Annotated in this window: 41 protein-coding genes; 11 read left to right on the top strand and 30 right to left on the bottom strand. The window is 38.3% G+C overall.

Going from position 1 to position 45,326, the window contains the following annotated elements; translation table 11 throughout:
• Nucleotides 1–178: 178 nt before the first annotated feature.
• On the bottom strand, nt 179–769 hold the full coding sequence (locus tag K1X82_04855) for a sugar transferase (protein MBX7181421.1): 591 nt from the start codon (nt 767–769) through the stop codon (nt 179–181).
• A 70-nt stretch (nt 770–839) separates the two neighbouring features.
• Between K1X82_04855 and K1X82_04850 the strand changes: the two genes are divergently transcribed.
• Entirely contained in the window at nt 840–1,175 is a 336-nt protein-coding gene (locus tag K1X82_04850) for a YbjQ family protein (protein MBX7181420.1), read from the top strand.
• Between the two features lie 1,090 nt (nt 1,176–2,265).
• Here K1X82_04850 and K1X82_04845 read toward each other — a convergent pair.
• Nucleotides 2,266–3,654, bottom strand: a complete 1,389-nt coding sequence (locus tag K1X82_04845) for a sigma-54 dependent transcriptional regulator (protein ID MBX7181419.1) — start codon at nt 3,652–3,654, stop codon at nt 2,266–2,268.
• Nucleotides 3,655–3,853: 199 nt separating this feature from the next.
• Between K1X82_04845 and K1X82_04840 the strand changes: the two genes are divergently transcribed.
• From K1X82_04840 to K1X82_04830, 3 genes are all read left to right on the top strand, one after another.
• Nucleotides 3,854–5,425: an FGGY-family carbohydrate kinase gene (locus K1X82_04840; GenBank protein MBX7181418.1), complete on the top strand. Its 1,572-nt coding sequence runs from the start codon at nt 3,854–3,856 to the stop codon at nt 5,423–5,425.
• A 304-nt stretch (nt 5,426–5,729) separates the two neighbouring features.
• On the top strand, nt 5,730–6,182 hold the full coding sequence (locus K1X82_04835) for a RecX family transcriptional regulator (protein MBX7181417.1): 453 nt from the start codon (nt 5,730–5,732) through the stop codon (nt 6,180–6,182).
• Nucleotides 6,183–6,186: 4 nt separating this feature from the next.
• Entirely contained in the window at nt 6,187–7,176 is a 990-nt protein-coding gene (locus tag K1X82_04830) for a proline iminopeptidase-family hydrolase (GenBank protein ID MBX7181416.1), read from the top strand.
• Nucleotides 7,177–7,267: 91 nt separating this feature from the next.
• Here the strand turns inward: K1X82_04830 and K1X82_04825 are convergent, their stop codons facing one another.
• From K1X82_04825 to K1X82_04815, 3 genes are all read right to left on the bottom strand, one after another.
• The gene (locus K1X82_04825; protein MBX7181415.1) at nt 7,268–7,615 is read right to left on the bottom strand and encodes a DMT family protein; all 348 of its coding nucleotides are present in this window, start codon (nt 7,613–7,615) and stop codon (nt 7,268–7,270) included.
• A 61-nt stretch (nt 7,616–7,676) separates the two neighbouring features.
• Nucleotides 7,677–9,191: a T9SS type A sorting domain-containing protein gene (locus tag K1X82_04820; protein ID MBX7181414.1), complete on the bottom strand. Its 1,515-nt coding sequence runs from the start codon at nt 9,189–9,191 to the stop codon at nt 7,677–7,679.
• An 84-nt stretch (nt 9,192–9,275) separates the two neighbouring features.
• Nucleotides 9,276–9,641 (bottom strand): LytTR family transcriptional regulator, encoded by a 366-nt coding sequence (locus K1X82_04815; protein ID MBX7181413.1) that lies wholly within the window; start codon nt 9,639–9,641, stop codon nt 9,276–9,278.
• 294 nt (nt 9,642–9,935) lie between these two features.
• Between K1X82_04815 and K1X82_04810 the strand changes: the two genes are divergently transcribed.
• Both K1X82_04810 and K1X82_04805 read left to right on the top strand, forming a co-directional pair.
• Nucleotides 9,936–11,072: a DNA polymerase III subunit delta gene (locus tag K1X82_04810; GenBank protein ID MBX7181412.1), complete on the top strand. Its 1,137-nt coding sequence runs from the start codon at nt 9,936–9,938 to the stop codon at nt 11,070–11,072.
• Nucleotides 11,073–11,575: 503 nt separating this feature from the next.
• Nucleotides 11,576–11,791, top strand: a complete 216-nt coding sequence (locus K1X82_04805) for a kazal domain protein (GenBank protein ID MBX7181411.1) — start codon at nt 11,576–11,578, stop codon at nt 11,789–11,791.
• Here the strand turns inward: K1X82_04805 and K1X82_04800 are convergent, their stop codons facing one another.
• The 4 genes from K1X82_04800 to K1X82_04785 are packed head-to-tail and all read right to left on the bottom strand — an operon-like array spanning nt 11,792 to nt 14,951.
• Entirely contained in the window at nt 11,792–12,727 is a 936-nt protein-coding gene (locus K1X82_04800; GenBank protein MBX7181410.1) for a glycosyltransferase family 2 protein, read from the bottom strand. It abuts the gene before it with no gap.
• 46 nt (nt 12,728–12,773) lie between these two features.
• Nucleotides 12,774–13,307 (bottom strand): DUF4199 domain-containing protein, encoded by a 534-nt coding sequence (locus tag K1X82_04795; GenBank protein MBX7181409.1) that lies wholly within the window; start codon nt 13,305–13,307, stop codon nt 12,774–12,776.
• 57 nt (nt 13,308–13,364) lie between these two features.
• Nucleotides 13,365–13,808 (bottom strand): hypothetical protein, encoded by a 444-nt coding sequence (locus K1X82_04790; GenBank protein MBX7181408.1) that lies wholly within the window; start codon nt 13,806–13,808, stop codon nt 13,365–13,367.
• Nucleotides 13,809–14,951: a beta-ketoacyl-ACP synthase III gene (locus K1X82_04785; GenBank protein ID MBX7181407.1), complete on the bottom strand. Its 1,143-nt coding sequence runs from the start codon at nt 14,949–14,951 to the stop codon at nt 13,809–13,811. It lies immediately after the preceding gene.
• Between the two features lie 889 nt (nt 14,952–15,840).
• Here K1X82_04785 and K1X82_04780 point away from each other — a divergent pair.
• From K1X82_04780 to K1X82_04765, 4 genes are all read left to right on the top strand, one after another.
• A complete protein-coding gene (locus tag K1X82_04780) occupies nt 15,841–16,320 on the top strand; it encodes a hypothetical protein (GenBank protein MBX7181406.1) in 480 nt (159 codons plus the stop codon).
• A 54-nt stretch (nt 16,321–16,374) separates the two neighbouring features.
• A complete protein-coding gene (locus K1X82_04775; protein MBX7181405.1) occupies nt 16,375–17,025 on the top strand; it encodes a hypothetical protein in 651 nt (216 codons plus the stop codon).
• Nucleotides 17,026–17,043: 18 nt separating this feature from the next.
• A complete protein-coding gene (locus K1X82_04770; protein MBX7181404.1) occupies nt 17,044–17,928 on the top strand; it encodes a hypothetical protein in 885 nt (294 codons plus the stop codon).
• 72 nt (nt 17,929–18,000) lie between these two features.
• Nucleotides 18,001–19,218 (top strand): MFS transporter, encoded by a 1,218-nt coding sequence (locus K1X82_04765; GenBank protein ID MBX7181403.1) that lies wholly within the window; start codon nt 18,001–18,003, stop codon nt 19,216–19,218.
• A gap of 7 nt (nt 19,219–19,225) precedes the next feature.
• Here the strand turns inward: K1X82_04765 and K1X82_04760 are convergent, their stop codons facing one another.
• The 21 genes from K1X82_04760 to K1X82_04660 all read right to left on the bottom strand — a co-directional run bounded on the left by K1X82_04760 (nt 19,226) and on the right by K1X82_04660 (nt 44,062).
• Entirely contained in the window at nt 19,226–20,893 is a 1,668-nt protein-coding gene (locus K1X82_04760; protein ID MBX7181402.1) for a hypothetical protein, read from the bottom strand.
• Nucleotides 20,890–21,987, bottom strand: a complete 1,098-nt coding sequence (wecB, locus tag K1X82_04755; GenBank protein MBX7181401.1) for a UDP-N-acetylglucosamine 2-epimerase (non-hydrolyzing) — start codon at nt 21,985–21,987, stop codon at nt 20,890–20,892. The genes K1X82_04760 and wecB overlap by 4 nt, the downstream gene beginning before the upstream one ends.
• 6 nt (nt 21,988–21,993) lie before the next feature.
• On the bottom strand, nt 21,994–23,040 hold the full coding sequence (locus K1X82_04750) for a DUF354 domain-containing protein (protein ID MBX7181400.1): 1,047 nt from the start codon (nt 23,038–23,040) through the stop codon (nt 21,994–21,996).
• An 89-nt stretch (nt 23,041–23,129) separates the two neighbouring features.
• Nucleotides 23,130–24,278, bottom strand: coding sequence for a delta-aminolevulinic acid dehydratase (locus tag K1X82_04745; GenBank protein ID MBX7181399.1), 1,149 nt, complete (start codon nt 24,276–24,278; stop codon nt 23,130–23,132).
• The gene (locus tag K1X82_04740; protein ID MBX7181398.1) at nt 24,272–25,345 is read right to left on the bottom strand and encodes a glycosyltransferase; all 1,074 of its coding nucleotides are present in this window, start codon (nt 25,343–25,345) and stop codon (nt 24,272–24,274) included. Before K1X82_04740 ends, K1X82_04745 begins: the two co-directional genes overlap by 7 nt.
• Nucleotides 25,342–26,565, bottom strand: coding sequence for a hypothetical protein (locus tag K1X82_04735; protein MBX7181397.1), 1,224 nt, complete (start codon nt 26,563–26,565; stop codon nt 25,342–25,344). Before K1X82_04735 ends, K1X82_04740 begins: the two co-directional genes overlap by 4 nt.
• Entirely contained in the window at nt 26,562–27,905 is a 1,344-nt protein-coding gene (locus tag K1X82_04730; GenBank protein MBX7181396.1) for a flippase, read from the bottom strand. The genes K1X82_04735 and K1X82_04730 overlap by 4 nt, the downstream gene beginning before the upstream one ends.
• 60 nt (nt 27,906–27,965) lie before the next feature.
• Nucleotides 27,966–30,368: a polysaccharide biosynthesis tyrosine autokinase gene (locus K1X82_04725; protein ID MBX7181395.1), complete on the bottom strand. Its 2,403-nt coding sequence runs from the start codon at nt 30,366–30,368 to the stop codon at nt 27,966–27,968.
• 54 nt (nt 30,369–30,422) lie between these two features.
• Nucleotides 30,423–31,250 (bottom strand): polysaccharide export protein, encoded by an 828-nt coding sequence (locus K1X82_04720; protein ID MBX7181394.1) that lies wholly within the window; start codon nt 31,248–31,250, stop codon nt 30,423–30,425.
• A 982-nt stretch (nt 31,251–32,232) separates the two neighbouring features.
• Nucleotides 32,233–33,495, bottom strand: coding sequence for a hypothetical protein (locus K1X82_04715; protein MBX7181393.1), 1,263 nt, complete (start codon nt 33,493–33,495; stop codon nt 32,233–32,235).
• 3 nt (nt 33,496–33,498) lie between these two features.
• Entirely contained in the window at nt 33,499–34,929 is a 1,431-nt protein-coding gene (locus tag K1X82_04710) for an oligosaccharide flippase family protein (protein MBX7181392.1), read from the bottom strand.
• 21 nt (nt 34,930–34,950) lie between these two features.
• Nucleotides 34,951–35,979, bottom strand: coding sequence for a DUF354 domain-containing protein (locus tag K1X82_04705; protein ID MBX7181391.1), 1,029 nt, complete (start codon nt 35,977–35,979; stop codon nt 34,951–34,953).
• Nucleotides 35,976–36,797 (bottom strand): glycosyltransferase family 2 protein, encoded by an 822-nt coding sequence (locus K1X82_04700; GenBank protein ID MBX7181390.1) that lies wholly within the window; start codon nt 36,795–36,797, stop codon nt 35,976–35,978. The genes K1X82_04705 and K1X82_04700 overlap by 4 nt, the downstream gene beginning before the upstream one ends.
• A gap of 96 nt (nt 36,798–36,893) precedes the next feature.
• Nucleotides 36,894–37,964, bottom strand: coding sequence for a GDP-mannose 4,6-dehydratase (gene gmd / locus K1X82_04695; GenBank protein ID MBX7181389.1), 1,071 nt, complete (start codon nt 37,962–37,964; stop codon nt 36,894–36,896).
• A gap of 5 nt (nt 37,965–37,969) precedes the next feature.
• Nucleotides 37,970–38,917, bottom strand: coding sequence for a GDP-L-fucose synthase (locus K1X82_04690; protein ID MBX7181388.1), 948 nt, complete (start codon nt 38,915–38,917; stop codon nt 37,970–37,972).
• Between the two features lie 115 nt (nt 38,918–39,032).
• Nucleotides 39,033–40,109 (bottom strand): DNA polymerase III subunit delta, encoded by a 1,077-nt coding sequence (gene holA, locus K1X82_04685; GenBank protein ID MBX7181387.1) that lies wholly within the window; start codon nt 40,107–40,109, stop codon nt 39,033–39,035.
• 4 nt (nt 40,110–40,113) lie between these two features.
• Complete coding sequence (locus tag K1X82_04680) at nt 40,114–40,884, bottom strand: AMP nucleosidase (protein ID MBX7181386.1); 771 nt, start codon at nt 40,882–40,884, stop codon at nt 40,114–40,116.
• Nucleotides 40,885–40,952: 68 nt separating this feature from the next.
• Entirely contained in the window at nt 40,953–41,987 is a 1,035-nt protein-coding gene (gene ruvB, locus K1X82_04675; protein MBX7181385.1) for a Holliday junction branch migration DNA helicase RuvB, read from the bottom strand.
• A 45-nt stretch (nt 41,988–42,032) separates the two neighbouring features.
• Nucleotides 42,033–42,419: a YciI family protein gene (locus tag K1X82_04670; protein ID MBX7181384.1), complete on the bottom strand. Its 387-nt coding sequence runs from the start codon at nt 42,417–42,419 to the stop codon at nt 42,033–42,035.
• Nucleotides 42,400–43,176, bottom strand: coding sequence for a hypothetical protein (locus tag K1X82_04665; protein ID MBX7181383.1), 777 nt, complete (start codon nt 43,174–43,176; stop codon nt 42,400–42,402). Before K1X82_04665 ends, K1X82_04670 begins: the two co-directional genes overlap by 20 nt.
• A gap of 13 nt (nt 43,177–43,189) precedes the next feature.
• On the bottom strand, nt 43,190–44,062 hold the full coding sequence (locus tag K1X82_04660) for a procyclic acidic repetitive family protein (protein MBX7181382.1): 873 nt from the start codon (nt 44,060–44,062) through the stop codon (nt 43,190–43,192).
• Nucleotides 44,063–44,161: 99 nt separating this feature from the next.
• Between K1X82_04660 and K1X82_04655 the strand changes: the two genes are divergently transcribed.
• Nucleotides 44,162–44,734, top strand: coding sequence for a thymidine kinase (locus tag K1X82_04655; protein ID MBX7181381.1), 573 nt, complete (start codon nt 44,162–44,164; stop codon nt 44,732–44,734).
• Nucleotides 44,735–45,326 lie beyond the last annotated feature (592 nt).

The raw sequence follows: 45,326 nt of genomic DNA, 5'->3' as shown, positions 1-45,326 counted from the left end.
GAATCAGAAGCAAGGCAATTAATCCTGATTTTACTCGAAACGATTCGTGACTAGGAACATGGAAATTAAAGCGTAATTGGTAAGCCAGCAGGAAAGCCAACAGCACAATGGTTACATCGGTTAGGAATATAACCCATCTAGGTAAGAAGGAACGGCTTCGATAAATCACGGTTCAAAGTTAGGAAATTACACCCTTTGCAGTAAGTACAATGATTTTTAAGTCCATCCAAAAGCTTCGATTATTAATGTATTCCAGGTTTATTTTCAATTTATGGGGCATTACGATATCAATGTATGCTTGTTCCGGGTCGGGGTACTTCGCTAAAACATCGTTTTCATCCTTATAAAGCAAGGAGGCATAATCGGTTATTCCGGGCCTAACTTCTAAGACTCTTTTTTGTTCGGTTGAATATAAATCAACGTATTTTTTTACCTCGGGGCGAGGACCTACAATGCTCATTTCGCCAGCCAAAACATTCAAAAATTGTGGAAGTTCATCAAGTTTATACTTGCGCAAATAATAGCCGATAGCGGTTATCCTTGGATCTCGACCACCCACTGTAAGTAGACCCAATTTATCGGAATCGGGACGCATGGTTCGGAATTTGAAAATTTGAAAGGGTTTGCCGTCTTTGCCAATTCTTACTTGCCTATAAAAAACCGGACCTTTTGAACCCCATTTTATAGCCATGGCAATGAATACCAGGATGGGAGTAATTGCAAGTAAAATCGCCAAAGAGAGGAAAATGTCAAGAAAACGTTTCAGCATGAGATGCAAAGTAAATGCAAAGGACTCAATAGTGTTTGAATTTAGCTATTTTTACCCTAAAATTTAGGAAATGAATACCAGTTTATTAATCACAACCAGTACCGGATTGGAAGGGTATAAAGTTACACGCCAATTAGGTTTAGTACGTGGCATTACGGTTCGTTCACGCAGTGTGATTGGGAATTTCGCCGGAGGGATATTGGCCATTTTCGGAGGTAAAAATTCAATTTATACGGAATTGTGTGAAAAGGCCAGGGAAGAAGCTTACCAGTTGATGATCTTTCACGCCCATCAGGCTGGGGCAAATGCTATCATAAATATGAGGTATGATGCCAATGAAGTAATGGCCGGAATGACCGAGGTACTTGCCTATGGCACCGCTGTAGTAGTAGAAAAAGTCGATTAGGTCAATTGCCTAGGTTGGTAGGTTGGATATTTGAAATAAACTCTACCTGTTTTTATTTCATAGTTTTTCTCCAAATGGATTAAATCTACCTGCAAGGGATTTACATAAAGAGCTATAAATTTCTTGCATCTGCTCATTTCTATCTTTTTTGCAGCCCATTATGACCGACTAGTTTACAATTCCAAAATAAGTACATGGATGGTTTAAAATGCTCCCATCTTGCAGTAGCCTGATAGTTATAAACCCAAAATTGTCATTTGTAACGAAGTGAACAAATGACAAGCGCGATGGGATGTGGGATGATTTGGGTTAATCCCGAGCTAGTGTTATACCAATTTTAATTTATAAATAGTCCGAAGGCTTTTATAAATTTAGATTGGTAAATACCGAGTATACAGTATGTTAGGCCTATTTTTCAATAGGAATTAATACCTAAAATTGGCCTAAACATAATGTACATTCGGTATTAGTTAGTGCCGAGGAAACAAAATGTTAGTCCTATTTTACAAGAAATATTAACACTTAATAGGACTTTCATTTTGTACTCTCGGTATTCTTTCAAACTTAGGAATATGCCGAGGATACATTATGTTATAACAATTTTACATAAGAAAACTAATATATAAATTGATATTACATAATGTTCTCTCGGTAAAAATTACTTGAAAGCCTTACTAACACTTGTCTCGAAACGTAGTTTAAAATTTCTATTGACAATTTTGGGTTTATTGCGGAATTGATTATTGGAATAGATCCAAATCCTGCATTAGAAATCCTTGAATTTGGTGTAGTTGGAAGCCCTAGTAGAATTCTATGGCAGTTTTTGGGTTGAATTTGGACCGTAAGTTCGTTGAAAAACATTCACCTGTTTTTTTTGAGCCTTTTCTTGTACCACAACTGATTGGAAAGGAAAGGTAGATTGGGCTTGCATCCTCGGGCAACGATAGAGGCAAGTAGCCCACAGGACACCTACGGCGCTAGCCTAGGGGGACGAGGACTACAGCCGAAAGCGTGACCCGAACGCCACTTGCAAAATCTTCAATTCCGGCAAACAACTGGTAGGCGGAAGGGGGCCCGCATACTTAAAAAACTATAAACCGAATTTTTCCATTCGACGATACAAGGCCGCACGGGTCAAACCTAGTTCTCCGGCCGCACGACTGATATTTCCATGATGTTTGTCGATAGCTTGCTTGATAAGTCTCCTTTCAGTATCCTCCAAATTTAGGGTCATGGGCATCATTTCCAAGGCTTTTTTGGATTGAGTAGCCAACATAAAATCTTCATCCCGAAGTACTTGGCCCTCGGCTAGAATAACAGCCCTTTCCATACTATGCTGCAACTCGCGTACATTACCCGGCCAGGAATAAAATTTGAGCTTCTGAATAGCTTCTTTGCTTAGCTGCATCTCCGTTTTTAAGTATTTGCGCGTATATAAACCAAAGTAATGCCTGGCCAATGGTTCAATGTCTTCGGGTCGCTCGCGCAAAGGGGGAATGGTAATTTCAACGGTATTGATTCGGTACAATAAATCTTGGCGAAACTGGCTGTCGTCCACCATGTCGTATAATTTCATGTTGGTAGCACATATCAGGCGAATATCTATCCCTGCACTTTTGTTGGAGCCGATTCGGGTTACCTGCCTGGTTTGAAGAGCCGTTAGAAGTTTGGCTTGCATGGGAAGGCTTAAATTCCCAATTTCATCCAAAAATAAGCTGCCTTTGTTGGCAACTTCAAACCGACCTGCCCTATCTTCTCTGGCATCGGTGAACGAGCCTTTTACGTGACCAAACAGTTCGCTTTCGAACAGGGTTTCACTCAAAGAGCCTAAATCAACCGAAACAAAGGCCTCTTTCCCTCGCTTGCTTTGTCTGTGTAATGCTTTGGCAACAAGCTCTTTACCGGTTCCATTTTCGCCCAAAATTAATACGTTGGCATCGGTAGGGGCTACTTTTTCTATGGTGGCAAAGATTTTTTTCATTGCCGGTGAAACACCAATGAATTCCGGAATATTTCCGCTTAGCTCAGCCAAATTTTGGTTCTTTTTCTTTAAATCAATGACTTCCTTTCGGCTTTTACTAAGTTCCATTGCCGAATGAATAGTTGCAACCAGTTTTTCATTGTGCCAAGGCTTAAGCACAAAATCGGTAGCACCATCTTTAATTGCCCGAACTGCCAATTCAATGTCGCCAAAGGCTGTTATTAATATCACAATGGCATCTTTGTCTTTTTCCAAAATGCTTCTTAACCAATACAATCCTTCGTTGCCTGAATTAATCCGGCTTCGGTAATTCATGTCGAGCAAAATCACATCAAACTTGTCCTGACTCAATAAATTCATCAGTTTCTCCGGATTCTTCTCGGTAACTACATTGGTAAAATAGTTTTTTAACAAGATACGGGCTGCCAATAACACATCCTCGTCATCGTCGATCATTAAAATTTTTGCCACTTGAATGGAATTCTTTGGTTCGTTCATGTTATTGGTTTCAATGATTTTGCCAAATTCTAAAAGCCTTGTTCTGCCTCACTTGGCAAAGATAGGGGTTTTGTTGCTTGTGTCCGATATCGAACACTCTTGTCGGATTTTGGTTGGATTTTCGGTTCTGATTTCCTGCTAAATTATTGAGGGTTTGTTTGGCAATTTTTCCCAAATTCGAGCCGATTTTATTTCAACCATGTCATCACTTCATATCCTTACCATCGACCTAGGTACTTCCGGACCCAAAGTGGCCCTTTTCGACGAGAAAGCCAACTGCATCGACCATGTTTTTCAGGAGGTTCCTTTGCTGTTGAGCGATGGGGGAGGAGCGGAACAACGTCCGTCGGACTGGACCGAAGCCATCGAGAAGTGCTATTTTGCACTGATTCAAAAAACCGGAATTTCTCCTGCTTCCATTCAGGCCATCAACTGCACCAGTCAGTGGAGCGGTACCGTAGCTGTGGGGAAAGATGGCAAACCGCTTATGAATAGCATAATCTGGATGGATAGCCGGGGCGCTGATGATGTGATGAAAAGGGTGAGCGGTCCCATCAATATTGAAGGTTACGGTGCCGATAAGATTCTGAAATTAGTAAACCTGACCGGAGGTGCACCGGCCAAAAGCGGTAAGGATCCGGTTGGTCACATTTTGTATATGAAACGGGTTTTTCCTGAACTATATGCCAAAACCTATAAATTTCTTGAACCTAAAGATTATCTAAACCTCTGGCTTTCAGGCATTTATGCTTCTTCTTTCGATTGTATAACCTTGCATTGGTGCACCGATAACCGAAACATCAACCAGGTTAGTTATCACAAAGGTTTGCTTAAAATGCTGGACCTCGACCGCGAAAAGTTGCCCGATTTGGTGCCGGCAAATAGTATTTTGGGAACAATTTCTGTTGAATTGGCTTCAAAATGGGGCTTATCTCCCGAAACCAAAATTATTAGCGGTACACCCGATGTGCACTCGGCAGCAGTTGGTTCCGGTGCCGTAAAAGATTATGAACCACATATTTACATTGGAACTTCCAGTTGGTTGGTTTGTCACCTACCTCACAAGAAAACCGATATCTTTCACAACATGACTACCATTCCTTCGGCTATTCCAGGCCGTTATATGGTGGCCAATGAACAAGAAACCAGCGGTGCCTGCCTGAATTTTTTGAAAAATAACCTGTTTTATAACCAGGACGAATTAAGCCAAGAACCGGCTCCTGCCGATTTTTACAAGCGCCTCGACGAAATGGTTGCAAGTACGGCACCGGGAAGCGACCAACTTCTCTTTTTACCCTGGATGTACGGCGAACGATCTCCTGTGGAGGATCACCACGTGAGGGGTGGATTTTACAATTTAGGTCTGAATCACCGCCGTCCGCAAATGGTTCGTGCGGTGTATGAAGGCATTGCGCTTAATACTCGCTGGTTGCTGATGTACGTTGAAAAAATGGTGGGTAAGCAGTTCGATGCCATAAATTTTATCGGAGGTGGAGCCAGAAGCGATGTTTGGAGTCAAATTTTGGCCGATGTGTATAACCGCCCCATCCGTCAAATGGATGATCCCATTATGAGCAACAGCCGTGGAGCCGCTTTGTTGGCATTACAAGCGATTGGAAAGATGAAATTCGACGAGTTTGGCAACAACGTGAAGGTGAAAAACACCTACCATCCACGCAAGGAATTTACCAGAATGTATGATGAACGGTTTAAGATTTTCCTCAAAATTTACGATAAAAACAAAGGGATTTTTAAGCTTTTGAATCATTGATTTAGGACTTGTTTTTTGATTTGGCGGGCCCCTTCCGCCCATAAAATCTAGTGCAAATTTATCCTTTTTTCAAGGGCGTTCAGGTCACGCTATCGGCTGTAGTCCTCGTCCACCTAGGCTAACGCCTTCGGTGTCCTGTGGGCTACTTGCCTCTATCGTTGCCCGAGGTGCAACCCCACACATGCGCACTTCGAAAATGGTTTTGCTAACCATCTGCCAAATGGGCTATAGTGAAATTTCATGAAGGATTCCCGGGTATGAATTTTGGTTTGCAAGTTCGTAAACCTTTCTCATCTTTGCTTTTATGGAATCTTACCAAACCTTGCTGGCAAAAGCGGCTAAATACTGTGCCGAACAAGAACGCTGTAAGTCGGAAGTACAAAAGAAACTGGCTTTTTGGAAAGCTACCAAAGAAGAAAGCATTCAGGTAATTGCCGAATTGGAAAAGCAAAAGTTCATCGACGAAAAACGCTTTGTTTCTGCCTATTGTATTGGAAAGTTCAGACAATTGGGCTGGGGGAAAATAAAAATCAGAGCAGCACTCAAACAATTGGGTATTCCTTCAACCCTAATTGGTGCCGGCCTGCAGGAAATCCCCGATAAAGAATACAGGGCCATGTTGCAAAAAGCGGCAGAGAAGAAAAACCTGGCTTCCCTGGACTCCGACGATTTTAATGCGCGTGTTAAGCTTTTTCGCCACCTGCTTTCCAAAGGTTTTGAACCCGAATTAATAAAAAATATCCTAAACCTCGACTAATCCTATGAGCAATCGACGCCAATTTCTTCAACAAGCAGCCTTGGGTACAGCTGCATTTTCCACTTTGCCTTATTTGTCTGGCTTTGCAAAGCCTTCTTCATCACCTTCTGCCGATATTAAAACCGGTGGAGTCCGCATGATTACCCTCGACAACGGATACCGTGTCTGGACCAAGAAGATAGGAAAAGGAAAGTTGAAAATGCTTACCCTGCACGGAGGACCCGGTTGTACACACGAATATTTTGAATGTTTTGAAGACTTTCTGCCTCAGCAAGGAATTGAGTTTTATTACTATGACCAATTAGGCTCCGAATATTCCGATAAACCTACCGATACCAAACTTTGGCACATCGACCGGTTTACTGAAGAGGTTGAACAAGTGCGAAAAGCCTTGAACTTGGATCAATTTGTACTATATGGACAAAGCTGGGGCGGTATGTTGGGTATCGAGTATGCCTTAAAATACCAACAACACCTGCAAGGCCTGATTATTTCTAATATGACCGCCAGTATCCCTTCTTATCTCAAGTATATTAACGAGTTGCGATCCAAATTTGGCCCTGAAACCGAAGCCTTGCTGCAGAAATATGAAAAGGCCGATGACTACAACAATCCCGAGTATCAAAAAATCCTCATCGAAAAACTATACAATGCGCATATCTGTCGGGTGGTTCCCTGGCCCGAGCCGGTAGATCGTATGTTTCGTCACATGGCAACCCCGGTTTACAATACCATTCAAGGAAATAATGAGTTTGTAGTTACCGGCAATTTCGGTAACTGGGACCGTTGGAATGACTTAAGTAAAATAAAGGTCCCAACTTACCTCACGGTTGGTAAGTTTGATACTATGCGTGAGGATGATATTCGTAAAATGGCATCCCTGATTCCTAACTCCAGTTTTTACCTCACTGAAAATGGAAGTCATTTAAGTATGTGGGACGATCAGGAAAGTTATTTTAAAGGATTACTCAACTTTCTTTCCCGATTTAAGTAGGAAGGTAGATGGGATGGAATCCGCCTGAATCCCAATGAATCACTAGGATTTGCAAATTCTTACTAGATAAAGAATTTTTATTTTATCTGGGTTAATCCCATTTTTTGAAGATAAAAAACACGGCTAAAACGAGAAAAACAAACCCAACTAAGTAATTCCATTTAAAATCCTCGCGCACAATTAAAATGGTATAGATGGCAAAAACGATGAGGGAAAGTACTTCCTGAATGGTTTTAAGTTCTACCAAACTGAATTTCCCGGCACCTATTCGGTTGGCCGGCACTTGTAAGCAGTATTCAAAAAAAGCAATTCCCCAGCTAATAAGAATAACTATCCAAAGGGATTTATCTTTCAATCGGTGCAAATGGCCATACCAGGCCAGGGTCATAAAGATATTGGAAAGGAATAGGAGTAGTATGGTTTTTAAACGAGCATCCATTGGTAAAAAAAATCCCGACTAAGATAACCTAGTCGGGATTGGGAATGAAAAAGTACTTTAATTATTCAATAACCAGTTTATGGTTTGATTCGCCCATAGTGGTATTTACTTTCATTTGGTAAACGCCTTTTGGCAGGTCTTTCACATTTAAAGAGTATTCTTGGTTGCGAAGGTTGTTTACTTGTTTAACTAAGCGACCGGTATTGTCGTAAATAAATACTTCAGTAATGTTACCTTGTCCTGCAGCAGTGCTGGTTTGAACTGTTTCTGCAGTTGGATTTGGGAAAATTTTGGTAGTAGTTTTTGCATTGGTTTCAGCAATACCAACTGTACCAGGACAATTTTCAAGGCCAAATACACGAACTACACGAGGAATTGAATAGCCAAAAATGGTATCGATGTAGGCAGTTGCTTTGTTTTTAGACATATCAGGGTTAGTAGCCAAAGCATTGTCAACTACGGTTTGTCCCCATTTGGCAACTGCATTGTTAGGATCCCACCATTCCCATGGACCAGCTTGTGATGCAGGGTTGTTTAGGTTAAATGGAAACAATCCTTCCAAACCATTGTTCATGGTGTTAGCTTTTACTGTATACGGATCGATGAAAGGAGGGTTGGAGAAAATGGCATTGTTATTACCATAAGTTGGGTTGTTACAACGTAAAATAACATCGTAAGTACCACTTACATAAACCACATTACCGCCGGTAGTTGGAACAATTACCATTCCTTCTGTGTAAGGTGCAAATGGGTCACCAACTACGTGGAAACCAACCATCGGAACATCTCCGGCTTCAAGCCAGGTAGAATCACCCAGTGCTCCGCCGGCATTGATAATAAGGTTTACATCGCTGCTATAACCTGCATGGTTGTCCATGTTATAATCCGGATTTCCGCCTAATCCCCAGAAATTACCCATAATGGTAGTATCTACGTATGGAGTAGCGGTATTGGCATCCAGGAATTTTGGAAGTGTAACTTCTTCCCATTTATCAAGAGTAGCAGAAGCAAGAGCAATATAACCTCCCGATCCGTAACCCATGATGATAATTTTGTTTGGGTCAATTTTGTAGTTATTGCTGGTGGCAGCATCTTTTCTGAAATATCGAACACTGGAACGAACATCCTGAACCGCTCTGTAAACTGCCTTTAATAAGGTAGAGGTACGAACGTCCTGGTCAGAAGTAAGCGGGTTCCAGCCCAAACGATAAGAAACAGCGGCTGCAACGAAACCACGGCGTGCAAAACGTTTACAGGTTTCAACAATGTTACTGTCTTTGCGGCTTCCGGTAACACCTTGGTTGTAAGGTTGAGGTAAAAAGCTTCCGGTGTGTAAAACGATGGCCAATGGTCTGGCAGTAGCCGTATCACCTACCGGTTGGTATAACTCCATATACAAGTCGCCTTGAGGTGGAATACCGGTTGGAAATGGAAAATAAATTTTGTTGGTGGCATACACAACACTGTCAGTAACGGAAACTCCGGAGAAAACTTCGTCACAGTAGCGTGTTTGGGCAAGAAGACTGCTAAATGTAGCAATCATCATGGTGCCTAAGACAAGTAGTTTTTTCTTCATTTTGGTTGAATTGGATAATTTAAGTATCCACAAAGATATTTAAACATACTTCAACCAACAAAAAATATTAAGAAAGTTTTACAACTAGGCTGCCATGCTTTGACGGAATTCTTTTTTGAAAGCTCTGCCAACCGGAATGGCAATTTTCGAACTCTCATTGTCCAACACTACTGTTGAGCCTTTGAATTTTTGAATGTGATCGATGTTCACAATGTAACTCCGGTGAGTTCTTATAAATCCGCGTCCTTGAAGCAAATTCGCCATGTCTTTCATGGTGGCTAGAGTAATGTGCTTTGCCTGAGCTGTTTTGATGATAACATAATCCGCCAATGCCTGAATATACAAAATGTCTTCTGTTGGCACTACCACCGATTGGTAATTAGCTCTGAACATTAATGAATCACCAAAGTTGGCTACTGTTCCTTCGAATTGGGTGTTTAGCGTTTTCATGATTTCTAAGATTTGATTGTTTGACTATTTTTACCATGTTATATAAAATAATGATTAAAAAATTAGACAAAATTTAAAATAGTATAGATGAATATCAAATAATTATGAAAAACACATTCAAAATAAATATAACAAAGCAAATAAATCATATTAAGCCAAATATATAGTTTAATGCATTGTAAATTAATTAGTTGTATTGTTTTTTGTTACTCAGTTTTTGTTTCATTGCAAAGGTTGTTCATCAAATTTTTAGGTTTGTTGGTCGGAATTTTAATCCTTGCCTACCTTTGCATCGTGCAATTTTCCCAAATACCCGGAAGGGATGAAACCAAAGCCAAGCTTATTCACAATGCCCAACAAGGCCGAATAAGTCATGCCCTCATGTTTGCAGGCGCCGAAGGTTCCGGAAATTTGGCTATGGCCTGGGCTTTCGCTCAATACCTGTTTTGCTCAAACCGATCCGATACGGATAGCTGCGGAGAATGTCCGGCCTGCATAAAGGTGAGTAAACTCGGACACCCGGATTTGCATTGGGCTTTCCCGGTGGTCAATTCGGAAGATATCAAAAAGGCAACCAGCAACGACTACCTCCTCCACTGGAGAACATTGCTCCAATCCAATCCCTACATTCGACTTTACGACTGGATGGAAACCTTGGAATTGGAAAATAGACAATTGGAAATCAGGGCAGAAGAAAGTTCTGAAATAATCCGCAAACTTTCACTAAAAGCCTATGAAGGCGGAAACAGGGTGGTAATTATCTGGCTGCCTGAAAAAATGAATGCTTCCAGCTCCAACCGTTTGCTTAAAATTCTGGAAGAACCACCTCCCGGAGTTGTTTTTATCCTGGTTTCAGAAGCACTCGATTCCATTTTGCCAACCATCCTTTCCCGTGTGCAGTTGGTGAAAATTATGGCCCCTTCTACCGCCGAAATAGAAACTTTCCTAATCGAAAATTTTGGCATCAATCCTCAATCAGCCGCAGATGCCTCCATTTTGTCAGAAGGTAACATGGCAAAAGCTATTCATGCAGTTAAGGATAAGGAAGTCGATCCTCATTTCGATAATTTTATCAACTGGATGCGTCTAAGTTATGTTCCTAATATTCCGGAATTACTCGATTGGATTGATGGAACAGCTAAATCGGGTCGTGAAAACCAAAAGAACTTTCTCCAATATTCAATCGAGGCGGTTCGAAAATGCCTCTTGCTTAATTTTCGCATCAATTCACTCGTGGCCTTGTCTGAAACAGAACGCCAGAACACCTTTATGCAGCGTTTCCCGGATAGAATTCACGGTGGCAATGTTCAACGTCTTATCGAGCTTTTGTCCGATGCCATGTACCACATCGAACGAAATGGAAATCCAAAAGTGATTTTTCTCGATACTAGCCTAAAAATTTCTGAACAGCTTAAAATGCCGGTTCGGTAAGGTTTTTGTTTTTTTCTGATGGTGTTTTTTTAGTAGGTTTTGGCGGGCCCCTTCGCCCTCCAACCTGTTGGCAACTGAAATTAATTTAGCCATGGGCTCAGGTCACGCTATCGGCTGTAATCCTCGGCCCACTTGGCTAGCGCCGCGTGGGCCTGTGGGTTACTTGCCTCTATCGTTGCCCGAGGTGCAAACCCCGAAATTTGTTCTTTGTTCGGGAAATATCTGCTGTTCTGAAGTTATATAAAATGGGTATAAAATTCTAAGTACGACACTTCAGATGGTATCAAATGGGAAAGGTTGGGCTTAGGTCGGGCAACGATAGAGGCAAGTAGCTCCAAGCCAACGCAGCGTTTAGCGGAGTTGGCTTGGACTACAGCCGATAGCGTGACCCGAACGCCCATTGCCATTCGACTGTTCTTGCACTTTCCTTCTTGGGCGAAGGGGGCCCGCCAAATAATTAATAGAATTGATTAGGAAAAATGGAAAATAGCTATATTTGAAGTATGAAAAAGCTATCAAAATCAACGGTTTGGGCAATAGGCGCTCTGCTTCTGTTTTCCTTGGCTTCGTGCAAAAAGAATGATTGTTTCGATCAGGCTCTTTACAACCAATATCAAAATGCGGCTTGCACGCAGGATTGCCCGGGTGTAATTGGTTGCGACGGTAAAACGTATTGCAATACCTGTGAGGCTAACCGTAATGGGATTCGGGTCGAATAATTAAAATTCCTCTTCGATGAGGTAATGGTTTTTATCCGGGGCGTTTCTGGAAACCAATTCTGCTAAAAATCCGGTGGTAAATAGCTGTGTTCCAATAATCATGGCCAAAATTCCAAAATAAAACAATGGTCTTTCCGTCATTTTATAGGAATGAAAAACGAATTTGGCAAAGGTGAGGTAACTGGCAATGCTAAGTCCAATAAAGAAGAATAACAGTCCCAAGGTTCCGAAGAAATGCATGGGTTTTTTGCCGAAACGGGAGACAAAAGTTATGGTAAGTAAATCAAGGAAACCATTGACAAACCGTTCGAGGCCAAACTTGGAATTGCCATATTTTCGTTCCTGGTGTTGAACCGGTTTCTCGCCAATTTTTTTAAACCCGGCCCATTTGGCAATTACCGGAATGTAGCGATGCATTTCGCCATAAACTTCAATGGATTTAACCACTTCGGAGCGGTAGGCTTTCAATCCGCAATTCATATCGTGTAACTCAATTCCGGAAATCCATCTGTTTACTCCATTGTATAGTTTAGAAGGCAGATTTTTGGTGAATGCATTGTCGTACCGTTTCTTCTTCCATCCCGATACCAAATCAAATTTTCCTTGGGTAACCATTTGGTACAACTCTGGAATTTCATCCGGACTGTCTTGCAAATCGGCATCCATGGTAATAACAATACGGCCCTTGCAGGCATGAAATCCGGTGTTTAAAGCCGCCGATTTTCCATAATTTCTGCGGAATTTAATTCCTCTGATTTCCGGTTTTTGTGCGCTTAATTCTTTAATTACTTTCCAACTTTGGTCGGTGCTTCCATCGTCAATGAAAAGTATTTCGTAGCTGAATTGGTTGGCAAGCATCACCCTTTCAATCCAGGAAGCAAGTTCAGCCAAGGATTGTTCTTCATTTAATAATGGAACGATGACACTAATATCCATGTTGCAAAGGTGTTTATTATCTGAAAGCCAAATACAACTTTAAGATTTATTTAAAATTGCTTTCAAAGGAATTGTCCTCCTTTTTTTGAAAGGCGGAGGTGATTAACGAGGCAAATAAACCAAAAAAAGTATTGGTAAGAATGGTTAAAACCGCAATTGGACCCGGACTAATAATCCAATTTTGAATTTTCATGGCCATTTCAAATTCCTTTTCAGATTTGGTTTGTTCTTCGGCTTGAATTTCGGCCAAATCTCTCAATTCTTGCAAACTTTCGGGTGAAATAAATCGAAAGAATGTATAAATAAAGAAGGCTGTTAGAATGGAGGCAAACAGGGAGGTTAATACCCCTTGTTTAATTCCTTCGCCATAGGACATAAAACCATTGTTATTCTTTTTAAAGAAATTGGCACCTAAAACAATAAAAAGTACAACCAAAGCATAAGTCAAAATAGAAGGAATCATGCTTTCACGAATCTTCAAAACTTGGGTTAAGAAGCTAATTAGAATGCTTGATAATCCGAGCATAGCTCCAAAATTCATCGCATTTTTTAATGGCGAAAAGTTTTCAGAATTTTCCATGATTTAATTAAAAGTGTTTGACAAAAATAAGGGTTTGAACCAAGAGAAGAAAAGAAATTACTTACGAAGAAAAACCTTCATGGAACAAGATGCCAACAATTGGTCATTCAGATACGATTCTCCGGCAATAAGGCTCACCTCCGACAACTCGGCTTCTATTTTGATGGTAGTTCGAATGGTGGACCCAAGGGGTGGAGCCTGGTGGAAATATAATTTGGTAATGGCCCCGATAAAGCCGATTGGAGGGTTGCTAAAATCCTGATTATCCCTGACTTCCTTTGAAAAGAGGTAACCGGAGCGAGCAGCCACAGTTTGGGCAATGTTTTCGATTAAACCGGGTAAAGCCAAACTATTGTTTTCTAAAAAGGGGTTTTCGGTTAAAACTGTAAATTCAGAAACAGCCAATAGATCATTTGCCTCCAAAAGCCGATGAACCATGGTCATGGGTGGTTTTTGAGGAAGTAGATCGAATAGGGCTTTTCCCTCCAGCAGGGGTTTCATTTAACAAACAGTTAATAAAGCAAATGCATAGGAAAAACGGGCACTTTCAGGAACTAAGCAAAGAACTTTCTGTCCTTTTTGTAATTGTCCTGAATAAAACAATTCTTCCAACATAAGGTAAATGGAGGCAGCCCCAACATTTCCAACTTTGGTTAAATTGGTAAACCATTTTTCCTGAGGGACACCAATTCCATTTTCATCTAGGGCATCAGCCACTTTTTTTCTAAAAAATTCAGAAGAAATATGGGGTAGCAAATAATCAATTTCTTCAGCTTTCAAGCCCCGTTTAGCCATTATTTTCGAAAGTTCCTTGGCTCCGGTTTGGGCAATGTTTTTTTCCAATAACCGAACATCCTGCTTTATAGCCATAACGCCTTGTTCAATTAAGTCGTGAGGGCCAAACTCTTTCCAACCTTTCAAACTTCCATCTTGATTTCTTTTACTTGCTGCGGCATACATACAAGTTTCCAATTCATGAGCAAATGAAACGGTTTCAATCCAATTGATTTCCAAAGAAAGTCCTTCTGAATTGGGTTTGTTTTCAATCAAGGCAGCACCAGCACCGTCGCTTAACATCCAACGTAAAAATTCCTTTTCAAAAGCTATAATTGGGCGCTCTTCCAATTCTTTTAATTTCTCGTATTCAGGCTCATAATTTTTGGAAAGAAACATGGGCGAGATCATTTCCGAACCGGTAGAAACGGCATTTTGTGTGTTGCCGCTTATAACAGAAAGGTAGCCAAATTTTAAAGCATGCATTCCTGAACAACAAGCCCCGGCTTGGGCAAAAATTTCCATGGGTCTACCTTTAATTTCTCCATGTACAGCAGAGGCCAGAGAAGGTAAAATATGATCAGTTAGCGAAGTTCCACAAGCAATCATTTCCAAATTTTCAACTGAAAATCCATTTCCATAAAGGTTTTCAATGGCTTTTGCAGCGAGTTGGGCATTGTTGTGGCTTAACTGACCGTTGCGGTCCAATACGTAATATCGTTTGGTTATTCCATTGCTTCGAAGAACTATTCTTCGGGCTTTGGATGGTTCGTTTCCGACCATGCCTAAGTATTGCTCCATCTCTTCATTTTCAATGGGTTCGTTGGGCAAAAACTTGGCTAATCTGGTTATATAGGCTTTTCCTTGCAATGTTGTTGTTTGGTAGTCCTTTTTTTTCAAAAGGGCGCAAATTTAATACGAATTAGCTAATCATTTTCCAAATATTATTTCATACCCCAATTAAACCTGAAATTGTCATTTGAAACGAAGTGAACAATTGACAAGTGAGGTGGGATTTGGGAAGATTCGGGTTAACCCCGAGCTAGTGTTAGTTAGGTTTTTTTCCCAACTAAGACTACTTGTATACCATCCTAACACTTGTCTCGATACGTAGTTTAAAATGTCTTATGACAATTCTAGGATAAAACAGAAAGTGACTTCCATAGTTGAATGGTCGGATTTAGTTGGTTTAATCCTGAAAATGAGATGGGGTGATCTTAGTTTAAAGGGTTAAAATCCAAATTTTTAATCCCTTTATAATTCCTTCTTTTTTTCCATTCCTGGTTAAACCTTTTTAAACATCTGCTGAAATTAAATTACAGGTTAAATTAATGAACCAGTGTTTCAATCGAAGTGCCATTTGAAAATAATCTGGTTCATTGCAAGCTGTTTTTTTAGAAAGTTCAAAAAAGCATTGGCTCAATCCTTTTTTAAACCAAGTGTTATTTGGATATAAATCAAGGCAATTTTGGAAATTACAGTGGGAAGTGCCTTTGCATTAGCTGTTTAGGCATACTATAAATTTAATATCGGCTTTTACCGAAGGTAGTGTTGTTTGATTGGCAGTTAACCAGAATTGGTGATTTGCAAATTTTTAGAAGAAAGGTAAAATGAGAGACTAATGTTTGAACCATTGAAATTAATCTACCAAGGCAATTTATCATGTATTTTTCAGGCCTTGAGATTTAATTTTTTGGTGCAAATCCTTAATAATTTATGCTGCAACTTAATTAAAAAGATGCACCTTTGAATTCTTAAAATGCGATTATTAATACTCTTTGGAATGGTACTAGGTTCAATGGTTGGCAAAGCTCAAGATTCTGTCCTGATTGGTCGATTATCGATAAATGAACTTGGTGCAGTTGCCGGCTGGGAAGGTTTTTCTAGAAACTATGACCAATACTCTGTTCAGGCAAACAAATTAGCCGAATTAAAGCCTTATTTGACTGGAGTAAAAAAGGTATATTTATTCATTGGAACCTGGTGTAGTGATAGTCAGGAGCAACTGCCCGGAATTTGGAAGGTACTCACAGAACTGGGTTTACAAAACAAGTGCGAATTAATTGGTGTAAACCGGGAAAAGAATCAACCTGCCGATTGGCTGAAGGCCTATGGTGCAAAACTGCTACCTACCGTTTTTTGGGAACTTGAAAATGGACAAGTAATTTCAGTAATGGAAGAAACGCCCAAACTTAATTTTGAGTCCGATTTACTCAGCAAGTTGCTGTTAACCAAATAGTTGAATTAATACCAATACTAAATCTTCCTTCCTTATCGTTAAACATTAAACAACATGAAAAAGGTTATTCTTTTGTTCCTCATGGGACTTTCCGTTTTTTCAAGCTTTGGTCAATCCAAGGAGGAAAAAGAAAAGCAAAAGCCACTATACGGAGGTGGTGATTTTGAGTTGGGAATGCGCTCAACCGGTAGTTTTTTTAATGATGCCGGTGGTGCTGGAATGGGTGTTGGGGGACAATTTCGTTTACGAGTGGTTAAGCGAATTAATACGGAATGGTATGCCGATTTCTTCACAGTTAATGTTGGGGATATTGGTACCAGAAAAGACATGCACATCGGATGGAGTGTCATGATTTATCCATTTAATGCAGAAAAGGTCAAAGGCAAATTTACACCCTATATCATAGCCGGCCATTGTTTTGATGGTGCAAGGGTTTATGAGAATAATAATCCATCCAACGAACAGCGCAAGTACAGTATGGCTGTTCAAATGGGATTAGGATCTTCCTATAATTTGTCAAACAATTTTGATTTAACACTCACATGCCAATATATGAACCACTTGGGAGGAAGAATGCATAGTCGTATTGAAGGTGAAAGGTTTAGCAAAACCTTGGTTATTGAGAAAACGAATAAAATTGATTTTGAAGGACACTTATTGGTGACCTTAAGCCTAAATGTGAAGTTGTTTGATTTATGGAAGTAACCATTTAATAACTAAGAAATGAAACGTATTCTTTTAGTATTGATCACCACTTTTTCATGTCTTTTCGCAAGCGCTCAGGACAATTGGGAAGATATAATCTATTTGAAAAATGGCAGTGTTATTAGAGGAACTATCACTGCCCAAGAACCTGGAAAGTCCGTATCGGTTACTACTACCGATGGGCAGGTTTTTACTTTTTCTATGGACAAAATTGAAAAAATGTCCAAAGAAAGAAAATCAGCAGACAAAGCAAAAGGCAGCAATTCTCCCGGCAAAAAAGTGGAGGAGGAGGAAGGGTATAAACCATATAAGTATCACCATATTATTCGAGCAGGATTAAGTTTTGCTCCGGGTTTTATGCTCAAGCAAGATCTTGTCAATTTTTATGTGAGTGGAGATTTGGAGTATTATATTTCTCCAAGGATTTCTATTATCAGTACATCCTATTATTTTTTAAATACCAACATGTCAAAAAGTACGGAGGATAGTATCTTAAGCGTTGGAGGTATTGGGACAATTCTTAAAATGAATCATAAGAATTTTACCGGATTTCGGTTTCATTTACTTAAAGACAAGATGTTTGACCCCTTTATAGGATTCCAACCCGGTTTTGCCATTTGCCAAACCAACGATAATTACTATGACGAATCAATTAGAACCTGGGGTTTTATTTATGAGCCGCCAAGAAAAGATACCCGTATTTCATTTGATCCCATGGCAAGTATTGATTTTGGTTTTAATGTTTACGCAGTTAAATTCTTCCATTTGTTTGTTAATGGCCGGTATGCCATGGGACGGCATTTGGGAGGGTTAAAACCTTATAGTCTTAATGAGCTTTCTGTTTCTTTTGGACTTGGTCTTAATGCCAACTTTTGGAATAGGAAAAATAAACTGAGGAAATAAATCTAAAAAAATCCTCCCCATCTTCTTGTGGCGAAACGTAATTTTCCTGATTACCTTTCGCCACTTTTTTTTATGAGTATTACCCGAAAGCAGACCTTATTGGTTGTAATTGCAGCCCTTGGATATTTTGTAGATATCTATGACCTTACCTTATTTGGTATTGTTAGAAAGCCTAGCCTGTTAGAATTAGGAATTGCTGAAAATGAATTAAGGGTTGTTGGAAGTGTATTGTTTAATTGGCAAATGGCAGGTATGTTATTAGGTGGGCTCATTTTTGGAGTTTTTGGGGATATTAAAGGGCGGGTTTCTGTATTGTTCGGGTCTATTTTTTTATATTCTACGGCCAATATTTTGAATGGATTTGTTCAAACAATTGACCAGTATGCGGCTTTACGATTTATTGCAGGTATTGGATTGGCAGGGGAGTTGGGTGCTGGAATAACCTTGGTTTCTGAATCTATGCACAAGGATAAACGTGGCTGGGGAACCATGGTAATTGTTACGTTTGGCGCTTTGGGTGCAGTATTAGCATCCATCATAGGCGACAAGTTTAATTGGCGTACCTCTTACTATATCGGAGGAGGTTTAGGATTAGCCTTATTAGTATTAAGAGTTGGAACATTTGAGTCGGGAATGTTTTCACAGGTGAAACAAAGTGGTATAGAGCGTGGGGCATTTCATAAAATATTTTATGATTCAAAGCGAACCATTAAATACTTAGCTTGTGTATTAATTGGTGTTCCAATTTGGTACATAATAGGCATCCTAATTATCTTTTCTCCTGAACTATCCAAAGCAATGCAAGTTGATGGTATAGTCGAAGCCCCCAAAGCTGTTATGTATGCCTATTTAGGTTTGAGTGCAGGCGATTTCTTGAGCGGAATCCTTAGTCAACTGCTTAAATCAAGGCGTAATGTAATTTTGGGATTTGTATTTTTTAGTTCAGCTTGTATTGCTTATTACCTGGCTGTTCCGGGTATGAGCCTCAACACATTTTATTTTATGTGTTTTTTACTTGGAACTTCAACCGGATACTGGGCTTTATTTGCCACGGTTGCAGCAGAACAATTTGGTACTAATATTCGAGCCACTGTGGCAACCACGGTTCCTAATTTTGTTAGAGGTTCCGCTGTATTGCTCACTTCAGGTTTTAATGCATTGGTTCCAGGGTGGGGTTTGCTTGCAGCAGCAGCTGTATTAGGGGTTATCAGTATGAGTTTGGCCGTGCTTGGAACACTGACCATTTCTGAAACCTTCGGTAAAGACCTGGATTATACTGAATCGTTATAATTCGCTTTTAAAATCCCCAAGAAACTGTTGCGGTAGTCGTTATTTGTTTACCTGAAAAGACTTTTGGAGTGTACTTCCCTGTTGGATCCCAAACATTGGAATAGTTGGCTCCTAAGCGGATATGAATATCATTCAATACCTCATAATTTATGCTACCTCCAATAGTAGTGCTTTCCCATATAAGCGATTCCTGAAATGGCAATCCCAATACGTAAGTTCTTCCCGTAGTTGGGTTAATTTGAGTGCGATCGTCTGCATAGTCAGGGCCTTTGGAAGCATAGTCGTAAAATGCTGCAATTTGAAGCCTCGGTAAAGGCTTATAGGCGACCTTCAAATAGAGGTTTTGTGAATTGTCTCGTAAGTAATATCCTAAATTATAGTTGGTAGATTCAAAGGTGGTTTCAGGGTTGTAATGTTTGTAAGTGATAGGATTTGTCCTGGTGTATTCGGCCGTTAATGTGGTATTGGGAATTAAATTAATTACTTGAACACCACCCTTCAAACTCCAAAAGTTAGATTGTAACTGCTTATTAAACATCCTGCCAATCGATAACTCATCAATAAAAGCTGAAAAATAAAAATGGCATTTTTTGAGATTTCTGATACTTAAGTCAAAAAACATAGCCGAATTCCCTAGTGACGAGTAAGTATGATCCAAGGATTTGAAAAAAATGAATGGGATCATATACCCTGCATTGATGTTGTTGGAATATACAATGGAATTACCAATATTAAGATACAAGTTCTTTATTGGTTTAATGGTAAACATATTCATGGCCAAAAATTTAGGCACATAAACTTCGCTTGGACCTGTACCATAGTTTTGGGTTCTATTGCTATCTACCACCATGGAAGAAAGCCAACCATGAAAATACTGCATTTCTAACCATTTTGTAGGTTTAAGATTGAGCTTGATTTGCGCATAGGAAGGGCTCCTGGAGCTCAGGATATTCGAGCCATTGTATCCATTTCCCCACACATTGTGTTCTTTTAATATTCCAAGGTAACCCCATTTCCAGGAATAAACCAATCCTCCTCTTAATTCGCTAAACTCTTTAGCCTTGGTATTGGTAAATCCTGCAGTAGCACCTTTAAATCTTCCTCCCATTTCCTGAACTAGATAATTCGATCCATAAATGTCGGAAGTGGTATAGTTATCACGTAAATTCACATAGATTCCTAAACTTTTACCTAGGTAACCAAATAATTCTCCTCCATTCCACCGGTGGTAAGTTAGTCCATTTTGGTTATACCAAACTTTCATACCTACTATTGGATTTAGGGTAAAATTAAATAGGGAGTCTTTGTAATAAAACAGATCCACCCTTTTCTCTCTGGATTTAAATGGTATCCTATTCTTTCCAAATACTTTTTTGCCCAACCAATCAATTTGATTATTCAGTCCAAGTTCTTTTCTGTAATCACGTAAAAAAAACGATAACTCCTTTTTTTGCCTTTTATTGAGTTTGTCCTGTTTCGTTTGTATTTCCTGAAGTTTTTCAGCAATAAATTTTCTGCTGTATGGTTTTACTGCGGAATTGACTTCAATGAGTTTAATTCCTGCCATTTCATCTATAAAATCATAAATAGATGATTTAGAAACATGCTCAAAGGTGATTTGAGAATTTGCTCCTAAAAACAAGAAACAAAATAGTAGGGTATAAAGTTTTTTCATCGAAGAAGTTGGTTAACCACGATTTCCGTAATTCGTTCTGCGGCTTTTCCATCCCAAAGATATGGAATCCCTCCTTGCTTTTTATAACCTTGAAGAATTTTCAACGAAGCATCTAATACTTTAGTAAGGTCAGTACCAATGAGTTGGTTGGTGCCAACATCCACCGTTATCGGCCTTTCTGTATTATCTCTTACTGTTATGCATTGAACACCTAACCAGGTGCTTTCTTCCTGAACTCCACCGCTATCGGTTACAATTAATTCCGCATGTTTGGTAAGATGCAGAAAATCAAGGTAGCCAATCGGTTCGGTTAAGATCAGGTTAGCACTTAAATTAGAATCTAAACCAAATTTCTTTAAATTGTTGCTAGTTCTAGGGTGAATAGGAAATACAACCTTTCTTTCAGACCCAAGGGAGTTTAACAAACCAACTAATTGGGTTAGACTTTCTTGACTGTCAACATTGCTGGGGCGATGGAAGGTGCAAAGGATAAATTTACCCGGTTCCAAACCCAATTGAGTCAAAATGCTTGATTTCTCAATTTTGGGTAAGAAATGAACCAAACTATCAATCATTACATTGCCACAAAAGAAAATTTTATCTTCTGAAATTCCTTCTCTAAGTAAGTTTTGGTGAGCTTTTTCTTCGGTAGTGAAGAGGTAATCGGCTAAAACATCGGTAACCAACCTATTGATTTCCTCCGGCATTTCACGATCAAAACTTCTCAATCCAGCTTCCACATGGGCTGTTTTTACTCCTAATTTAGAAGTTACCACCGTACATGCCATGGTAGAATTTACATCTCCAACTACAATGACCAAATCCGGTTTCTCTGAAAGAACTATTTTTTCAAATTCAATCATGATTTTGGCAGTTTGCTCTGCATGTGATCCCCCTCCAATGCCAAGGAAAAAATGAGGTTTTGGCATTTCGAGTTGTTCGAAAAACACCTCAGACATTTTAGCATCAAAGTGTTGACCTGTATGACAAATCAGATGTTGGACTTTATCGGTATATGCTTGAAAGGCTTTGTGTATCGGTGCAACCTTCATAAAATTAGGTCTAGCACCTACTACTGAAATTATTTTTTTCATGTTTAATTATTTCTTGTGAGCGGTTTCAACTAGGACATTCGTTAGAAATTGAGAGAGGTCAATTTTTTCATTTAGCATCCGCTGCCTCTTATTCTTCCATTCAGACTTATAATCCGATTGCAAAAGCTTTTCTAATGTTTGCAGCATTTTCTGAGAATCATTAGCTCTAATTCCAAAACCAAGTTGGTATTTGTTTTCTAATTCGTTTAAATATCCAATTTCACCAACAAAATCGTTAAATCTAATTGCAGGAACTCCCATTACAGCAGCTTCTGCTGCCATGGTTTGGCTATCACCTATGTAAATATTGGCAAAAGCCATCACATGGTGAATTTCAGAAGGTGGAACAGCAATGCGGTAAGGTTCAAACTCCGGTTCTAATGCCCTTTCTGAAGTAATCCAAACCTTGCCATGAGGAGTTAATCGGTCAATAATGTCTCGTGCAATTTGAGTAGTTATCCCCTTTCTTCCTGCATCATGGTGTGCATTTAATTTGGCAAGTCTAATTATGAAATAGCTATCGCCTAAATTGTATTTTTCTTTATAGGATGGATCGGGAGTGAAATTATTCGGATGCAAGTAGGCTAGTTCGTGGTAGCTTTCATATCCGATTTTTTTGTATTCCCATTTCCCAACTTTACAGCAATTAGGCGCCAATATTTTAGTTGCGAAGGGGTAGGCTAATTGGGCAAATAAAGGAACTACTTCTGCATCATCTTCATTCACCACTATGGAAGGAATTCCAAGAAGCTTACCTATATGCGTAATTTCTGCAGATGTGCCAGCCATTACATCCGGTTTAAATGAGCGAACAATCCTCCACATTTCCCAATCTCTTTTGAGCAGACTAAGAGCAATTTGCCATTTTTTATCTCCTCGCTCTCCTTTCATAATGTTCACATATTCCCAATTATCTGCCTTCAATAAGGTTTCTAATACATCCTTTTTTTTAATTAAGATTTTAACTTGATGACCTTCGTTAATTAATCCTTTAAGGGAATTCTTGAAAAGATGATAATGTGCCGGATGTCCTAAATAAATTAAAAAGTTCATGCTGGAATTCATTTCTTCATTAGGTTCTATCGGACTTGTAGGCTTCAAAAATAATTGAAAACAAGATGGTATCGTGCTTCTTTGTCTTACTAGTTTTCATGAGTTTTCAAAAGGGTTGATAAGGCTGCAAACATCCAAGCATTGCTCCATCGCATAAATGATTGACGTTCAGTGTGATGTTTGAATTTTCTAAAATAAAAGTAACCTTCCTGATCTTGCATTTCTTTCATCATCCAGTTGGCTACTTTGTCTGCTAGTTCAATTTTGTTAAACTTAACTAAGGTAAGGATGCTTTGTGCTGCTGAGGTGCAATCTATGGGATAGGTCTCTTTGTCGTAAAATTTGGGCATTCCGGAATCTAAAAAGAAATGACGCAGATAATATTCAAATCCGGTTTGGATTTGTTGGTTGAAACCTATATCACCGGTTAATTGGCTATATTCCTTAGCACAATCTAAAACATATCCGGTGTGATAATTGTCAACCCAGCCGCCTTCTTTCGATTTGGAATAAACCCAAGCACCATCCTCCCTTTGATTTTTCATAACAAAAGACATGGTTCTTTTGGCGATTTCGAGGTATTTCAAATCTTTAGTTAAATAATAACATTGGGCCAACAATCGACTACCTTTTAAACTTGCATTGAAAACAATCTGTTTATCAAAAGGAGAGTAAGAAAGGCAAATGTCATTTTCTGAGTCAATTGTTCTATAAAGGTCTTTTAAAACGAAATCGGCCGATGAAAGTATTAACTTTTTTACCCTTGGGTTAGGGTTATGTTGATAATATAAAAAAAGCGCATTTACTATGATTCCGGTTGCTACAACTGTTGGTTTGTATGCAGGAATGGAGGTGTGTCTGGCAGCCCAATCAAAATCATATCCCCAACAATCCCCATGATAGGTTTTATCCGAATGAAATTCAAGCCTACCAAGTAAATATTCAACTTGGGTCTCATAATAGTTCTTCCTGGCAGCATCTGCATCAATCAGCATGGTATAGGCCTGAATACTTAAGCCTAGCGTAACCGGATTCTCTCCGGGCGGAATTAATAAAAATGGCCTCAGGTTGAATGGTGATCGCTTTATTAATTGTTGGGACAAAAACCGAAGGGTGTGGTTGGAACGCAAGAAAGGCAGCTTAAATAATGGAGACATTAAGCCATCATAAGGGTCATGTCCTTTGAACTGGTTTCTAACCATGTATTTTTCCAACAATTCAATTCTCCCTTTTAACATAGCTTGCTAATTTCCTTCTCTATAAATTCAACCCGCTTCGAAGCATATAGGTTGTTCATAGAAAAGATTCTGTTATACTGTTTTGTTTTTTCTATTTCTTCCTTTTCAAGAAACTCCTTAACGGTATTGGCCATGGAAAAGGTAGAATTTTCGGTAAACAACCTACCCATTTCGTTTTTAAAGAAATCCGGTACTCCTCCAACAGGTCCTGAAAAAATGATAAGGCCATGTGACATAGCTTCTATAATTACAGTGGGCATACCTTCCGGCGAGAAACTGGAAAATAGCAATGCGTCCGATTCTTTAAATGCCTTAACTTTTTCTATTCCAAATACTAATCCCCGGTCTTGGATATAGTCTGATTTTTTTTCGTTTAAGAACTTCTCTAATTCAGGTCTAAGTTGCCCATCTCCACAAATAGTAAGGGAAGCATCAATACCCCATTCTCTTAACTGATCCGTAATTGCAATCGCTTCGAATAATCCTTTGTTTTTCTCCATTCTTCCAATCCAAAGCAATCGAAATGCAGTAGCGGAAGAAATACCATCCACTTGTACCAGTGCTGCATTTTTTAATTCTTCATCCGAAATCATTGTAAACGTTCGGTGAATGGGATAGGTAAAACCCCATTCTTGCATTATCTTTCTAAAACGTTCAGAAAGACAAAATGCCAAATCCGCTTTTCGGTACCATTTCCTGAAAAAGTGGTTAGGATTATTGTTTACATGGTTCTCGAATGATTCATTCCATCCATGCCAAAAAATCACCACCTTCTTTCCAAACAGTTTGGATAAAAACAAATAAATGAAATCCCTTTGAATAGATTGTTTTGAAAATGAAATGTTTAGAAATACAACTTGCGGATTCCAAAACAACAATTGCCAAAAGAAGTTGAAGTAATCCCAAATAAACCTAGCCCCTTCTCCAAGTGGTCCTAAAAATTTCCTTTTTGGACTTCCCCTAAAGACTAATTGATGTTCAAAACTCAAATAGGAAGTTAAAACCTTGGTAAAGTTGCTCACTCCTCCGGTTACATCAAGTCTTGGGGAAAGAATTAACATTTTCATTTTTCTTCAATTACTAAGGTTTCCGGAAAATGATAACTGATAGACGTAAGGGATCCGAGATATACAAAAACGAATGAAAGGGATGTTAATTCCCAGATTTGACCGGATGTAGAAAAAACAAAATTGCTCATCAAAACGGCAAAGAAAACAGCTTTTAACTCATTCCGCATTTTTTCATCCTTAACTCCGGTAAGAACAATAAGAAAGGTTTTAACCATTTGATAAAACATCAGGAAATAAAAGGATAAACCCACAACACCCATACCAAATAGCATGTTATTGTAGTCAACGTGAAGCGGCCTAATCTTTGTTTCTGTATTCCGAAAGATCTCTAAATTGATCGAATTGAAAACCTCCTTTCCAAAAAGTATCTCTTTCAAATTACCATCAACAAATGGTTTTTTTACATGGTCAAATTCTCCAAAACGATTGTGGTCTCTTTGCATTTCATCCTCAATCCTCAATCTGGATTCTAATAAAAGGGAAATTTCTTCTTTATAGGTAAATCCTACAATAACCAAACCCAGACTAACCAAAAAAAAGAATCTTCCTAAAATCCTTCTACTTGAACCCAAGAAGAACAAAACAAGGAATCCCACAACAGCAGCTACAATCGAAGAACGTCTAAATGTTATAACAACAAAAGCCAAATTGGATAATATAATGGAGTTCAATATCCAAGTTTTGAGTTTTGGATTGAATAACAATATCGATGGAAAAATAATGCCTATATATGCCAAAATATAAGTGATTTGAACTTCGCTACCACCTAAGTAGATACCTACATCATACGCTCTATCCCCAACTTTAAATACTTGTGCAAATACAAACTGAAGTACAACCAAAACACAGGCTACCAAATAACTTCGGTGAAGCAAGCCCAAATCTTCCTTGGTTTTCACATATTTAAAGGCCAAAGGATACATCATCAAAGCAATGAAAAACTTAAGGAATTCCTGGAAAGAATAAGAAAAATTAGAGGATCCAAAGAGTAAAATAAAGCAATAGGTAAGAAATAAGGATATGACTAGTGAGGGACGAATTTTGAAGTTTAAACCCGGAACTACAAACCCCATCACTGTTAAAATTATGATGGCCCTGATATGTCCGGAGTGGAATGAAGCATGTTCTCCAAAATATCCAATAGTAACATCTGCCAGTACGTTGATTACCGGAAACATAAAGAATAGGAATCTTAATATGTTTTTAAAGGTTCTCATCGTTTGAACTGAGATTGAATAAAACTAAAAAAAGTTGAATCAACCTTTAGGTGTTTCCGAATGGATTGAACAAGGAAGAAATTGTAAAAAATCGTAGTTAATAAGGTTGAAATAGCTGCACCAACAATTCCATACAAAGGGATAAAATAGTAATTGCTTAGAATGGTTATTACTAAGGTGCCAATCACTGCATTTTTGTAGGAATTTTGATGGCCGGTCATTTGAAGAATATATCCGGAAGAACCACCAAATGCGCTTACAACCTGGGTAATAAGTAAAATATAAAATGCAGTTTTATCGCCTGAAAAATCCTTTCCAAAAAATCCTAGTAGGATGGAATGAAACAAAAGCAATCCTAAGGCTAAAGTAAAGGTCGATAAAAAAATGATACTTGCTGAAAACCTTAGCGTTTTTTGCAATCCTACTAAGTCATTTTTTGCAAACAATTCACCAAATTTTGGCATTCCTATAGAATTTAGTGAGGTTATTGGTATGGTAGCAATGATTGTAACCTTTAAAAAGATATTGTAAATCCCAACTTCAGCTTCGGTCCGGTAATGACCTAACATAATGGTATCAATCCATCCTTTTAAGAATATCAATGTCGAGCTAAATAGTAAAGGGTAGGCTAAATTCGTTAATTTCAAATAATTGTTCCAGTAAGTTTCATCTCGGGTTGGGCGTATATCTAATTTTCTAAACTCATAGATCAATAAGAAAAAACTTAAAAAAGTAACAAGCAGCATCCCAAGAAAATAGGTGAAAATTAAATTAATTTCCATGCCTAGTTGCTGAAATACAAAAACGAGTATGGCCGGAAATAAGAACCTGGCAACCATATCTAGAAACACATATTCTTTTATCTTTTTTAATCCTCGAAGTAATTGCGAATTGATATTGCATAAAGTTATTGGAAGCACCAGGAGGGCGCTGTATTTTATCCAATCGATTAATGATTTATTATCAAAAAGAGTAATGGCAATTTGTTTTGAAAGCAGGTAGATTGCCATCATGGTTGCCAATGAAATGATGGAACCTAGAAGGGCTAGTTTTCTGTAAATTGGACTTAGAAATATCAATTGTTTTTTAACTACCAGCTCGGGAACCAATCGAAGTATGGCTCCATCTAAACCAAACGTACTTAAGATGGCCCCAAAAGAAAAAACAGTGAATGTTAAGGAAAACATTCCCCAAGCATCTGCACCGTAGTTCCTTGTTATTTGAAGACTAAAAATATACCCGGCACCCATGCCTGCAATTCGCAGGAAAAAGGTAATTATGGATCCAGTTAGAAGTTCATTCTTTCCTTTGGTTTGCAGAAATTTAGAAATCAACTTCATTTGCAAAGAAGGTACATAGCTATCAACAACAATGGTTCAACACTCAGAAAGGGAACTGACTTAATTGAACTTAAGAAAATCCTTCAAACTAAATCTTTTTTTACTTTCTTGGTTGTAGTAACCATAGCCATAACTATAACCTTGACTATAACCATAACCGCCTAAACTGCTCATTTTTACTCCGTTTAGAATCAAGTTTACATTGGAAAGTTTCTTGCTGGTTTCAAGGTCTCTGATAAACTTGATGTAATCTTTTGCAGTGTAGTCATACCTTAACAGGTAAAACATTTGGTGGCAATGTTCAGAAATAGTAAAACCATCCGAAACTAATCCAACCGGAGGAGCATCAATGATAATATAGTCATACCTTTCTTGTAATTCCTTAATCATTCTTTCCATGTTTTCAGAAATCAATAATTCCGCCGGATTAGGTGGAATTGGTCCTGAAGGTATTATATCCAAAGTGTCAATTACTCCCGACGGCATTATGATTTGGTCGATAGTAGCCTGGTCAATCAAATAGTTTGAAACTCCAATATTGGAACTGATGTTAATGTTTTTTGCCAATTTGGGTTTTCGCAAGTCTAACTCAATCATTACCACTTTTTTATTGGTAATAGCAATGGATGCTGCAAAATTCAAGGAGAAAAAGGTTTTTCCTTCCCCGGAAATATTGGAAGTAACACCAATTACCAATCGATCGGCTCCCTTAGCCAGGTATTTTAAATTAGAACGAATATTTCTGAATGCCTCCGAAATAGCAGATTTTGCCGATTGATTAACAACCAATGGATCCGGATCTGATGAGAATGGAATAATTCCAAGCAAGGGGAAATTGGTTTCTGAAACGATATCATTTCTAGTTTTTACAGTATTATCATAAGAATCCATAAACTCCTTAATACCAATCGGAACCAACAACGCTAATAGTAACGAAATACCATAATAAATCGGTTTAACCGGTTTAATCGGTGCTTCCGTAGAAACTGAATAATCCAAGATTCTATTGTCAGAGGCCGTGGAAGCTAGAGATAGCGCTGCTTCTTCTTGTTTTTGAAGTAAGTATAAATATAGATTTTGTTTGATCTCCATTTGCCTTTTGATATCAAAAAGCTGGTGCTCTTTTTGAGGGATTGATTTTATCTCCGAATCAAAACCTCTTAGTTTTTTCTCTACCTGTCTTTTTCCCATTAAAATGGCCGATTTTACGTTCCTTACACTTTCTGCCAAGGTGGTACGTAATCCATTTATTTGATTGTTCAAGTTAACAATCATTGGGTTGTCCTTTTTAAGCGAACTGTTAATAAGGGCTTTTTGACTTTCGAGCTTTATGATCTCTTGGCATAGCTCCAATAAAACCGGATCTGTTAATCCAACCACCGCCGGAGCTAATATGCCTGATTCGGCCCTGTTTTTGGTATAACTTTCAATGTCTTCAACTAATTTTAATTGACTTTCCAATTGCATCAGTTGTTTGTCATATTCAACTACATTGTTAAGTAACAAATGTGTGTTTTGACCAAGTTCAACAATTCCATTCTTAATTCTAAAATCCTCAAAAATGGTTTCAATAGAGTTTACATCATTGGAAAGAAGTTTGATACGATCATTCAGAAACTTAAGAGTCATCTCCCCAATTTCGTTTTTGATGGTAACATCGTTCTTCAAGTAAGTGTCCATCAGGTGGTCAATGAATTTAACCCCCCTTTCCGGAATGTTATCTTCTATTTGAAGCCTTAAAACCGTAGACATTTTGCTCGTAAGTTCAACTTTTAGGGCTTTCCTGTAATGGTTAACCGCCTGGTCAATGGTGGTTACCTTAACTGTAATGTTTTTGTATTCTTTGTTTTCTACCCCATTGACAAAAATTTTGTCGAACATGGCAGTTTTGTTAATGGTAACTAAACCATAAGGCGTAGGTAACGATTTGCCAAATTGTCCTTTCAATTCAAACCCTGCCATGCCTTCCATCTTGGGAGAACAGGTTAATTCAAAGTTCTGTGGGTCGTTTATGGTAACACCAATTTCAGCACCAACAATCACTTTCTGAATAGTATCCAATTTAAATGAAATTGGACAATTCGTATACATTTCTCTGGTTCTAAAATCGGTTGATTTGTAGTATTGATAGTTTAAATCTAAATCCTCGATTGTCCTTTTTAGAATGGTTCTGGATTTAATTACCTCTATTTCATTCTCGACCAATTGTGAACCGGAAAATAAATCCAACTCTTTCAATAAATCTTGAGAAGCAAATTTTGAATTCTTCTTATCATCCTGAGCCAATACATAACCCTCAATCGAATATTTGGGAGTTGAATAGAAGATTAACACCCAAGATAAGGTGGTAAATAAAATCCCGAAAATGATATACCAAGGCCAAATGGATAGGTATCTGAAAATTAAACTTCTAAAATCAACCTCAATATTGCTACTATTGGGATTCTTAATTTGCTCTGTCATTTTTATGTGAATTTCAAATGCTGTCTTACTCCAATTTTGAGAAATTAGAAAAAACTACCTAAATCTGTATATCAATAAGGCAACAATATTTAAACCGGTTATCACCATCGGAAGTATTCTGTATACATTGTCAGAAGATGCTATTTTACCCTTGCCTGGCTCTACATAAATGATGTCGTTGGGCTGAAGGTACATGTATTTGGTAGATAATACATTTTTGTCAGTTAAATCCAAACGAATTATTTGATTTTTCCCATCTACTTCCCTGATTAATTGAATGTGTTTTCTTTCCCCAAATATGGTTAAATCTCCTGCTGAAGATATTGCTTCAAAAAGGGTAACTCGTTCGCTTGGAAATGTATAAACACCAGGTTTTAGAACATCGCCCATCAACATGATTTTGAAATTAAGATAACGAACCGTTACCACCGGTTTTTCCAAATACTGTGAAAGCGCATCTTGCAACAAAGTGCGAATTTCAATAGACGTTTTTCCTTTTACATTTATACTGCCAATTATAGGAAATTGGATATTCCCTTGCGCATCAACTAAAAATCCACTGGTTTGTTGAGAAAAATTTGGATCATTGTTGGTCGTGGCTCGTGTAGTTCCAAAAAAGGAAAACATTGCCGTAGCCTCAGGATTAATAGAACTTACAGCAATATTTAAGATATCACCGGGCTGAATTTTAGGCTCTGAGAATCCGGTTCTTAATCGGCTTAAACTCTCATCCGTCTTCCTGTCAATGTTTACTGTGTCAATTTTTGATTTATCTAAACTTTGGAAGTAGGTAATATGCTTTCTGGTGACACACGAACCAAAAAACAGGATGGCCGTAAAGGCCATAATCAACCAAGTAGACTCTTTAGAAATCCTTATCACTTATATTAAAATGGGGGCGCAAAGGTAAAACAAAATGATTCAATCTGTCAAATAATGTGACTTATATAGCAGGATGCATGATTCATCCAAAAGGTTGCACCTGATTGAAATTTTTCTTCAAAATCTTTTAGCCTTCCTTAACTTATTTTTTTGCAGTTAGCTTTTCACATTCTGGTAGACTCTTTTTTATAAGTCAATAGGAAGGAATTGAAGATAGTTTTAAATGCCTTGTATGCGGGCCCCCTACGCCTATCTGGCTTTTTTCTTAACCCTAACCGACTTGCACCGGCGTTCGGGTCACGCTATCGGCTGTAGTCCAAGCCAACTCCGCTAAACGCTGCGTTGACTTGGAGCTACTTGCCTCTATCGTTGCCCGATGCGTAACCTAAACTTGCCATTTCTAACCCAACTTAACATGGTATTCTAACTGTTTTATGCAAGGGGAAACATAGTATACCAAATGGGCCTAATGTTTAGTCAAACTTAATGTATGCATTTTTCTTATAAAAATGGATCTACTATACTGATTTACAAAGTTTTTGTAAATATAAACTTAGTAAAATCCGTTGTTCTATTAATAAAATGGATAGAAAATAATCAAGCTAACAACGGTAAAAGATTGAGCTTGCACCCTCGGGCAACGATAGAGGCAAGTAGCCCACAGGACCCCGACGGCGTTAGCCTAGGGGGACGAGGACTACAGCCGATAGCGTGACCCGAACGCCCGTGCTGGTTGTTTGGGGCTTAATTTAATTTTTGTTGGGCGGAGGGAGCCCGCATAAAAAGTATAAAAAATGTATAGTAAGCCCCAAGTTGACTTTTTAGAATATCCTAGTGCAATACCGAATGGACTTTACGTATAGTCCAATGTAATGTATGATTTTTTCAAAGGATAAATGACCTAAGTTATTGTTTTATAGGTATTTAACACGGCAAATTTATGAAATGCCTTTGGACTGTTTATAAATTAAAATTGGTATAGCTACTTAGGATTTTCGGTTGGATGGTCTGAAATGACAGTTACCATTGGGAGTGATTCCAATGGATTCGATAATCGGTTTGCAGGTATCAGATTTGCAAGAAAATAGAACTCGAATGCAAAATACAAGGGATTAATAATGATTGCACTTGCGAAGAATATAAAAAGAAAGGAAAGAAATAGGAAAATAAAGCCTTTTTTGTTGTAATACTGAGTTATTTTTTTGGTCGATTGGTAATAGGTATAAGCAAGAAATATCATTCCTACTAATCCAAAACGGGATAAAAAATCTGCAATTCCATTTACATAAACCAAATGTGTAAATTCGCTATCAGTTCTGAATTTATCCTGCATTCCAATTCCTAGTATCGGATTTTTAGCGAAATCCATCAAGGCCAATTGCATGGATCCAAAGCGCCCTAGCGTAACCTTATCCATATCAGTATCTACATCCATATATTTCAGATGCTCACCACTGTTATTGAATTCATTAATGATTTTATTTCCAACAATATCTAAATTAAACATCCCTATGCCAACAAAAATGGATATAATGAAATAGAGCATTTTGGTTTGCGATTTCAAATTATAAAGAAAGAACGCCGGAATCATAGAGAAAATAGTAACAATTGCCGTTGTGGATTGAGTTGTTAATATGGTAATGAAGAGAATGGTTAGATTTCTATTTCGGGTAAATCCTGTTCTAAGCAAATTAATAAATATAGCCAGAATTAGAAGATTTGCAAATCCTTTTGGTTCCCATGCAAATCCGCTGTTTCGGTACATAGCATTGTCATTCATGGTAAAAATGAAGTTATTCACATACCAGTTGCCACGGTAATCTAATGGAGGAATTAAGGTCTCGAAAATTCCAATAAATTGCTTGAGGTAGGGATAAGCGATTAATTGGATTGGAAAAAAAAACAAGCTAACCTTAGAAAGTGTTACTAAGCATTTTTCAAAAAGGTAAAATAAGTGTTCTTTTAAAATTAATATACCAAAAAAGCCGGTATACATTTTCATGGCAAATCGAATGGTGGAATAATAGTTAACCCAATTGAATTTAACCATGTAAAGTATGGTTAAAACGATATATCCATAAAGAAGATAAAGTGCACTTTTGGGAATAGGAACTTTAAAGAATCGAATGTAAAAAACTGTATAAAAGAAAGTAAACAATAATAATCCATCAGAAATAGCAATGATATTTCCTTTGGCACCAATGAAAATCAAGAGTAATGCAATATTCCTTTTATGTTTATTCATTCACTAAAAGGCCTTTTTATTCATTAGGTCTTTAAGGTTGATATCGTTTAACCTTAAAAGATAAATCATCCCAACTAAGATGCCCGCCGAAACAAAGGAAACGGGCGTAATGTACATCAAAGAATCAAAGAATAACATACAAGCTGTGTTCGTTATTACTAGTATGAATGAGATTCCGTTGAATATGAAGAGTTTATGTCTTTTAGCTTTAAATTGGTCTAGCTCAGGAATTTGGACAAATTCTATGATAATATACATTAATATGTAGGATAGCACAGTTGCAATTGCAGCCCCCCACATGCCAAATTTGCCAATAAGGAGAATATTTAACAGGAGATTAAAGCTGGCAGAGGCAATGTTGGCCTTAATTATATTTTTCTTTTTATTGTAATAGAGGTTCTTAACTGAATTGAAGGTGTAATAAGCATAGAAAATATGTGAAAAGGCTATAATGTAAATGATATTCAGACCCTTGTTGAATTCAGGATTGACAGTCATTATGCGGGCCAAAAGCAAAATGAATGGAATTATTAGAAAAATAATGGAAGGGAAAAAGACCATGATGATTCGTTCGACTTTAAAAAAGAAGGATCTTCCTTGCTCAGTAGAAAATGCTTTCCAGGCGATTGGAGTCCAGGCCAATTGAAAAGTGTAAATGAAAAAGGTGGCAATTAGGTCGGAGAATTTATACCCATAACTGTATAATCCTAATTCGGCCTCAGTTGAAAGGGTTTTTAAAAACCAACGATCAGAAATAGACATTACTAAAATTGACAGGTTTCCAAGTAATAAGGGGCCTCCAAAATGAAGTAATCTTTTGATTTGAGACAAGTTTATTTTGCCAAATACCTTGTATCGAAGAATTGGGAAAAAAGCAATGGTTATTAGAACAAAAGCAATTAAATAGGCTAAAACTACACCATTGGTCTTTAAATTTGTTTGAGATAAGAAATAGTAATTTAAACCAAAGAAAAGGAGGGTTTGAAGGATGGAAATGCTCAAATACAGGTTTACCTTATTGTAAGCCCTGCATATGAGAAGGTAATTTTCGGAAAAGGTTTTTATTAGTAAAGCAGTGAAATATAGAATTAGTCCAACCGAAGCCATAGAGTTAAATCCGCTTAGGTAGATAATAACCAGAATACTACAAATTAAACTGCCAATAAAGAATTGGGAAACTATTATATTAGTGGAAAGGGATGCGTATTCCTTTTCTTCCAAATCACTTCTAAACTTCCAAAATGCAGTACTTAGTCCAAATGTTGTAATACTTTTAAGAAAGGTGGCGATTGAAATGATGTATTGAAGATCACCAAATTCCTGTGGTAATAAATAGGCAGTGTATATTGGAATTAGAAGAAAACTAACCAGTTTGAAAACTACCGGTTCTAGGGTGTAAAGTGAAAGGTTCTTGAGGAACTTTTTTGCTTGCATCCTTTGATTTGACTAACTTGGTTATTTGGAACTATTGTTTTGAATTAATTCCAAAAAGAACTTAGTTGGATTATTGCATTCCTGAAGCATTTTTTTTCTCCTTTCCTGTTGCAAACGTTTTCCATTGGTTTGCTTTAAAAACATCTCAACAAGTTCTTCCAGTTTCTCACGTTCAGGGTTCCAAATATGTAATAAACCATAGTCACTCATTGCATGCAAGGTTCCTGCCGTTAAGGAATTGGTGTAAATAGCAGGCACTCCTAACATAGCAGCTTCTGCTGCCATGGTTGCTCCTTCTCCAATATAAAGTTCTGCCTGGGCAAGGCAATCGTGTAAACTTTCAACCGGAATTTGAAGTTTATAGGGTAATAAATCCGCAGGTAGTTCAGATTCTGATGAAATGAAAACTCTGTATTTGGTTTTTATCAATTCCAATACTTTTCTTTTTTGCTCCTCTTTCATACCGGCATGGCCAACATCGTGGTTTGCGCCCCAAGACACAAATCGAAGGATGGCAAATTTTTCTCCTTCTTTTAGGTCAAGCTTTTTTAAAACATCGGGGTTAGGTTCAAATACGTCCGGGTGCAGATAAGAAAGCTCCATAAAGGACTTGAATTTGATTTGTTTTTTACCCATTTCCTTTTCAAAAACCGAAGGTGTTACCACTTTCGTAGTGAAAGGAAGATATAATTTATGGGAAAGAGTCGCTTTGTCAGTATCATCAATTGTAATACTGAATTTCCGGTACAACCAGGCCACATGTGCCGCATAAGGAGAAGCAAAGCCGATGAAGATGTCTTTTTTCTTACCTAACAAGACCAAAAACATCATCAAATCGATTTTGAAAATGTAATAGAGTTTTCCAATTAGGTTGCTGGAACCTTTTCCTCTAGAAATAAATGAAATACCATAAGCTTCTAATAGCTCATGGGTACATTCTTTGTCTCTTGCAAATACAATAACCTCATGACCTTCCTTCTTCAAACGAACAATGATGTTTTTGAAGTAATGGACGTGTGCCGGATGTCCTATGTCAAAAATGAATGTCATTTCTTTAATCGAAGGAATTTCAATATTCTATTTCGTTGATAGGTACTAACAAAGGAACGCATTTCTTTTGGAAATACATGATTATTTGGCTTAAGGTAGCCATAAATCAGACGAAAACCCGATTTTAACTCAATTGTTAAGGAGGCTTTGGCTGCTCTTAAAAGAACATAGGCAAATAAGCTTCCATTTTCTCTCATACCAATTCCATAGCGCATCCAATCAACCGAACGAAGAGGTGGACGATCCGTTTGCATTTTTGCAGTGTAGATGGTGCGGGTTTTTAGCCCAAAGGAGTTTGCAGCTACTACGGGATAGCTTTCCCAGGCATAGTAGGTGTTGGGTAATCTAAATCCAACCCTTTCCCAAAATGATCTTCTAATAATTCTGCCGGAACCTCTTACAGCGTTTGGATTGGTATGAAAACCATCCAACACCCCGGCACACATCGCAAGGGATGGGTCTGCGTTCATTTCTTTCAATAAAATGGAAAGATAATTTTCCTCAAAGGTGGTATCGGCACCAATTACCATAAGAAACTCGTAAGGGTCTTGAAGGTTTTTCTCAATGTATTCGAAGCCTGCATTGTGTGTGTCAGCTAATACGGGCATACCTAACGCTGAATACCCCCTATCTTTTAATCGAACCACATGACAACCTAATCCTTCGGCAAAATCGGCTGTATTATCCTTTGAACCATCATCTACCAAAACGATGTAAGGAGTCATGTTCGCAAATTTAAAGGTGGCTCTTATGCTCTGAATGGTTTTTTCAATCCGTTTGGACTCATTCCTTGCAGGTATAACAATTGGGATATTCATACTTGTATATTTAATAATCCACTCAGAATAGTTATGGATTAATAATGGTCATTGAAATACTTTATTATAGATTTTATACTTAAACCTACATCTGAATTATTTTGTTTTTGCCTTTATGTAATCGGAATTAACCATTTCAGCGATCAATTCAGGAAGTTCAATTGTAGCCTTCCATCCTAGGTCATTCAGCGCTTTCTGAGGGTCACCAATTAATAAATCTACCTCGGTGGGTCGAAAATACCTTTCATCCACAGCAACAATTTTCTGACCAATTTGAAGATGAGGAAATTCATTTGTTTCTAACTGAGCTATGATTCCTATTTCATTAATTCCTTCACCCTGAAATTCAACCACTATTCCTAAAACACTAAATGCCATTCTTACAAAATCTCTAACCTTGGTTGTTTTTCCTGTTGCTAGTACGAAGTCATCCGGCTTGGAATGTTGTAAAATTCTCCACATACCTTCTACATAATCTTTAGCATGGCCCCAATCTCGCAAGGAGTCAAGATTGCCTAAGTAAAGTATAGATTGTAGATTTGCCGCAATTGCTGCCACGGCCATAGTTATTTTTCTGGTTACAAAGGTTTCACCTCTTAAAGGCGACTCATGATTAAATAATATACCATTTGATGCAAATATTCCATAGGCTTCACGATAATTAACTGTTATCCAATATGCATATAATTTTGCCACAGCATAAGGCGATCGTGGATAAAAAGGGGTTCTTTCATTTTGAGGCACTGCTTGCACTAAACCATAAAGTTCTGAGGTTGAAGCTTGGTAAATTCTGGTTTTTTCTACTAAATTAAGTATACGAACAGCTTCTAAAATTCTAAGTGTGCCAATTCCATCGGCGTTGGCAGTATATTCCGGTGTTTCAAAGCTAACTTTTACATGACTCATCGCCGCTAGATTGTATATTTCATCCGGTTGTGTCTCCTGAATAATTCTAATTAAATTAGTACTATCCGTTAAGTCGCCATAGTGTAAATGAAAGTTGGCATTATTAACATGAGGGTCTTGGTATAAATGATCAATTCTCTGGGTATTAAATGAAGAAGCTCTTCTTTTAATACCATGCACCGTATATCCCTTTTTTAATAGTAGTTCAGATAAATATGAGCCATCTTGTCCTGTAACACCTGTAATTAAAGCTGTTTTCATGTCTTTTATAATGTTTCGAGATAGGCAGAGTATGCCTTCCTAATTCCTGTTTCTAAATCAGTTTTATAAGTATAACCTAAATCAGTCAATCTTGATACGTCTAATAATTTTCGCGGAGTTCCATCCGGTTTGGTCTTGTCAAATTCTAATTCTCCTTCATAACCGATAATTTTTTTAATCATCTCAGCCAATTCCTTGATAGAAATATCTGTTCCGGTTCCTATGTTAATTAGTCGTTCGTTGGTTTTTGACCTCATTACATATATACAGGCTTCCGCCATGTCTTCACTATACATAAATTCCCTCTTTGGACTTCCTGTTCCCCAAATAGTTACAGATTTTGAATTGTTTTGTTTGGCTTCGTGAAATTTGCGTATTAGTGCAGGTAAAACATGTGAATTTTGCAAATCATAATTATCATTTGGCCCATATAAATTGGTGGGCATAACACTCAAAAAATCGCAGCCATATTGTTGGTGATAGGATTCGCAAAGCTTAATACCTGCAATCTTTGCAATTGCATAAGGTTCATTGGTTGGTTCTAAAGCCCCGGTTAATAAATATTCTTCCTTAATGGGTTGGGCCGCCATTTTTGGATAAACACAGGATGAGCCTAGAAAAAGTAGTTTCTTTACTCCGGACAAATAAGCGTGGTGAATTACATTGGCTTCAATTAATAAATTGTTGTACAGAAACTCTGCCCGGTAGGTGTTGTTCGCTATGATCCCTCCAACTTTTGCTGCAGCTACAAATACAAAATCAGGAAGCTCTGTTTCAAAAAAATCCTTCACTTTGGATTGATTCATCAAATCAAGCTCTTTAGATGTCCTTGTAATTATGTTGGTATAGCCATTTTCATTTAATTTCTTCACTATGGCTGAACCTACCATTCCTTTATGGCCTGCAACATATATTTTGGAATCTGGGTGAAAGTGATTGGTAGAATCTTCCATGACTCAATTGGTATGATTTCAAATGGGAATTAATAATATTGTTGAGCAAAGCTAACAAAATTGTGGCTTGTAATCCGCTGTATGTCTTTCAGCATGATTGTTTCATAATCATACTTTACCTGGTATGAATGACTTTATAAATAAATTCTTTGTAAAAATCCTCCAAAGATAATTCTCCCGATTCAACTCCCTTAATCCTTAAATCAAAGTCTCTTAAGGAACTTACATTTTTTACGATTTTCGGATAACTATATCGTTGCGCCGCTTCTTCATATTCCTTGAAAACAAAAGGATGAATTCCCATCTTTTCGGCAATGGCGCCGGAGTTTAATCCTTTGGTCCGATGGTAATGTATTTCAAGCAATTTACTGTAGTAGTTATATAAATGCCCTATCGTTACAACTGCCGGATTCTCTTTCTGATTCTTGCTGAAGTAATTAATTATTTGATTGGCTTTAAAAGTATCCTGTTTAGATAAAGCTTTCAATAGCTCAAAGACGTTGTAATCCTTGCTTATTCCAATATTTCGTTCAATGATTAATTCATTAATTTCGGTATTGGGTGGCAGTGAAATGGCCAATTTGGATACCTCATTATCAATTTTTGCCAAATCGTTCCCTAAAAAATCGGCTAGCATTACTGCTGCCTTGTCATTGATTCGATAGCCCTTTTCTTTTACAAAGTCAATGATCCATTTGCTGAGGTTCCAATCCTTAATCACTTCTGAATTGAATACAATTCCATTTTTTTCAATGGCCTTGTATAAGGATTTACGCTTGTCAATGGTTTTACCTTTATAACAAATCACCAGTATCGTGGAAGGTAATGGGGATTCACAGTAAGTTAAAAAAACATCTTTTACTTCTTCTTCTTTCCCGGTTTCTTTGTCTTTTTTCTCTTTGCCTGCTAAGTTCTTTATTAGTTGTGCTTCCTTTACTATTACCAATTGGTAATCGGACATCATAGGGTAACGCTTGGCTTCGCCTACCAAGCGAGAAATATCTAAATCACTACCATAATGAACCGCCTGGTTAAAACTTCGATCCGCTTCCTCTAATACATGGTCTTCCATGTAAGATGCCAATTTGTCGATAAAATAGGGTTCCTCACCCATCAAAAAGTAAATAGGTTTGAATTTCTTCTCCCCAATGTCTTTGATAATCTTTTTGGCAGCTTCGGGTAGGGCAGACATACAATTAGAACCTTAGGTGCTTAACACTTAATCCATTGTTGATTAATTCGTTAAGCGAGTCAATCCCGATTTTTAAATGCAATTCCGTGTAGTTTTTGGTAACCGCCTTATCGCTTCGATCCGTTTTAACACCCGATGAAATCATTGGCTGGTCGGTGACTAATAACAACGCACCTGTTGGAACTTCATTGCTAAAACCAACAACAAATAGAGTGGCTGTTTCCATATCTATGGCCATAGCCCTTAATTTCCTTAAGTATTTCTTAAATTCATTGTCATGTTCCCAAACCCTTCTATTGGTAGTGTATACAGTTCCGGTCCAATAATCGCAATTGTTTTGACGAATACTGGTTGAAACGGCTCGCTGTAAACTAAATGCAGGTAAGGCCGGTACTTCCTGAGGGAAATAGTCATTACTTGTTCCTTCTCCGCGAATAGCAGCTATCGGTAGTATCAAGTCTCCAACGTTGTTCTTTCTTTTTAATCCTCCACATTTTCCTAAAAACAAAACAGCCTTTGGATGAATCGCTGATAATAAATCCATGATGGTTGCTGCCATCGCACTACCCATTCCAAAGTTTATAATTGTAATGTTGTTGGCTGTTGCATTGGGCATGGGCTTGTCAAGACCCGAAACTTCCACATTGTACATTTGGGCAAATAGCGTCACATAATTTTGAAAGTTGGTTAATAAAATATATTGACCAAACTCTTCAATTGGTGTGCCTGTGTAACGGGGTAGCCAGTTTTGAACTATATCATCTTTATTTTTCATTCTGCAAAGGTATGAAGTTAGAAATGGTAATTCTCAATCAAGAATATAATCCATTCAAAATTAATAAGTTATAATTCTCCTCCGAAAAGATTGCCTGCATTAAATCCTACAACCTTTCCTAAATGCTTGTAAGCTAATTCTGTAGCCTGGCGGCCACGGGGTGTACGTATCAAATAGCCTTCCTGAATTAAAAATGGTTCATATACTTCCTCAATGGTTCCACCTTCTTCGCCAACCGCTGTTGAAATGGTAGTAATTCCGACTGGACCTCCCTTAAACTTATCTACAATGGTGGTTAATATCCGGATGTCCATTTCATCTAATCCATGTTTATCCACATTTAATGCCTGCAATGCGTATTGAGAAATTTCTAATGATATGGTTCCATCGCCTTTAATTTGGGCAAAATCTCTTACCCTTCTTAACAAGGCATTGGCTATCCTCGGTGTTCCTCTGCTACGGCGTGCAATTTCAAATGCCGCCGATTCTTGAATGGGAATATTTAAGATGCCGGACGAACGTTCAACAATCTTTTGCAAAAGCTTGGCATCGTAATATTCAAGCCTGGAATTAATGCCAAACCTAGCGCGAAGAGGTGAAGTAAGTAAGCCGGATCGGGTAGTGGCCCCAACCAAAGTAAATGGATTTAATTTGATTTGAACTGACCTGGCGTTCGGCCCTGTTTCAATCATAATATCGATTCGGTAATCCTCCATGGCCGAATACAAATATTCCTCAACAATGGGACTTAAGCGATGGATCTCATCAATAAATAATACGTCGTTCGGTTCTAAATTGGTCAATAGGCCGGCTAAATCCCCGGGCTTGTCTAATACAGGACCTGAAGTAATTTTAATATTTACCCCTAAATCTGCAGCTATTATATTAGCTAAAGTGGTTTTTCCTAATCCGGGAGGACCGTGTAATAATACATGATCCAGCGCCTCTCCTCGTTGTTTCGCCGCAGAGGTGAAGATTTTTAAATTTTCTACCACTTTTTCCTGGCCCGCAAATTCGGTAAAATCAATTGGACGTAAAGCCCTTTCAATTTCCCTATCACCGGGGTTTTGATTCGAAGAGTCGGCTATTAGATTCGGATTCACAATGCAAAGGTAGAAAAGCTATGGCGCCTGAAAGAAAATATTTGATTATTTAAAACAGTTTCCTTTTTGAGTCATCCATGGATGTATTTCATAACTCAATCGACCTGATTTGATGGCCTCATCGGTCTGTACCCATTGTTCAACTTCTTCTTTTGAGCCTGCATCAAAAATGAAAATCCCTCGAAAATTACCATCGTCAGTAAATGGACCGGCTACTTGCAATTTTCCTTCTTTAGCTAATTTCCCGATGTTTTCTAAATGGGCCTTTTGTATTTGTGCTGCTGTCGCTGAATCTTGGTTTCTGTTAGGTCCTTTGCTAAGTAAGACAAAATAATATTGTTTCATCTGCGACATGTCCTGGGCTAGCAAATTGCTGTCAATCAAACATGTAAACAATAATAAAAATAGAATTTTATTCAAGGTAAAAGGCATTTTTCATATTAGTCATCATGCGTGCGGCAAGTGCTTCCTGTGCAGGCGACATAGCTTCAGTGTAGTTTTCAACTCCCATGTGAATGGTATCCGTTCCATTGCTGAATAGTTTGTCCAAGTCCATTGCAACAACCAAGGTATTATTCTTGCCTTTTTCTAAAGTAAAGGATTTATTAGTCAAATCAAACCAGGTGTAAAATTTGTCTTTACCAACATGGTATTGAAAAACCCGGTATTTGCTTGGGTCCTCTTGGGCGTTTTGGGCTGCAGAGGTATCACTCTTTCCCTCCAGTAAAAAAAAGCGGTAGTCGTTGGTCATTCCCCAATACATATTTTGACTCCCACTTAAAGGGTGGGAAGAAGGAAATTGGCCTAAATCATAGGTCATGCTTTTGCTGGGATTGTTTAAACTGGGTTTTACTCCAACTCCAAAGCTTAGCTTGGTTATCGTTACATCGTCAAATTCCTCAAATTGCAATAACATGGATTCTGGTTTCGAGGCATCAGCCAAGGCTATTTCAGATAATAAGAATGATTTTCCTTCAACCGTTATACTTAGATCGGATAGGTAAAACTTCAACCGTTCAATCTCAAAGTCATTTCCATCCACATTGGTATAGGTTTGATTCAAAACCAAATCCTGTCCGTTAACCTTGGGTTTGAATTGAATAGTTAGTTGTCCTGATTTTTTGCAAGATACCAAACTGATGGAAGCCAATAACATCAACCGAAGCACGGCTTTTAAGGAAGTTTTCATCTTACAAATATAACTAACTTCTAAAATACCTGCGCTCTACCAATTCCTGAATTAAGGTAAATTCTGAACTTTCTGAATCCCAGTTGTTTTGATTTAGGGTATTCAGTAAATAATTTTTGGCCTCCGTTAGGTTGTCAAATCCATTTAACACATTTAAGAACAAGTTGAATTCTGTTCCATTGCCTTTAAAAAGTTTATTCGATAGCGAAAATTTGTCATTAATGCTTAATGCAGTTCGCAAATCGGAAATGGGTAAAAGGTTTAGATTTTTAGGTAAGGCACTTTCGATAGCAATCGGTGCAGGTGCAGGTTTGCTATCTTCCACAACCGGTGTTAAATTAACCGGTTCAGTTTCTACTTCAGTTTGGCTTAAGTTGCTTACTTGGGTAATTTCTGGTTCGGGTTCAACTTCTGGTTCGGGTTCAGGTTCCTGTGCTGATACCGATACAGGTTCGAAATCCAATTCAATGGTAGTGCTTACTCCTTTTTCTACCTCCACCAATGGACCCTCCTCTTCCAAGTTTTCTTCCAACTCGGGCTCAGGTTCCATGGACAATTCAACCTGTGGTTCAACAAACATGGCAGGTTCTGGTTCCGGTTCGGTTTTAGGAATTTCCACTGGAATTACCGGAATTTCCGGTTCAATAGTTGGTCTGGTACTCGTTTCTTCGTGCGGAACAACAGCCATTTGGGGCTGTTCGGCTACCAAAGTTTCTTCTTCTTCCCAACCCAATTGATACACCTTGTTGTATGCTGTTCTTAGTTCTTCTAATAAGCTATCAACGTCTATCGGATGAACCGTCCCTGACTTTTCTATTCGGTCGGCAATTCGGGTGGCATTGTTTAGTTTCTGCTTGATTTGGAGGATGGTATGGGAAATGTTCATGTTTTGTTAGAAATCTATGATTAATTGAGAATGCTATTTTATAGTTTTGCCCTGTTCAAGATTGGAGACTATTTAAAACTTTTAAACAAGTACGATTTCATGTTTTTAGAGAACACCAGGCATTACGACAAACGTCAAGGTTGGATCGAAGTGATCTGTGGTTCCATGTTTTCCGGTAAGACCGAGGAGTTGATTCGCCGCCTGAAAAGAGCTAAAATCGCCAAACAAAAGGTGGAAATTTTCAAGCCTGAGGTGGATATCCGCTATGATGAAAGTAAAGTAGTTAGTCACGATTCAAACAGCATTCAGTCCACGCCGGTTCCTTCTGCAGAGCAAATTTTACTACTGGTTGGCGATGTGGATGTGGTTGGTATTGATGAAGCCCAATTTTTTGATGCAGGTTTGCCCGATGTATGCACTAAGCTTGCCAACAACGGAATTCGTGTGATAGCTGCCGGTTTGGATATGGATTACCTGGGAAATCCCTTTGGTCCAATGCCCGGATTGATGGCTATGGCAGAATATGTCACCAAAGTTCATGCAGTTTGCGTGAAATGTGGCAATTTAGCCAATCACAGTCACCGAACTATGGCCAGCAACTCCCTGGTGCTACTGGGCGAAACTGATTCATATGAGCCGTTGTGCCGCTCCTGTTTTTATTCCGATAAGTAATTTTTTTCTGGTTTGGCGGGTCCCTTCGCCACCAATTTCCTGCAATTTCCCACATTTTTGTTTGGCTCAGGTCGGGCTATCGGCTGTAATCCTCGGCACCCTCCGCCAAAGGCTGCGGTCGCCTGTGGGTTACTTGCCTCTATCCCTACCCGAAGAAACCCCCACTATGGTACATTTACCGAGTATTTTCATATTAGGAGCATTTTTGTGAATAGATTTATTTAACTCCTTATAGTGAGGTGGATTAGTTTCCTTATAAACCTGACCATTAGGCAACAGAAAAGTTGGTAAAGGCCAGGTAGGTTGGGCTTGCACCTCGGGCAACGATAGAGGCAAGTAGCCCACAGGCCCGCTATGGCGCTAGCCTAGCGGGACGAGGACTACAGCCGAAAGCGTGACCCGAACGCCTTTGCGTTGCGATTGGAGTCACGCGATTAAATTGGTTAGGCGGAAGGGGGCCCGCCAAATGTCATTAAGTTAAGGTTTAATAAGTTGGTTTATAGTTAGTAAAGGTTTTATGTTTGCTTCTAGAATGTCTATTTTTGACCCTTCTTTCAAAAGAACGATTCTCTCTAACGGGTAGTGCATTTCT

This window comes from Bacteroidia bacterium (genome assembly GCA_019695265.1).
Lineage (GTDB): Bacteria > Bacteroidota > Bacteroidia > JAIBAJ01 > JAIBAJ01 > JAIBAJ01.
This window is presented reverse-complemented; position numbering and strand designations above follow the sequence as displayed.

Excerpts from the sequence above, each read along its gene's own strand:
- K1X82_04855 (MBX7181421.1), bottom strand. The coding sequence starts at position 769 with ATGCTGAAACGTTTTCTTGACATTTTCCTCTCTTTGGCGATTTTACTT.
- K1X82_04850 (MBX7181420.1), top strand. The coding sequence starts at position 840 with ATGAATACCAGTTTATTAATCACAACCAGTACCGGATTGGAAGGGTAT.
- K1X82_04845 (MBX7181419.1), bottom strand. The coding sequence starts at position 3,654 with ATGAACGAACCAAAGAATTCCATTCAAGTGGCAAAAATTTTAATGATC.
- K1X82_04840 (MBX7181418.1), top strand. The coding sequence starts at position 3,854 with ATGTCATCACTTCATATCCTTACCATCGACCTAGGTACTTCCGGACCC.
- K1X82_04835 (MBX7181417.1), top strand. The coding sequence starts at position 5,730 with ATGGAATCTTACCAAACCTTGCTGGCAAAAGCGGCTAAATACTGTGCC.
- K1X82_04830 (MBX7181416.1), top strand. The coding sequence starts at position 6,187 with ATGAGCAATCGACGCCAATTTCTTCAACAAGCAGCCTTGGGTACAGCT.
- K1X82_04825 (MBX7181415.1), bottom strand. The coding sequence starts at position 7,615 with ATGGATGCTCGTTTAAAAACCATACTACTCCTATTCCTTTCCAATATC.
- K1X82_04820 (MBX7181414.1), bottom strand. The coding sequence starts at position 9,191 with ATGAAGAAAAAACTACTTGTCTTAGGCACCATGATGATTGCTACATTT.
- K1X82_04815 (MBX7181413.1), bottom strand. The coding sequence starts at position 9,641 with ATGAAAACGCTAAACACCCAATTCGAAGGAACAGTAGCCAACTTTGGT.
- K1X82_04805 (MBX7181411.1), top strand. The coding sequence starts at position 11,576 with ATGAAAAAGCTATCAAAATCAACGGTTTGGGCAATAGGCGCTCTGCTT.
- K1X82_04800 (MBX7181410.1), bottom strand. The coding sequence starts at position 12,727 with ATGGATATTAGTGTCATCGTTCCATTATTAAATGAAGAACAATCCTTG.
- K1X82_04795 (MBX7181409.1), bottom strand. The coding sequence starts at position 13,307 with ATGGAAAATTCTGAAAACTTTTCGCCATTAAAAAATGCGATGAATTTT.
- K1X82_04790 (MBX7181408.1), bottom strand. The coding sequence starts at position 13,808 with ATGAAACCCCTGCTGGAGGGAAAAGCCCTATTCGATCTACTTCCTCAA.
- K1X82_04780 (MBX7181406.1), top strand. The coding sequence starts at position 15,841 with ATGCGATTATTAATACTCTTTGGAATGGTACTAGGTTCAATGGTTGGC.
- K1X82_04775 (MBX7181405.1), top strand. The coding sequence starts at position 16,375 with ATGAAAAAGGTTATTCTTTTGTTCCTCATGGGACTTTCCGTTTTTTCA.
- K1X82_04770 (MBX7181404.1), top strand. The coding sequence starts at position 17,044 with ATGAAACGTATTCTTTTAGTATTGATCACCACTTTTTCATGTCTTTTC.
- K1X82_04765 (MBX7181403.1), top strand. The coding sequence starts at position 18,001 with ATGAGTATTACCCGAAAGCAGACCTTATTGGTTGTAATTGCAGCCCTT.
- K1X82_04760 (MBX7181402.1), bottom strand. The coding sequence starts at position 20,893 with ATGAAAAAACTTTATACCCTACTATTTTGTTTCTTGTTTTTAGGAGCA.
- wecB (MBX7181401.1), bottom strand. The coding sequence starts at position 21,987 with ATGAAAAAAATAATTTCAGTAGTAGGTGCTAGACCTAATTTTATGAAG.
- K1X82_04750 (MBX7181400.1), bottom strand. The coding sequence starts at position 23,040 with ATGAACTTTTTAATTTATTTAGGACATCCGGCACATTATCATCTTTTC.
- K1X82_04745 (MBX7181399.1), bottom strand. The coding sequence starts at position 24,278 with ATGTTAAAAGGGAGAATTGAATTGTTGGAAAAATACATGGTTAGAAAC.
- K1X82_04740 (MBX7181398.1), bottom strand. The coding sequence starts at position 25,345 with ATGAAAATGTTAATTCTTTCCCCAAGACTTGATGTAACCGGAGGAGTG.
- K1X82_04735 (MBX7181397.1), bottom strand. The coding sequence starts at position 26,565 with ATGAGAACCTTTAAAAACATATTAAGATTCCTATTCTTTATGTTTCCG.
- K1X82_04730 (MBX7181396.1), bottom strand. The coding sequence starts at position 27,905 with ATGAAGTTGATTTCTAAATTTCTGCAAACCAAAGGAAAGAATGAACTT.
- K1X82_04725 (MBX7181395.1), bottom strand. The coding sequence starts at position 30,368 with ATGACAGAGCAAATTAAGAATCCCAATAGTAGCAATATTGAGGTTGAT.
- K1X82_04715 (MBX7181393.1), bottom strand. The coding sequence starts at position 33,495 with ATGAATAAACATAAAAGGAATATTGCATTACTCTTGATTTTCATTGGT.
- K1X82_04710 (MBX7181392.1), bottom strand. The coding sequence starts at position 34,929 with ATGCAAGCAAAAAAGTTCCTCAAGAACCTTTCACTTTACACCCTAGAA.
- K1X82_04705 (MBX7181391.1), bottom strand. The coding sequence starts at position 35,979 with ATGACATTCATTTTTGACATAGGACATCCGGCACACGTCCATTACTTC.
- K1X82_04700 (MBX7181390.1), bottom strand. The coding sequence starts at position 36,797 with ATGAATATCCCAATTGTTATACCTGCAAGGAATGAGTCCAAACGGATT.
- gmd (MBX7181389.1), bottom strand. The coding sequence starts at position 37,964 with ATGAAAACAGCTTTAATTACAGGTGTTACAGGACAAGATGGCTCATAT.
- K1X82_04690 (MBX7181388.1), bottom strand. The coding sequence starts at position 38,917 with ATGGAAGATTCTACCAATCACTTTCACCCAGATTCCAAAATATATGTT.
- holA (MBX7181387.1), bottom strand. The coding sequence starts at position 40,109 with ATGTCTGCCCTACCCGAAGCTGCCAAAAAGATTATCAAAGACATTGGG.
- K1X82_04680 (MBX7181386.1), bottom strand. The coding sequence starts at position 40,884 with ATGAAAAATAAAGATGATATAGTTCAAAACTGGCTACCCCGTTACACA.
- K1X82_04670 (MBX7181384.1), bottom strand. The coding sequence starts at position 42,419 with ATGCCTTTTACCTTGAATAAAATTCTATTTTTATTATTGTTTACATGT.
- K1X82_04665 (MBX7181383.1), bottom strand. The coding sequence starts at position 43,176 with ATGAAAACTTCCTTAAAAGCCGTGCTTCGGTTGATGTTATTGGCTTCC.
- K1X82_04660 (MBX7181382.1), bottom strand. The coding sequence starts at position 44,062 with ATGAACATTTCCCATACCATCCTCCAAATCAAGCAGAAACTAAACAAT.
- K1X82_04655 (MBX7181381.1), top strand. The coding sequence starts at position 44,162 with ATGTTTTTAGAGAACACCAGGCATTACGACAAACGTCAAGGTTGGATC.